This window comes from Streptomyces sp. MS06 (assembly GCF_047200655.1).
Classification (GTDB): Bacteria; Actinomycetota; Actinomycetes; order Streptomycetales; family Streptomycetaceae; genus Streptomyces.
Genome location: NZ_JBJZOJ010000068.1, coordinates 1 through 40,814, shown reverse-complemented (window position 1 = coordinate 40,814; position 40,814 = coordinate 1). Strand labels below are relative to the sequence as shown.

Sequence of the window (40,814 nt, the reverse complement as noted above, 5' to 3'; positions counted from 1 at the left end):
CCCCCCCCCCCCCCCCCCCCCTCCCGGTGCGACGGCGGGGGCGACCGGGGCGCCTGGTGCGGTCGCCGCGGCTGATGCGGTCGGGGCGCGGGTCAGCCCTTGGTGGTGCACTTCGGCAGGTCGGCGACCGCTCCGGAGCGGATGTCCTTCAGCGCGCCGATGGCGTCCGCGATGGTCTTCACCCTCACCAGGGTGAGCCCGTCGGGCACGTCCTTGGCCGCGGCGGCGCAGTTGGCGGCGGGCGTCAGGAAGTACCGGGCGCCCTTGTCGCGCGCGCCGATGGTCTTCATCTCGACGCCGCCGATCGGTCCGACCTTGCCGCCGTCGTCGATGGTTCCGGTGCCTGCGACGAACTTCCCGCCGGTGAGACTGCCCGGGGTCAGCTTGTCGTAGATGCCGAGCGCGAACATCAGCCCGGCGCTGGGACCCCCGACGTCGGCCAGCTTGATGTCGATGGTGAACGGGAAGGTGTGGTCCGTTCCGGCCGAGATGCCGACGATGGCCCGCTTCTCACCGCTGTCGTCGGAGGTGGTCGTGGTGATCGTCACGTTACGGGTGGTGTCCGCCGACCGGTGCTCCTTCTCGGCGGCCTCCTGCTCCTTGGCGGGCACGATGGTGAACTCCACGTCCTGGCCGGGCTGGTGCTTGGTCACCAGTTCGGCGACGTCGGCCGGCTTCTTGACCGGCGTACCGTCCACGGCCTTGATCACGTCCCCGGCGTGCAGCTTGCCCTGCGCGGGGGCGCCCTTCACCACGGCGGAGACGATCACCCAGGACTGCACCGGGATGCCGAGTTCCCCGAGCGCGGCGACCTTGGCGCTCTCCTGGGACTGGCTGAACTCCTCGGCGTTCTCCTGGTTCGACTGCTCCTCCGTCTTGCCGTCCGGGTAGAGGGTGTCGTGCGGCACGACGCGGTTGTCGTGGGCGAGCCACCCGAAGACCGCCTCGACCAGGTTCATCCGGTAGTTGGCGCTGGTGACCCGGACGGTGGTCATGTTCAGGTGGCCGTCGCTCCGGTACGTGTCGTGCCCGGAGATCTGCAGCACCGGCTCGCCGTCGTGCTCACCGAGGGTGTTCACCGTGGGCCCCGGGGACATCTCCGCGTAGGGCACGGGGATGAACACTCCCGCGCAGAGGAGCGCGATCAGCATCAGCGTGGAGGCGAGCATCGTCGCGGTGCGGCGTGGCATGCCACGACAGTACGGGACGGCTCCGGCGGCGCACCGTCAGGGCCGCCGAAGGTGGCCGCCTCAGGTGCCGGAGGGAGACCTCTCCCTGGCCACGTCCTGCGGCTCCGGCATCGACGGCGTCTCCGGGACCGCGGGCTTCCCCGGCGCCGCCGGGTCGCCGACTGCCGCCGGGTCGCCGGTCGCCGCCGGACCCTCCAGGAGGACCGAGGGCCTTTCCATGGCGGCACGGAAGCGGGCGTAGCCGTCGAGCTCCGGGCCGTCACCGCGGACGCCGTGTGTGCGGTTGGCCCAGCTGCCCCACAGGCCGGCGCCGATCCCCGCGAAAAGCGGAATCAGCAGCCAGACGAGCGCGCCCATGCCGACCTCCCGACCTCACGTGAGCGATGGCACCTCACTGATCAGCAGGCTTGCCATCCGCAGAGTCAACGCTCACGTGCCCCGGACGGTTGCGCAACCGGAACTCAGGCCTGCCGGGGTACGAGGCGGAAGCGGACGTGGCCTCGCGGCGGCGGGACCGCGGACGCCGGGAACCGCCGGCCGAGTGAACCGCAGGACCGCCTGGCAGAGCCGGCCTGGGCCGGCCGCCGCGGCGGCTACGCGCCGACCCACTCCTCGTTGCCGTCGGAGAAGGTCTGGTGCTTCCAGATGGGCACCTCGTGCTTGAGGTCGTCGATCAGCTTCCGGCAGGCCTCGAAGGCATCCCCGCGATGCGGGCACGACACGGCCACGACGACGGCGAGGTCGCCGATCCCGAGGTCCCCCACGCGATGGACGGCGGCGAGCGCCCGTACGGGGTACTCGGCGGCGACCTTCTCCGCGATCCGGCGCATCTCCGCCTCGGCGCTCGGGTGGCTGGAGTAGGCCAGCTCGTCCACGTCGCTGCCGCCGTCGTGGTTCCGCACGGTGCCCACGAACAGGGCGGTTCCACCGGCCGCGCCGTCCCCGACGGCCCGGAAGACCTCGTCCACGGACAGCGCGGTGTCCCGGACGGCGATCAGCTTGACGGGATCGTGCGCGGCCTGCTCGCCGGGATGGTCATACGTCGGTGCCATGGCCCCATCGTGCCGCACCCGGCGACGGCACGGAACAGACGCATCCCCCGGCCCGGGGGCGCGCCCCCTTGGAGATACGTACGGATGCACGGACCGGCGCGGAGCATCCGCCACGCGCCGGCCGCGCTGCGTTCACCGCCGAACAGGCGGCCCTCAGATCCGCCGCCGCGCCTTCCTGGCCCGCCGCACCACGGCTGCGGCGCCCAGCAGCGCGACCGTCGCTCCCGCGGCACCCGCGGCCGTGGCGTCCTTCCTGCCCAGCCGGCGCCCGGCGACCGCGTGCCGGCCGGAAGCCTCCTCCAGCAGCTCGGCCAGCACCTCCTCGTTGGTCCACCGGGGCCGCCATCCCGCCTCGTGCAACCGGCTCCCGCTGACCACCCAGGGGTGCATCGTGTACGCCAGGTCTCCCGCGGGGGAGGGGGTCAGGCCGATGCGGTGCAGCCGGGCCGCCGCGCCCAGGGCGACCGCCGAGGGCAGCTCCATGCGCCGGATGCCGCTGAGCTCCTCGACCTCCTCCTGCTCCAGCCACCCGTCGCAGCCGACCGCCAGCTCGCCGTCCACCCGCTCCTGAACGGCGTACTCCAGCGCGCTGCACAGGTCCTCCACGTGGCAGAACTGCCAGGCCGGTCGCGAACCGGCCACCACCAGCAGCCTGGGTGACTCGAAGTACCTGGTCAGGGCGGTGTCGGTGCCGCCGACGAGCAGGGCGGGCCGGACGACGGTGACGTTCAGTCCGGGGTGGGCGCGCGGGGCCCGCCGCGCCAGCCGCTCGATCTCCAGCAGGTCCCCGACGCCGGTGGCCTCCGCCGTGGCCCGCAGCTCCGCGTCCTCGGACAGCGGCAGCTCGTTGTCCGGCAGCGCCCCGTACACCATCGCCGAGGTGCACAGCACGACCCGGTGCACCCCGGCCGCCGCGGCGGCCGTCAGCACGGTCTGCGTCCCCCGGACGTTGTACGCCGTCCGGGCCGCGGAATCGGAGCCGAGGTCGAGATCGAGCGCGAGGTGGACCACGACGTCGGCGCCCCGCAGCTTGTCGGCGACGGCGGGATCGCGCACGTCGAGCAGGTGCCACTGCGCCGCCGCGCAGTCGCCGCGCCGCTCGTCGATGGCGATGACCCGTCTGACCTCGTCCGAGGCGGCCAGTCGCTCGGTGAGCAGGGCACCGACGCCGGTGGCGGCTCCGGTGACCGCGACGACGGGCCGGCGGCCCGCTGCCTTCTCGCCGGAGTGCGGCACTGCTGCCGGGCGGTGGTCGGGCGACGGGCGGGTGGATCGGTTTCGCGCTGCGCGAACCTGTGGATCTGGGGAACTCACCGGGCGTCTCCAGCGGTTGTCTTCATACGAGCGCGAGTGACGCGTACGTACCAGGTGGCATCCATCCTGCCGCAGGCCCCCGCTCGGCGAAGCATCGAGGCCGGAACCGCCCGCGGTGTCTACGCTGGGTGGTGTTGTCGGGCAGTCGTGCCGTCGGAAGAAGACCGGCGGCCTTAACAGCCGAGGAATCCCGTGAGTGACACCCCATTCGGATTCGGCCTTCCGCCGGAGGAGCCGGAGAACGGCGACGAGGGCAAGAAGAAGGACCAGGAGAGCGGTGGTGGCCAGGGACCGGCCAACCCGTTCGGTTTCGGACTGTCCGGAGCCGGAGGCCCGGGCGGCCCCGGTGCGGACAATCCGCTCGCTGCCATGTTCGGTTCCCTGAACCCCAACGACCTGGGCGCCGCGTTCCAGCAGCTCGGCCAGATGCTCTCCTACGAGGGCGGCCCGGTGAACTGGGACATGGCCAAGCAGATCGCCCGGCAGACGGTGTCCCAGGGCACCGCTGACGGCACCAAGGACGCCAGCGTCGGCCCCGCCGAGCGCAGAGCGGTCGAGGAGGCGGTACGCCTGGCCGACCTGTGGCTCGACGACGCCACCTCGCTGCCCTCCGGGGCGGGCTCCGCGGTGGCGTGGAGCCGTGCGGAGTGGGTGGAGGCCACCCTGCCCGCCTGGAAGGAGCTCGTCGACCCGGTCGCCGAGCGGGTCGGCGGCGCCATGGGCGACATCCTGCCCGAGGAGATGCAGGCCATGGCGGGCCCGCTGATCGGCATGATGCGCTCGATGGGCGGTGCCATGTTCGGCACGCAGATCGGGCAGGCCGTCGGCGTGCTCGCGGGTGAGGTCGTCGGCTCCACGGACGTCGGTCTGCCGCTCGGCCCGGCCGGCAGGGCCGCACTGCTGCCGGTCAACGTCGACGCCTTCGGCAGGGACCTGGGCGTGCCGCAGGAGGAGGTACGCCTGTACCTCGCCCTCCGGGAGGCCGCCCACCAGCGTCTCTTCGCGCACGTGCCGTGGCTGCGCTCGCACCTGTTCGGCGCCGTCGAGGGGTACGCCCGCGGGATCAAGGTCGACACGGCCAAGCTGGAGGACGTCGTCGGCCAGTTCGATCCGCAGAATCCGGAGGAGCTGCAGGAGGCACTCCAGCAGGGCATGTTCCAGCCGGAGGACACCCCGGAGCAGAAGGCCGCGCTGGCCCGGCTGGAGACGGCCCTGGCGCTCGTCGAGGGCTGGGTGGACGCGGTCGTCCACGCGGCCGCGAAACCTCGCCTGTCGTCCGCTGACGCCCTCCGCGAGACGCTGCGCCGCCGTCGCGCCACGGGCGGTCCTGCCGAGCAGACCTTCGCCACGCTCATCGGGCTGGAGCTGCGCCCGAGGCGCCTGCGGGACGCCTCCAGGCTCTGGGCCTCGCTCACGGACGCCCGCGGAGTCGACGGCCGAGACGCGCTGTGGGCCCACCCGGACATGCTGCCGACCGCCACCGATCTGGACGACCCGGACGGCTTCGTCCACCGCGAGCAGCAGGTCGACTTCTCCGAGCTGGACAGGATGCTGGGCGAGGCGGCGGGCAAGCCGGACCTGCGCAAGCGGGACCGGGGTGAGGCCGAGGCCGGCGACGACTCCGACGATCGCAGGAGCGACGGCGGGGGCGACGGCGCGGAGTGAGCCTGCACGAGGACGCGGTCCTCACCCTGAAGGGGTACACGGGCCAGGAGGAACTGCGGCAGGCCTACCTGGACCATCTGGGTGCTCACCCGGACGGCGTGTGGAAGGCCTGCCGTGCCGGCCACCTCACGGCGAGCGCCCTGGTGATCGACCCGGAGGGCGCCCGGGTGCTGCTGACGCTGCACCGCAAGCTCCGCATGTGGCTGCAGACCGGCGGCCACTGCGAGCCGCAGGACGCCTCCCTGGAGGCGGCGGCACTCCGCGAGGCCGCCGAGGAGTCCGGTGTCGCGGGGCTGAATCCGCTGCCGGGCGGCCCGGTGCGGCTGGACCGGCATCCGATCCCGCCGCCCTGCCACTGGCACCTGGACGTGCAGTACGCGGTCCTCGCCCCGTCGGATGCCGTGCACACCGTCAGTGAGGAGTCACTGGACGTGCGCTGGTTCGCCTACGACGAGGTGCCGGACGTGGCCGACGAGTCGGTGGTACGGCTGCTGGAGGCGGCCCGTGCACGCCTCCGGGCGGTCACCTGACGGCTCCCCTTCAGGTGACCGCGGGAAGGACCGGGAGGGGGGAGCGCCCCGTGCGGGTGGGCTCCCCACCGGGCGGTCCGGACGGCCGCACTCGGCCGGCCGGTCCCGGGCGGCTCAGCTCCAGACGTTGCCCTGGTTCTGGCCGCGGGCGCCGTGCTGGCCCATGCCGTACTGCGCGGCGAGCCCCTGACCGATGGCCGCGTTCTGCGGCGGCAGCAGCTCGCTCGGCTGGACGAGCGCGAACCCGGAGCCCATGAAGCTGAGCTCCCAGCCCTCCCCGGTGCTCCCGCGGCGGCGCCACACCCCGGAGGAGTGCGTCTGGGCCTGCATCTGCACCCGCAGCCCGGTGGACCAGGCCACGATGGCGTCCGCGTCGCAGTTGACGTACTTGTCCGGTGTGACCTGCATCAGCAGCGGCGCACCCGAGGTCATCAGAGCGACCTTGCCGTGCCCGGTGATGTTGAGCTGGTACTTCCCGGAGCCGGAGATGCCGTACAGGCTGTCCACGGCGATGATCTCGTGGTGCAGCGAGGAGTCCATCGCGAGGACGTAGCTGCTGTCGACGGTCAGCCCCTCCTGCTCGACGTCCATGACGTGCACGTACTGGGCGAGGTTGGCGAGATAGACGGTGCCCTGCCCGTGGCAGCGCATCAGGTCCAGACCCTCACCGGTGTAGGCCTGCGCGTGGGACTGGTGGTGGCTGCGGTACTCGGCGTCGAACTCGACGAGCCCCTGGTAGGCGACCATGGTGCCCTTGCGGGCGAGGAGGTCGTCGTGGCCTTCCAGGGCGACCCGCAGCATCTGCTTGTTCTGCAGGCTCCAGCGTTCCTGGGCCTGCTGGTCGTTGTGGGCGAAAAGCGAGCTCTGCATGTCTTCCTGACTCCCCCTCAGCCCCGCACCCGGAGGCGGTCGGTGCCGTCCTCGCTGGGCTGGACGACGACGATGCCCTGACCGGAGAAGGCCATCTGGTAGGCCTCACCGCTGCCCCGGCCGATCAGGGACTGCGCCTTGAAACTGCGCTTGCCCTTCACCTTCAGGTTCGGCGACCAGGCGACGAGTGCGTCGGGATCGACGTACGTCTCGTCCTCACCGCCGCCGCAGTCGACCACGATCGGCTTGCCCCGGGAGGTCAGCGCGACCCAGCCCTGCCCGGAGATCTTCGTGTTCCACATCCCCTGACCAGCGAACTTCGCCAGTCCCTTGACCCGCTCGACACCCCACTGGAGATGGGCGTCGAAGGCGAGCAGATTGGTGGCGTTGACGGAGATGCCGTCGCCGTCGAGGTTGATCACGACGACGTCGGCGCCGTAGTCGGCGAGGTAGAGCAGGCCGTCGCCGGTGCACTTCATCAGCGGCGCGCCCTCGCCGGTCATCCAGTCGCGGGCGATCTGGCGCACGGCCGGCGGGTTGGGTTCGTACTGGATGAAGCCCTCGTAGGCGACCATGGAGCCGACCCGCGCGAAGAGGTCGCTCCCGGTCTGCATGGCGACCTTCAGCATGTGGCCGCCGTGGTTCTCCATGCGGGCGGTGACGGGCGCGGGGGAATAGCCCGCGAGCGGCTGGTTCATGACGGGCTCCCTCAGACCTCGTACGGCTGGACGACGATGAAGTTGCCGGGGGCGCCCCGGAACTGGAGGTTGACACTCTCACCGGTGTCACCGGCGTAGGCGGTGCGGCGCATGCGTACCTGGCTGGAGACGATCACCTGGGAGGCTGCCGACCAGGCGACGACGGCGTGGCAGTCGGCGAACGTGGTCGGCGTGACCGGCAGCACCACCGGTGTGCCGTGCGTCTTGACGACGATCGTGCCGGTGCCCTGGAACTGCATGGTGAACAGGGCACCGCCCGGGATCCCGTGCCCCTCGATGCGCCGCACCTCGTACTGGAGGCTCTCGTCGAAGGCGAGGACGTTCTCCGCGGAGACGCAGATCGCGTCGCCCTGGAGTTCGACGGGGTGCAGCTGGGTGGCTTCCTCGGCGAGGAACACCTGGCCGTGGCCGGTGCAGCGCATCAGCTGCATCTCCTGGCCGGTGGCGTTGCCGACGATGCGTCCCGCGATCCCGGCGCCCTTGTAGCTGAAGTCGACCTTGCCCTGGTAGAGCACCATGCTGCCCTGCCGGGCCAGCACCGGCTGTCCCTCGACACCGAGGTCGACGCGGATCAGCTTGGAGTTCTGCTGCGTCCAGCGCTGCCCGGTCGGAGTCTCCTTGAACGACTCGAGCGCGGCGGTCACGCCGGCTGCCTGCGGGGCGCCGCCGGTGCTCGGCGGCACCGACCCGTAGGGGGCGGACTGCTGTCCCGGAACCTGCCCGTACGGCGGCTGGCCGGACGGGGGCTGCTGACCGTACCCGGGCGGCGGGCCCGGGGGCTGAGGTGCCTGCTGCTGGCCGTATCCGGGCGGCGGGCCGGGGGGCGGGGGTGCCTGCTGCTGGCCGTAACCGGGCGGTGGGCCGGGCGGGGCGGGTGCTGGGGCGGGCGGAGGCACGGTACCGGGCCCGGGCGGGTGCACGGGCGCGATGATGGTCGGTGCGGCGTGCACCGGCGGCGGGGTGGCGCCCGGCGGCGGGGCGAAGCCCTGCGGGGCGGGCTGCGGCTGTTGCGGAGCGGGGGCCGGCACGGGGGCGCCGGCGGGCGGGCCTGCGGGAACACCGAAAGCGGGCGGGGCGGAGCCGGGGGCGGAGCTGCCCGGCTCCGGCTGCGGCGCAGCCGGAGTCTCCTCCTCCTGGACCTCGCCGCCGAAGTTCTTCAGCAGCGCTTCCAGGCCGCCGTCGAACCCCTGCCCGACGGCGGCGAACCGCCACACGTCCTTGAGGTAGAAGTCGCCGAGCATCACGGCACGCTCGGTGGAGAACTCCGCACCGCCGAACGCGTAGCGGGCCACCTCCTCACCGCCCGCGACGATGCGGATGTATCCGGAACCGATCTGCGACATCTGCCCGGCGCCGTCGATGGTCGCCGTGAAGGACAGCTTCTGGATCTGCGGCGGGATGCGGTCGAGCGTGACCCGGAACGATTCCGTGTCGCCCGCCTGCGCACCCAGCAGCTGAACGGACTCCTCCGGGGACTTCGGCTGGTTGAAGAAGACGAAGTACCGGTCGTCGGAGAGCCGTTCGTCCGCGTCGAGACCGAAGCAGCTGATGTCGAAGGTCAGTCCGGGGGCGGAGATCTGCACGCCTACGTACAGATCGGTGCCCGCCGTGAGGTCACTGATCCTGGCCTTGTGGCCGCGTTGGAATTCCCTGGCCATGCGTTACGACCGTCCCCCATCCCGAAGTGAGTGCGTCGCGCCAGGCTAACCGCAAACGCGGACAACGGACGATGTCGGCGGGTGTCGGTACAGACCCGGTACACAACCCGCGCCGGAACCGGCGCGGTCGGCGGCCCCGGCCGGGGCCGGGACCCGGCTCAGTCGCCGCGGGCGACGGGCACGTGGGGCAGCCGGTCCGCGGCGACCACCCCCTCCAGATAGCCCCGGGCCCGTTCGGTGCGCGGATAGGCCTCCAGCAGTTGCCAGAACCCGGGCCCGTGTCCGGGCACGAGCAGGTGGGCCAGTTCGTGGAGGAGCACGTAGTCGACGACGTACTCGGGCATGCCCTGCAGCCGGTGGGAGAGGCGGATACTGCCCTCGGCCGGGGTACACGACCCCCACCGGGTGTTCTGGTTGGTGACCCAGCGCACCGAGCCGGGCCGGGCCCGCCCGCCGAGGTACTGCGTCGACAGCCGCTCCGCCCGCTCGGCCAACTCCGCGTCGCCCAGGACCCGTTTGCTCTCCTGGGCCGCCAGTTTGTCGAGCATCACGTTCACCCAGCGCCGCTCCTCCGCCTCGGACATCCGGGCGGGGATGAGGACGACGGTGCGGTCGCCCTCGCGGTAGGCGGAGACCGTGCGGCGTCGCCGGGAACTCCGGCGCACCTCGATCGCACTCGTCCCGGAGCCGCGGGACGGCTGACTGGTCGTGGCGCGCGGCGGCGTTCCGGTGCGGTGCAGTGGATCGGCGGACACGCCCCGACCGTACCCGCTGCCCCGGGCGAAGTCCCGGCTCCGGGACGCTTCCGTGGCGAGGCACCACCGTGCGCTGGATTTGTACGACCAGTTTGTACGATGAATTCCCCGATCTGTGGACAACGCGCGGCGAACACACCGGCGATCCCGGCATGCTGACCATCACCGACAGGGCAGGGAGACACCCGCGCTCCCACACCCGGCCGTCGCGCGGGAGGCCGCACGCTTCTCACGGGCCTTGCCCTCTCGACCCCTCGGACCTCACCGTCTTTCAACTCATCCGCTCCTTCGGACTTCTTCGATCCCTCGATCACCTCAAACAGGCAGACTTACAGGACTTTTGCGATTTCTCGGAATCAACGGAATGATTTCGACCACTTCTCGGGCAACGGGGGCCTGTCATGCATCCAGTGGTGAAACCGGCGCTGCGGCGCGGCTGGCGCGATCTGAACACCGTGCAGTTCGGGATGACCCCGGCACACGCCGTGACGCTCGGCCCGATGGACACGGCGACCGGCAGCTTCCTCGATCTGCTCGACGGCACCCGCGGGCTGCCGCTCCTGCGCACCGAAGGCCGCCGGATGGACCTGCCCGACGGCCACGTCGACCTGCTCCTGGAGCGGCTGGCCAGAGCCGGTCTCGTCGACGACGCACGTGGAGGCGGGGAGGCAGCGGACGCGCTGCGCGGGCGTACGGACGTGCTGGACAGGCTGCGCCCCGACCTGGCCTCGCTCTCCCTGATCGCCTCGGAGCCCGGCGACGCGATCCGACGACTGGCGGCCCGCCGCGGTCTGCGCGTCCAGGTCCGCGGCGCCGGCCGCGTGGGGGCAGTGCTGGGCTCGCTGCTGTCAGGCGCCGGCGTCGGGGCGGTCGAGATGCGCGACGGCGGCCGGGTCGAGCCGGGCGACGTCGCCCCCGGCGGGCTGCCTCCCGACGCCGTGGGTGAGCGCCGGGACGAAGCCGCACGCCGCGCCGTCCGCCGGGCCGCGCCGGCCCGGCCACCGCGACGCTCCCGCGGCCCTGGGCCCGGCTCCGGCTCCGGCTCCGGCTCCGAGCAGGCCGATCCCGGATTCGCCCTGGTGATCGTGGCACCGCGCGACGATGTCGCGGTCCACGCCCCCGAGCCGTCCGCCGCGGAGCCCCTGGTCTCCTCGGGCACTCCGCACCTCTACGCGGGCGTGGTGGAGGGGACCGGCGTGGTCGGCCCCCTGGTCCTACCCGGCGAGACCGGCTGCGCAGGCTGCCTGCAGCAGCGTCGCGTCCGGGCGGACGCCGCCTGGGCCCGACTGGCCGTCCAGTGGCGCTCCGGCAGGCAGCGTCCGGCTCGCCCCTGCGACCTGGCGCTGGCGACGACCGTCGCCGGTCTGGCCGCCTCGCACGCGCTCGCTTTCCTCGACGGCCACATCCCCTCCAGCGCAGGCGCACGCTGGGAGGTCTCACTACCGGGTCTCACCTGGCACGCCCGGCCGATCGGGGCAGACCCCGCATGCTCTTGCGGAGCGGCGAGCAAGGGTAAGGGAGAACACACCTCCGGGAACGGGGCCGCGCACGAGACAATGGCTGAGCAAGGGTCGTCGACGGAGTTGAGCCGTGAGACGCGAGCGACGCGACCCGCTGGGACTTGGAGGGCGCATGTCTGATCTTCCCCGGAAGGCGGTCACCCGGACCGCCAAGCTCGCCGCGCTCCCGCTCGGCTTCGCCGGGCGGGCCACCTGGGGGCTGGGCAAGCGGATCGTGGGCGAGTCCGCGGAGATCGTCGGGCGCGAGTTGCAGCAGCGCACCGCGGAACAGCTGTTCAAGGTCCTCGGCGAGCTGAAGGGCGGGGCGATGAAGTTCGGGCAGGCGCTGTCCGTCTTCGAGTCGGCGCTGCCCGAGGAGGTCGCCGGACCGTACCGGGCGACCCTCACCAAACTCCAGGAGGCGGCGCCTCCGATGCCGACGCGCACCGTGCACGCGGTACTGGCGGAACGGCTCGGCGAGGACTGGCACGAGCGGTTCCTGGAGTTCGAGGACAAGCCGGCCGCCGCGGCCTCGATCGGGCAGGTGCACCGGGGCGTGTGGCACGACGGCCGGGAGGTCGCGGTCAAGGTCCAGTACCCCGGTGCCGGTGACGCCCTGCTGTCCGACCTGAACCAGCTCGGCCGTTTCGCCCGCCTGCTGGGCCCGCTCGTTCCCGGGATGGACGTCAAGCCGCTGATCTCCGAACTGCGCGACCGCATCTCGGAGGAGCTCGACTACGACCTGGAGGCCCGCGCCCAGCAGGCGCACGCGGACGAGTTCGCGGACGATCCCGACGTCGTGGTGCCCGCTGTGGTCCACCAGTGCGACCAGGTCCTGATCACCGAATGGATCGACGGCGTCCCGCTGTCGGAGGTGATCGCCGACGGCACCGAGGAGCAGCGGAACCGCGCCGGCCAGCTCCTGGCCCGGTTCCTCTTCTCCGGCCCCGCTCGGACCGGGCTGCTGCACGCCGACCCGCACCCCGGCAATTTCCGGCTGCTGCCGGGCGGGCCGGAGGGCGCGGACGACTGGCGGCTCGGCGTGCTGGACTTCGGCACGGTGGACCGGCTGCCGGGCGGTCTGCCCACCCCGATCGGGCGCTCGCTGCGCATGACCCTGGACGGGGAGGCCGAAGCGGTCTACGAGCTCCTGTGCGCGGAGGGCTTCGTCAAGGAGTCGATCGATCTGGACCCGGACGCGGTCCTCGACTACCTGCTGCCGATCATCGAACCGGCGCAGGCGGATCAGTTCACCTTCACCCGCTCCTGGATGCGCAACCAGGCCGCCAGGATCGCCGACCCCCGCTCCCCCGCCTACCAACTGGGCAAGCAGCTCAACCTGCCACCGGCCTATCTGCTGATCCACCGGGTCACCTTGAGCACGATCGGCGTGCTGTGCCAGTTGGGCTCGACGGTGCGGCTGCGCGAGGAGCTGGAGGAGTGGCTGCCCGGCTTCGTCGCGGTGGAGACGGAGGGGCAGGAGGTCCCGGTGGAGCAGGATCCTCCGGAGGATCCGGAGGATCTGGCCGCGGAAGGGTGAGCGGTCCGGCCCGGTGGTTCCGGAAGCTGCGGAGCTCTACCACCAGGCCGAGTCGAGCCGACCCTCGATCGCCCGCAGGTTCTGCCGGGAACAGGTCTCGCAGAAGTGGCGGCGGACGCCGTCCTCCACGGAGCAGGTCCAGGTGACCGGCAGGGCGTCGCCGGCCTGGACGCCGCAGCGGGCACACGCCACGGTCCCGGGGCCCACCGCGGGCCCGGGGTCCACTGCCGGTCGGGAGTCCACTGCCGGTCCGGAGTCGTCGTCCGAGGGAACACACGCCACCCGGCGACGATAACCCCGCAGCCGCACACGAGTCGTGGAACGCACCGCGGGGGCCGGTCCGCGCGTACGGACCGGCCCCACGTGGAGCATCCACCCCCCGACGCGGGGAGGTCACGCTTGGGGTGCCGACTACTGCATGACGGCCAGCGCCAACGCACGGCGGGCGCGCAGCGAGGCACGCTCGGCCCGGCGCTGCATCCGGCGGGCAGTCGCCAGGACCACCGCCCGCCGTTCCTGCTCGGCCTCCTGCAGCCGGTCATGCATATGCGCACGAGCCAGGGCTTCTTGGAGCAGTTGCATCTCTCGGGTCCTGTTCTGACGCGACTCGGTCGCGCCTGTGGTGGTGACGTCTTCGATCACGGAGCCGGTGGGCTCGCTGGTTGACGGCTTCATCGGGGCCTGCTTTTCGGGGTCGTGCGTGAGGGGACGGTCGATCGTTCCTGCGGTGTTCATGCTGTGACCGGGTTCTTGCGCGGGCGACCACGCGGCCGCTTCCGGGCGACGACGACACCCTGGACGAACAGCTCGCCACCCCAGACGCCCCAGGGCTCGCGACGCTCCTTGGCACCGGCGAGGCAGGCCTCCACCAGCGGGCAGGTGCGGCAGAGGGACTTGGCGTACTCCACGTCCGCCGGCGACTCGGCGAAGAAGACCTCCGGGTCGTAGGAACGGCAGGGGACGGGTGCTCCGAGGTTCTCGATGGCGTCGTCGAGCGCGGTGAGCGGGCTGAGCGGGCTGAGCGGGGTCAAGGGAGAGTCCTCCGTGGGGCCAGGCTTGGGGATCGTGCCGGAAGGCGGTACGGACGGGGCGTGCGCTTCGAGTTGCACGGGGTGTCTTCCTCGTCTGGTCGGTCCGGTCGGGTGAGACCGGTTGGGTGTGGTACCGGGTTCTTTTCTTGTCCCGAGGCCCCTTCGCCCTGCCGTCCCGTTCGGGACAAACAGAAGGGCCGCGGATCCCGGATGGGGTTCCGCGGCCCTGAAGGCGCCGGCCTGATCGACGATCAGGCTGGATCACTCCAGGGATCTGGCCCACGGAAGGCCCACATCAGGTGGTGCTGCGTCGCCTGCTTCCGGCCTCCGGCACCGGCCGCGGCGAAGGCATAGGCCTGAGCCTTTGCCTCTACTGCTTCCAGTGCCTTCGTCGGTCGCTCGTCGCGCTCACGGACGGGAAGGCCCGCGAGGGCAGCGGAGGACGCCGGACGCACGGCGGGAATGCCGCACAGACCGGTGCCCGCATTGGAGGCGCCGAGCATGCACACGGAGACGACCGAGCGATCGGTCATTTTGTCCATGCTGATAAAGCTGTGGTTGATGCTGATCACTGGAATCGCCTCCTCTCGGCGTCTCGGGGGCCGGCGCGAGCCGACCCGACGGGTATGCAAGTAGAGCACGTGATCAGGGCCTTCGAGAAGGCCGCTGTCCTCGTGGCTTAGAACCTATGGGGATTGCCGGGGCATGCGCAAACTATTTTTTCGACGAGTTCGGATCAGTCCACATCGTCTTCGGCCACCGGCTCCCGGCCTGCACAGATGTCCAGCACTTCGGCCCCGTAGCGGCCCAGCTTGCGGGCGCCGACCCCGGGGATGCGAGCCAGTTCGTGCGCGTCGTCGGGCGCTGCCTCGGCGATCGCGACCAGCGTCCGGTCGGTGAAGACGCAGAACGCGGGCTGGCCGCTGCGCCGTGCCTGCCCGGCACGCCACTCGCGCAGCCGCTCGTACAGCCCTTCGTCCATGTCGGAGGGGCAGTCCTCGCAGCGCATCAGCTTCATCTCGCCGGGGTCGGTGAGGGTGCGCCCGCAGACCCGGCAGCGGGCCGGGGTGCGCCGGGTGCGACGGGGACCGGCGGCCGTCCCCCCTCCGAGGGACCGGCCGCGTTCGACACCTGCGGCTGCGCCGGGCCCGCTGCGGCCCGAGCGGGCGGCGGGGGAACCGGAGCGCAGCCCGTCGAGGAAGCGGCTGGGGCGGCGGCCGGGGCGGCCTCCGGGCGAGCGGGACAGCGCCCAGGACACATGGAGACGTTCCCGGGCGCGGGTGACGCCGACGTACAGGAGGCGGCGTTCCTCCTCGACCTGTTCGTCGGTTCTGGCGTAGGTGATCGGCAGCATCCCCTCGGCGACGCCGACCAGGAAGACGACGTCCCACTCCAGCCCCTTCGCCGAGTGCAGGGAGGCCAGGGTGACGCCCTGCACGGTCGGGGCGTGCTGGGCGTTCGCCCGCTCGTCGAGCTCCGCGACCAGATCGGCGAGGGTGGCGTCCGGTTTGGCGGTGCTGAAGTCCTGCGCGAGGTTCACCAGGGCGGCGAGGGACTCCCAGCGTTCCCGGACGGCACCGGAACCGGCCGGTGGCTGCGGCGTCCAACCCTCACCGGACAGCACGGCACGCACCTGGGAGGGCAGGTCGACGACGTCGTCGAGAAGGCTGTCGTTGCTTCCGAAGCGGGAGGCGGCGCGCAGGGCGACACCCGCCTTGCGGACCTCGGGGCGGTCGAAGAACCGCTCGGCTCCGCGCAGCTGGTAGGGGACGCCGGCGTCGGCGAGTGCCTGCTCGTAGGTCTCGGACTGGGCGTTGACGCGGAACAGGACGGCGATCTCGCCGGCCGGGACCCCGGCGTCGATCAGTTCGCGGATGCGGCGGGCTGCGCCCTCGGCCTCGGCAGGCTCGTCGGCGTACTCGGTGTGGACGGGCAGCGGACCGGGCGGGCGCTGCGAGACCAGCTCGAGGCGGTGGTCCGCGGCACGGCCGCGGGCCTGGGCGAGCAGACCGTTGGCGAGGTGGACGACCTGCGGGGTGGACCGGTAGTCGCGGACCAGTTTGACGACGGTGGCCCGGGGGTGGCGGACGCGGAAGTCGAGGAGGTGGTCGGGGGTGGCACCGGTGAAGGAGTAGATCGTCTGGCTTGCGTCACCGACCACGCACAGGTCCTCGCGGTCGCCGAGCCACAGCTCCAGCAGCCGCTGCTGCAGCGGGCTGACGTCCTGGTACTCGTCGACGACGAAGTGCTGGTACTGGGCGCGTACCTGTTCGGCCACGTCCTGCCGGTCCTGGAGGACGCCGACGGTCAGCAGCAGCACGTCCTCGAAGTCGATGACGGCGCGGTCGCGCTTGAGGTCCTCGTAGGCGGAGTAGATCTGAGCGGTCTCGGCCGGGTCCCGGGGCGCCTCCCGGCCGGCCTTGGCCGCGGCGGCGGCGTACTCCGCGGGAACGGTCTGGGTGACCTTGGACCACTCGATCTCCGCGGTGACGTCGCGCAGCTCGTTGCGGTCCAGGCGGAGGCGGCAGGCGGCCGCCGCGTCGGCGACCAGCTGGATCTTGCGGTCGACGATCCGGGGCAGGGAGCCCCCGACCGCCTTCGGCCAGAAGTACTGGAGCTGGCGCAGGGCCGCGGAGTGGAAGGTGCGGGCCTGCACACCGTGGGCGCCGAGCTGCCGCAGCCGGCCGCGCATCTCACCGGCGGCGCGGTTGGTGAAGGTGACGGCGAGCACGCTGGACGGCTGGAGGAGGCCCGCGCGCACTCCGTAGGCGATCCGGTGGGTGATGGCCCGGGTCTTGCCCGTGCCGGCCCCGGCCAGCACGCACACCGGACCGTGCAGGGCGGTGGCGACCTCGCGCTGCTCGGGGTCGAGCCCTTCGAGCACCGCGTCGGCCGAGTCCGGTACCTGCGGGAAGAGGGTGGAGTGCGTTGCTGCTGTCACCCCGCCATGCTGCCAGGTCGCCGGAGGCGGGTGCGGAGGTTGTCCACAGGTGGGGCCCGGCGGTCATATCAATGCGTCGGACACCGCACCGCGCCGCGGCGGACGACAAGCCCGGCCGCGTCCGACGCCACACCTCGGTGCGACCGAGGTCACGCCGCCGCCGTTCCGGGGAATGGGGGCGGTTCCCGGTGCGTTCCCTCCGTGCGACACCCGCAGCACCGAGTAACTGAAGGAGCACCGGAGACATGTTGGGCACTGTGACGATGTACAGCACCACGTGGTGCGGCTACTGCCGCCGGCTGAAGAGCCAGATGGACCGTGAGGGCATCGCGTACACCGAGGTCAACATCGAGCAGGACCCGCAGTCCGCGGCGTTCGTCGAGAAGGCGAACGGCGGCAACCAGACCGTGCCGACCGTCCAGGTGGTTCCCTCCGGCGGCGGCGCCGAGGTCGTGATGACGAACCCGAGCCTTGCGCAGGTGAAGCAGGCACTCGGCGCCTGACCCCGCATCGCGCACCCGACCCCCGACCGGCTCGGCGCCTCATCGGGGGTCGTCGTCCACCCGGGTTGTACGGGGCTGCCTCGGCGGTCGCGTGATCAACGTGACGACCGAGGACGAGGAGGACGGCGAAGCGCCGGTCGGAGGCACGGCGAACGCGGGGGCGGTCCTCCGCAGGGGTGCGCCGGCTCCGGAAGGACCGGGGCGGGTCCGGCGCCCGGGCACGGGCGTGTCACGCGGGCCGGGCGGTCCCTGGAGGATCGGGGACCGCCCCGGTGTGCTCAGACGCCGCGCGTCGGCAGCGGCTTGCCGTACCAGAGTTCGATCAGCCGGGCGGCGATGGAGATGCCGTACGGCGGCAGTACCTCGCCGGAGGCGAAGGCCTCGGTCAGCTCGTCCCGGGAGAACCAGCGGGCCTCGTGGATCTCGTCGCCGTCCACCTCGACCTCCGTCGTGGTGGCCCGGGCCATGAAGCCCAGCATCAGGCTGGACGGGAAGGGCCAGGGCTGGCTGGCGACGTAGTCGACCCGGCCGACGTGCACGCCCGCCTCCTCGCACACCTCGCGGCGCACGGCCTGCTCGATGGACTCGCCGGGCTCGACGAAGCCGGCGAGCGTGGAGAAGCGGCCCTCCGGCCAGTGGACCTGGCGGCCGAGGAGGATGCGGTCGTCCTCGTCGGTCACGGCCATGATCACCGCGGGGTCGGTCCGCGGGTAGTGCTCGGCACCGCAGGCGGGGCAGCGGCGGATGTGCCCCGCTGCGGCGATGACGGTGCGCTCGCCGCAGCGGGAGCAGAAGCGGTGGGTGCGCTGCCAGTTCTCCAGGCCGACGGCGTGCACCATCAGTCCGGCGTCGCGCGGCGACAGCAGCAGCCCGGCTTCCCTCAGGCCCGCCGGGCGGGCGGACTGGTCGATACGGCCGGGAAGGCCGTCCTTCTGCAGCGCGAAGTAGCTGACGCCGTCCTGGTCGATCCCGAGGAAGTACCGGTGCGCCTCGGTGAGGGGCGCCTCGAAGGAGGGCGTCATGACCAGTTCGGTGCGGCCGTCGGGTGCCTCGTCGATGAGGACCTGCCCGCCGGAGACCACGAAGCAGCGCGTCGAGGGATGGCTCCAGGCCGCGGCCAGCCAGGCCTCGTCGAGCCGGTGGTGGGCGGCCCGGTCGATGCCGCTGGGCGCGGTGAGCGAGACGGGTCGGTCGGCGGTGTGATCGGTCCAGGTGGTCACGAGTGCTTCCAACTCCCCCGGGGAGGCGATTCGGTTCGGCGGCGGTTCGGCGGTGCGTGCGGCGGGGAGGCCGCCGGGTCGGGCACGGCTCGGCGGGGCGGCCCCTCCAGTGTGCCCCTGTCCGGAGGGCGCTCCGGCCCGCTCCTGCGGCTCAGGGGGCATGGCGCCAGGTGTCGGCGAGGTCGGCCCACAGGTAGGCGGCGGCCTCGGCGCCTTTGAACAGCAGATCAAGCTCGACCTTCTCGTTCGGTGCGTGCCAGCCGTCGGAGGGGATCGAGATGCCGAGGAACAGGACCGGGGCGCCCAGGACGTCCTGGAGGTCGGCGGCGGGTCCGGAGCCGCCCTCGCGGGTGTGGCGGACGGGCTGCTGGAAGGCGCGGCTCATGGAGCGGACGACGGACTGCAGCGCGGGGTGGTCCAGCGGGGTCAGGCAGGGGCGGGTGGCGCCGCTGAAGGTGATCTCGTGCCGGATGCCCGCCGGCAACTGGTCGGCGGTCCAGGCGCGGACGGCCTTCTCGACGTGGTCCGGTTCCTGCCCGGCAACGAGGCGGAAGGACAGTTTCACCATGGCCGAGGACGGGATGATCGTCTTGCTGCCGGGGCCCTGGTATCCCCCGCCGATGCCGTTGACCTCGGCCGTGGGGCGGGCCCAGATGCGTTCCAGGGTGGAGTAGCCGGCTTCGCCGTGGGTGGCGTGGGATCTGGCGGTGTGCAGCCACTGCTGCTCGTCGAAGGGCAGCTCGGCGAGGAGTTCCCGTTCGCGGTCGGTCAGCTCGACGATGCCGTCGTGGAAACCGGGGACGGCCACCCGGGACTGCTCGTCGTGCAGGGCGGCGACCAGCCGGGCGGCCGCGGCCGCGGGGTTGGGCACGGCGCCGCCGAAGGAACCGGAGTGGATGTCCTGGTCGGGGCCGTACAGGCGGATCTCGCACTCGGCGAGGCCGCGCATTCCGGTGCAGACCGTGGGGGTGTCGGCGGACCACATGCCGGTGTCGGACACGATCACGGCGTCGGCTGCCAGCCGCTCGGCGTGTGCCTCGACCAGGGCGCGGAAGTGCGGGGAGCCCGACTCCTCCTCGCCCTCGACCAGCAGCTTGAGGTTGACGGCCGGGGCGGTGCGTCCGGTGGCGGCCAGGTGGGCGCGGACGCCGAGGGTGTGGAAGAGGACCTGCCCCTTGTCGTCGGCCGCCCCCCGGGCGTGGAGCCGGTTGCCGCGCACCACCGGCTCGAACGGGTCGCCGTCCCAGCCGTCCTCGCGGTCGGCCGGCTGGACGTCGTGGTGGCCGTAGACGAGGACGGTGGGCGCTTCGGGATCGTCGGACGGCCACTCGGCGTACACGGCGGGGGCGCCGGGGGTCGGCCAGACCTCAGCGGTGGTGAAGCCCGTCCGGGAGAGTGCGGCGGCGAGCCAGTCGGCGCTGCGGCGGACGTCCGGAGCGTGGTCGGGCCGGGCGGACACCGACGGGATGCGCAGCCAGGCGGAGAGGTCGTCGAGGAAGTCGGCGCGGTGGTGCTCGAGGTACGTACGGACGGCGCTGTCCGGGGTCTGGCTCATGGTCACGAGCCTATCGGCCCTCGGTGACATCCTCGGTGGGCGGTTCGTCACACAATGCTTCCGCAGCCGGTGGTTCCGCGGTCAGCAGCCGCTCCAGCGCGGCTCGGCCCGGCAGGTCTTCGGGGCGCACCATCTCACCGGTCCGCACGTAGAGGAAGGAGGCGGTGACCGCTTCCGGGGGCAGACCGTGCTGCTCCGCCCAGGCCAGCCGGTACAGGGCCAGCTGAAGGGGGTCCGCGGTCGGCGCGCGGTGGGTCTTCCAGTCGACGATCTCGTACGTCGCCGTCTCGTCGTCGCCGTTCCGGTAGACGGCGTCGATCCGTCCCCGGATCAGGCGGCCGGCGATCTCGATCTGGAAGGGCGCCTCGACGCGGTACGGGGTGCGGCGGGCGTACTCGGTGCGTTCGAAGGCCTCCTTCAGGGCCTCCAGGTCGTCCTCGTCGGCGATCTCGGCATCGGTGCCGGGCAGTTCGTCCGGATCCAGCATGGGCAGGGTGAGCGCTTCGAAGCGCGCTTCGACCCAGGCGTGGAAACGGGTGCCGCGGCGTGCGGCCGGTTGCGGCGGGCTCGGCATGGGGCGGGCGAGTTCCTGTGCCAGACCGTCCGGGTCGGCTGCCAGGCGCAGCAGCTGCGAGGCGGTGAGCGAGGCGGGCAGGGGGACCTCAGTGACGGCCCTCCGGGCCCGCCGCAGCTCCCCGGTGAGGGCCTCCAGATCGCGGTCCCAGGAAGCGATGGTGCGCGTTTCCTCGGGGGTGAGGATCTCCTCGGGCCCGGATGTCCTGCGGGAGGTGCGGGAGCCCTCGGGGGTGAGGGTCTGCCCCTGGCCGGGGGGCTGCTCGGAGGCAGGGGGCGCCTTCGGCGGCAGGGGTGCCTCGGGGGGCGGGAGGGCTTCGCCGGTCGGCGGCCGGTGACCGGTGTGCGGCTCCGGTCCGGACGCCTGGTGCGGGACCGTCGGACGGGGCGCGGAACCGGTGGCGCCGCCCGCTCCGGCGGGGTCCGCAGCGGAGGAGGCGTCCGCGAACGGACCCCCCTCGAAGGGTTCCGCTTCCCCGGAGCCCCCCTCGAAGGGAACGCCCTCGAAGGGGTCCGCATCGAACGGATCCGCCTCGAAGGGATCCGTCCCGGCGGGCGGTTCGGCGTGGGGCGGCTCGTCCTCCTCCGGGGGCGGAGGCCACTCCGGCTCGTCGTAGACGTCCGGCGCGGGCCCGGTGCCGGGGTGGTGGGTGCCCCCGTGCGAGGTGTACGAGTCCAGGTGGGCGAGCACCGTCCCGGCGGCGGCGCGGCGGCGGGCGAGGGCCGCGTCGTCCAGGGGCAGCGGCCAGGGCAGGTCCGCGGCGGCCCGGTGCAGGGAGGGGTTCTCCTCGCCGTCCTCGGGCTCGTCCGCCCACACCTCGACCTCGCCGTGCCCGGCCGCGCAGTGGTCGTGCAGGGCGTGCAGGAAGTCGGACGGGCCGCGCGGCTTCTTCTGCGTGGGCCCCCACCAGTGCCCGGAGCCGAGGAGCAGGGAGCGGGGCCGGGTGAAGGTGACGTAGCCGAGCCGGAGTTCCTCGGTGCGCTGGTGCTCCTTCATCGCCTCGTGGAAGGCCCTGAGCCCGCGCGCGTCCCACTCCTCCACGTCGGGCAGGGTGTCGGTGTCGCCGCGCAGCCCGTGCGGCACCACCCTGGCCTGCGCGGTCCACTTCTCCCGGCCCCGGCCGCCGGGGAAGTTGCCGTCGACCAGTCCGAGGACCGCGACGACGTCCCACTCCAGCCCCTTGGCCTTGTGCGCGGTGAGCACCTTGACGGTGTTCTCGCCGCCGGGCAGGGCGTTGTCGAGGCCTTTCTCGTACTGGACGGCGGTGCGCAGGAAGGCCAGGAAGGCCAGCAGGGTCGCCTCGGCGTCGCTCGCGGCGAAGGACGCGGCGACGTCGAGGAAGTTGGACAGGGTCTCGCGGCGGCGGGCGGCCAGGGCGTGCGGAGAGGCCGACAGCTCGACCTCCAGGCCGGTGACGGCGAGGACGCGGTGCAGGACGTCCATCAGCGGGTCGGCCAGGGAGCGGCGCAGTTCGCGCAGCTCGGCGGCCAGGCGGGCGAAGCGCACCCGCGCGTCCGGCGAGAAGGGCAGCGCGTCGTCGTCCCCGCTGCCGGCGGAACCGTGCAGCGGCGTCTCCAGGAAGGTGTCGAGGGCGTCGGCGAGCGATATCACCTCGGCCGGGTCCACTCCCTCGACGGCCTCGGCCAGCCTGCGGTCCGGGTCGCCGTCGGAGTCCGCACGCGCGTGTCCCACGAGTCGGCGGGCGCGCCGGCCGAGCAGGGCGAGGTCGCGGGGGCCGATGCGCCAGCGCGGGCCGGTGAGCAGGCGGACGAGGGAGGCGTTCGCGCCGGGGTCCTGGAGCACCTCGCAGACGGAGACCAGGTCGGCGACCTCGGGCAGGTGCAGCAGTCCGGACAGGCCGACCACCTCGACGGGAACGTCCCGGGCGACCAGTGCGCCCTGGATCTCCGCGAAGTCGGTCGCCGTCCGGCACAGGACGGCGATCTCTCCGGGTGCCGTGCCGGTGCCGACGAGGTGGGCGACGGAGTCGGCGAGCCAGCCGATCTCCTCGGCGTGGGTGGGCAGCAGGGCGCAGCGGACGGTGCCGTCGCGTTCCGCGCCCGGGGCGGGGCGGAGGGCTTCCACGCCCGCGTGCAGGGCGCGCAGGGGTGCGGCGAGGCCGTTGGCGAGGTCGAGGAGGCGGCCGCCGCTGCGGCGGTTCTCGCTCAGGGCCTGGCGGGCGGCGGGGCGGCCGTCGGCGCGGGGGAAGTGCTCGGGGAAGTCGTCGAGGTTGGCGACGGAGGCGCCGCGCCATCCGTAGATGGCCTGGCAGGGGTCGCCGACGGCGGTGACGGGGTGGCCGGTGCCCCCGCCGAACAGCCCGGCGAGGAGGACGCGCTGGGCGACCGACGTGTCCTGGTACTCGTCGAGCAGCACCACGCGGAACTCGTCCCGCAGAACGCGGCCGACCTCGGGAAGCCGGGCCAGCCGGGCGGCCAGGGCGATCCGGTCGCCGAAGTCGAGCAGGTCGCGCTCGCGTTTCGCGGCCCGGTAGCGCAGGACGAGTGCGGCGAGGTCGCGGCGGGCGGCGGCGACCTCGGGGACCTTGCGCAGATCGGCGTTGCTGAGTCCGGCGCCCCGCAGGGTGAGCAGCAGCCGGGCGTCGTACGCGCGCAGTGCCTCGGGCTGCAGGAGGTGCTCGGACAGTTCGGCGTCGAGCGCGAGCAGGTCCCCGACCAGGTCGGGGAAGGACCGGGTGAGGGCCGGGTACGGTCCCGGCGCCTCGCGCAGCACGCGCGCGGCGAGCTGGTAGCGGCTGGCGTCGGCGAGCAGACGGGCGGACGGTTCGAGGCCGATGCGCAGGCCGTGGTCGGTCAGCAGGCGGCCGGCGAAGGAGTGGTAGGTGGAGATCACCGGCTCGCCCGGGGGGTTGTCCGGGTCGGCGGCCTCGGGGTCGGTGACTCCCGCCCTGACGAGTGCCGTGCGCACGCGTTCGCCGAGCTCGCCCGCGGCCTTGTTGGTGAAGGTCAGGCCGAGGACCTGTTCGGGTGCGACCTGACCGGTGCCGACCAGCCAGACCACGCGGGCCGCCATCACCGTCGTCTTGCCGGAGCCGGCTCCGGCCACGATGACCTGCGGGGCGGGCGGCGCGGTGATGCAGGCCGTCTGCTCCGGGGTGAACGGGATGCCGAGGAGCTCCTTGAGCTGCTCGGGGTCGGTGATGCGGGCGGACATCTGCATGAGGCTAGCGGCGGTCACTGACAGCGGGTGCCGTCATGGCCGGGCGGTCGGGAATACGGGCTGGTCGGCTCGGTGGGTGCGATAGGTCACTCGGTTCACTCGACGATGTGGCGCCCTTCGGGTCGGGCACTGCACGAGGCGCGGAAGGCGCAGTGCGTGCAGTGCTGCCCGGTGGTCGGTGTGAAGCGCTCGTCGAGTACCTTGCCGGCGGCCGTGGCGAGCAGTTCGCCGACCCACTCGCCGTCGGGGGGCTGCTGCGCCTGCACCTTCGGCAGGCTGTCGCCGCCGTCCCGCTTCGCGGCGCCCTGGCGCAGGTGGACCAGTTCCGCCCCGCCGGCCGCGGGTCGGGCGCCGTCGAAGGCCTCGTCGACGGCGCCCTCGCGCACCGCGAGCTGGTAGACGGCGAGCTGCGGGTGGCGGGCCACCTCGGCGGCGCTGGGCGCCTGTCTGCCGGTCTTGAAGTCGACGACGTAGGCGCGTCCCTCCCGGTCGGCGTCGACGCGGTCCATCTGGCCGCGGATGCGGACCTGGTACTCGCCGGCGGGGAGGGTGACGTCGAAGTCGTGTTCGCTGGCGACGGGCGTGCGCTCGGCCGGGGTGTCGCCGGTGCCGACGTGCCAGGTCAGGAAGCGTTCGAGGGCCAGGCGCGCGTTCTCCTTCTCCTGCTGGGACTTCCACGGCGCGTCGAAGGCGAGGGCGTTCCACACGGAGTCCAGGCGTTCCATGAGGACGGCGAGGTCGGCAGGGGTGTGGCCGGAGGCGACCTCGTCGGCGAGGGCGTGGACGACGTTGCCGAAGCCCTGGGCGGCGGTCGCGGGGGCGTCGGCCCTGACCTCGCGGCCCAGGAACCACTGCAGGGCGCAGGTGTCGGCGAGCTGGCCGAGGGCGCTGCCGGACAGCACGACGGGCCGGTCCCGGTCGCGCAGCGGCACCCTGCTCTCGGTCGGGTCCCACATGCCCCACCAGCGGTGGGGGTGGGCGGCCGGCACCAGAGGGCGTCCGTCCTCGTCGCGGAGCGCGGCGAGACGTGCCAGCCGGTGGGCGGCGGCCTCGCGCAGGGCGTCGGAGGCGCGCGGGTCGACCGTCGTGGCGCGCAGTTCGGCTACGAGCGCGGCGACCGCGAGGGGGCGGCGCGGGCGGCCGGTGACGTCCCGGGGGGCGACGCCCAGTTCGGTGAGGAAGCGGGAGGGCTGGTCGCCGTCGTCGGCGGGGGCTTTCACGGCGGTGACGACGAGGCGTTCCCGGGCCCGGGTGGCGGCCACGTAGAACAGGCGACGCTCCTCCGCGAGCAGGGCTCCGGGCGTGAGGGGCTGGGCGAGGCCGTCGCGGCCGATGCGGTCGGCCTCCAGCAGGGAGCCGCGGCGGCGGAGGTCGGGCCAGAGGCCTTCCTGGACGCCTGCGACGACCACGAGGTGCCACTGCAGGCCCTTGGCGCGGTGCGCGGTCATCAGGCGGACGGCTTCGGGGCGCACGGCGCGCCCGGTGAGCGTGTCGGCGGCGATGTCCTCGGCCTCGACCTGTTCCAGGAAGTTCAGCGCGCCGCGGCCGCCGGTGCGCTCCTCCGCACGTGCGGCGGTCGCGAACAGCGCGCACACGGCGTCCAGGTCGCGGTCGGCGTTGCGGCCTGCGGCGCCGCCGCGCCGGGCGGCCCGCTCCAGCCGGGCGGGCCACGGCGTGCCCTGCCACAGGTCCCACAGCGCCTCCTCCGCGGTGCCGCCGGCGGCGAGGCGTTCTCGGGCGGTGCGCAGCAGCGCGCCGAGGCGCTGGGCGCCGCGCGCGTACGCCGGGTCGTGCACGGCCAGCCGTTCCGGCTCGGCGAGCGCCCGCGCCAGGAGGTCGTCGGACGGTGGCGGCAGCGGGTTGCCCGCGGCCCGTTCCTCCTCGCGCAGCGCGCGGCCGAGGCGGCGCAGGTCGGCGGCGTCCATGCCGGCGAGGGGTGAGGCGAGCAGGGTGAGCGCGCTCGCGGTGTCCAGCCAGCAGCGGTCCGGGTCCGCCTCGGTGCCGTCATCCACCGCGGTGCCGGGGTCCGCCTCGGTGCCGTCATCCACCGCGGTGCCGGGGTCCGCCTCGGTGCCGGCGTCCACCGCGGTGCCGGCGTCCACCGTGGTGCCGGCGTCCGTCGGAGCCCCGGCATCGGCAGCACCGTCCGCCGCGGCCGCCGCCACCGCGCGCAGCGCCGCCAGCAGCGGTGCGACCGCGGGTTCGTGGCGGAGCGCCAGGTCGTCGCCGTCGATGTCCAGGGGGACCCCGGCGGCGGTCAGGGAACGGCGGACCGCGGGGATGGTGCGGGATCCGGCGCGCACCAGGACGGCCATCTCGCGCCAGGGGACGCCGTCCTCCAGGTGGGCGCGGCGCAGCAGGTCGGCGATGTTGTCCAGTTCCGTGCCGGGGGTCGGGTAGGTGTACACCTCGACGCTGCCGCCGTCGCGCACGGGGGCGAGGTCGCGGTGGGCGCGGACCTTGTCGGCGGGAAGGCGGGTCAGCGGCATCCGTCGGGTGAGCAGCCGGGTGGCGGCGAGCGGGGCGGCCGCGGAGCGGCGGGAGGCGCCGAGCACGGCGACGGGGGCGGGGCGGCCGTCGGTGCGGGGGAAGTCGTGCGGGAAGTCGAGGATGCCGTTCACGTCGGCACCGCGGAAGGTGTAGATCGACTGGTCGGGGTCGCCGAAGGCGACGAGGGTGCGCCCGCCGCCGGCGAGTGCGTGCAGCAGCCGGACCTGGGCGGGGTCGGTGTCCTGGTACTCGTCGACGTAGACCGCGTCGTACTGGCCGCCGAGGAGCCGGGCCGTCTCGGGGCGGCGGGCGAGGAGCACCGCGCGGTGGACCAGCTCGGCGTAGTCGAGCACGCCCTGCAGGTCGAGGACGTCCAGGTATTCGGCGAGGAAGGCGGCCGCGGCGCGCCAGTCGGGCCGGCCGATGCGGCGGGCGAAGGCGTCCAGGGCGTCCGGGCCGAGGCCGAGTTCGCGGCTGCGGGCCAGCACGGCGCGGACCTCGTCGGCGAATCCGCGGGTGGTCAGGCAGGCGCGCAGTTCGTCCGGCCAGCGCACGTGGGCGAGGCCGAGCCGTTGCAGGTCGCTCTGGCCGGTGAGGAGTTCGCGGACGGCGACGTCCTGCTCGGGGCCGGAGAGCAGCCGCAGCGGTTCCACGAACAGGTCGCTGTCCTGGTGGGCGCGGACCAGGGCGTAGCAGAAGGAGTGGAAGGTGGTGGCGCGGGGTGCGCGGGCGGCGCCGATGCGCAGGGCCATGCGGTCGCGCAGGGCGACGGCGGCCTTGCGGCTGAAGGTCAGCACCAGGATCCGGGCGGGGTCCTGGCCGCGGGCGATCCGGGCCGCCACGGACTCGACCAGGGTGGTGGTCTTGCCGGTACCGGGTCCCGCGAGGACGAGCAGCGGGCCGGCCGCGTGGTCAACCACGGCGCGCTGGGCGGCGTCCAGAGGAGGGGGGCCGACTCTTTCCGGCGGGGTGCGGACCAGCCGGTAGGCGCCGCGGCCCCCCTCCCGCACCCGGGGAGGCGGAAGGCGCCTGGTGGAGGATGAGGAGCTCACGTGGTTGGCCGGTCCTGGTGGGTGTACTGATGGGGCGGCCGTCGCGCCGGAGGGGCGGTGACCGCGTGGTGAGGGGGGCGGGTGGCGACGCTACGCCGGGAAGCGGAGCGGAGGCAGAACTTCCGCATCTTCCCTCCAGGCACTCGCGGCACGTACGCCCCTCGCCTCACGAACGTACGTCATGCCACGGACGTGCCCTCCTTCACCCGTACGGGTCACAGGTCACACCGGGATCCGGGCGATGGCGGAAGCTGTCAGGTGTGACCCTGCGCGTGCCCGATGCCGTCCCACCGCGCCCGCCGCATGTCGATGCGGGGCAGGTGGCCCTCTGCGGCCCTGCCCGCCTCCTTCAGGGGCGTGCCCTCCTCGCGGTAGTGCGCGAGCGCCCGCAGTTCGTGCCCGGGGAGCAGGACACCGTCGGCGCGGACCACCCGCCACCACGGCACCGCCCCGCCGTAGAGCGCCATCACCCGGCCGACCTGGCGCGGCCCTCCCTCCTCCAGCCACTCCGCCACGTCCCCGTAGGTCATGACACGCCCGGGCGGTACCGTCTCGGCGACTTCCAGGACCCGCTCGGCGTACTCGGGCAGCGCGTCCTCACCGCGTGGGGGCGGTCCGTCCGGGTGGTTCTGCTCGCTCATTCGCACCATCCTGCCCCACCCCTCCGACACCCCGAACGGCCCGCCACGGTGCGTGACGCTCGCCCCCGGGTGGCCCTTCCGGCAGACTGTGCGCCCCCGCATTTGCACCCTGATGCCCCCGTGTGTCGGTGCGGCATGCCACCATCGTGCGGGCGGTGACCGGTGATACGAGATCAAGAAGAGACGATGAAGCAGCAGGGCGTGCACCCCGGGAACGCGGAGGGCACCTCTGACGCCGCGTCGCGCCCGGACACCGACGGGCGGGCCGACGACGCGCCGGACGATGGCACGAACGGCTCCGGCGACGGGCCCGAGGTGACCCACATCGACGAGGTCGACGGCGACGAGCCGCTGCTCCCGGCGCGCGTGCACCGCCCCTCCGACCTGATGCGGCTGCTGGTCGGGATCCTCGCCATCGCGGTGCTGCTGGGGATCTCGGCGTTCGCGCACGGCACCACCTCGGGGCTCGAGCAGGACATCAACAAGGGCACCGGCCAGGCACCCGACCTGCTGATCAAGATCGCGGGTCTGGCGTCCAGCATCGCCATCCTGCTGGTGCCGGTCGCCTTCGCGATCGAACGTCTGATCAAAAGGGACGGGCTGCGCATCGCCGACGGTGTACTCGCCGCGGTCCTCGCCCACGGTGTGACGCTCGCCACGGACCTGTGGGTCGCCAAGGCGGCGCCGGGCTCCATCCAGGAAGCGCTCACCCAGCCCTCCCCCGGCGACGTGCACGCGCTCACCGACCCGGTGCACGGCTACCTCGCCCCCGTGATCGCCTACATGACGGCGGTCGGGATGTCCCGCAGACCGCGCTGGCGCGCGGTGCTGTGGATCGTGCTCCTCCTCGACGCCTTCTCGATGCTGGTCACCGGGTACACGACCGCCTTCTCCATCGTCCTCACGGTGCTGATCGGCTGGACCGTGGCCTACGGCACCCTGTACGCGGTCGGCTCGCCCAACATCCGGCCCACCGGGCGGACGCTGATGGCGGGCCTGCGCACGGTCGGCTTCCACCCGGTCTCGGCGGCCCGCGCGGACACCGGGGAGGGCGCGGAGCACGCCGAGAACGGCGACCGCGGCCGCCGGTACTTCGTCACCCTGGAGGACGGACCGCCGCTGGACGTGACGGTCGTCGACCGCGAGCAGCAGGCGCAGGGCTTCTTCTACCGCGCCTGGCGCAACCTGACGCTGCGCGGTTTCGCCACCCGCAGCAGCCTCCAGTCGCTGCGGCAGGCACTGGAGCAGGAGGCGCTGCTCGCCTACGCGGCCATCGCGGCCGGCGCGAACGCCCCGAAGCTGATCGCCACCTCCGAGCTCGGCCCCGACGCCGTCATACTGGTGTACGAGCACACCGGCGGGCGCACCCTGGACTCGCTGGCGGACGAGGAGATCACCGACGAGCTGCTGCGCAACGCCTGGCAACAGGTGCAGGCCCTGCAGTCCCGACGCATCGCCCACCGCAGGCTGGCCGGGGACGCGATCCTGGTGGATCGTTCCGGCAACGTGGTGCTCACCGACCTGCGCGGCGGCGAGATCGCGGCCGGGGACCTGCTGCTCCGCATGGACGTCGCACAACTGCTGACCACGCTCGGACTCAGGGCGGGCGCCGAGCGGGCGGTGGCCTCCGCCGTCGGTGTCCTCGGCCCCGACACCGTGGCGGACTGCCTGCCCATGCTCCAGCCCATCGCGCTCACCCGCTCCACCCGGGCGACCCTGCGCAGGCTGGGCCGGGAGCGCGCCCAGCGGGAACGCGACGCGGTCCTCGAGTCGTCCCGGCAGGCCCGGGCGGCCCGGGCGGAGGCCGCGGGCGGCGACGTGGCGGCCGCGGCGCAGAAGGCCGGCAAGAAGGCCGCGCGCGCCGAGACGAGGGCCGAGAAGCGCGCCATCGGCGAGGCCGTGGAAGGGGCACGCGAGGAGGACCTGCTGACCCAGATCCGGCACGAGGTGCTGCGGATCAGGCCGCAGGCACCGGTCGAACCGGCCCGTCTGGAACGGGTGCGGCCCCGCACCCTGATCAGCTTCATCGCGGGCGCCATCGGCGCGTACTTCCTGCTCACCCAGCTCACGCACATCGAGTTCGGTCCGCTGGTGGCGGGCGCCCAGTGGGGCTGGGTGGCGGCGGCCGTGCTGTTCTCGGCGTTCAGCTACCTGGCCGCCGCGATGGCGCTGCTGGGCTTCGTACCGGAACGGGTGCCCTTCCTGCGGACGGTGGCAGCGCAGGTCGCCGGTTCCTTCGTGAAGATCGTGGCGCCCGCCGCGGTGGGCGGGGTCGCGCTCAACACGCGGTTCCTGCAGCGCGCCGGTGTCCGCCCCGGCCTCGCGGTGGCCAGCGTCGGCGCCTCCCAGCTGTTCGGACTCGGCGCGCACATCCTGATGCTGCTGTCCTTCGGCTACCTCACCGGAACCGAGAAGACACCGTCGCTGTCGCCGTCCCGCACGGTCATCGCCGGCCTGCTGACGGCGGCGGTGCTGGTCCTGGTCGTCACCTCGGTGCCGTTCCTGCGGAAGTTCGTCGTCACGCGGGTGAGGTCGCTGTTCGCGGGTGTCGTGCCGCGCATGCTCGACGTACTGCAGCGGCCGCAGAAACTGGTCACCGGCATCGGCGGCATGCTGCTGCTGACGGCCTGCTTCGTGATGTGCCTGGACGCCTCCATCCGAGCCTTCGGCAGCGAGTCGACCACGCTGAGCATCGCCAGCGTCGCCGTCGTCTTCCTCGCCGGCAACGCGCTCGGCTCGGCCGCGCCGACGCCCGGCGGCGTGGGCGCGGTGGAGGCGACCCTGACGGTCGGGCTGATCGCCGTGGGACTGCCCAAGGAGGTCGCCGCACCGGCCGTGCTGCTGTACCGGCTGCTGACGCTGTGGCTGCCGGTGCTGCCGGGTTGGCTGGCCTTCAACCACCTCACCCGCAAGGGCGCCCTCTGAGGGCTGTCCGCGGGCCGCTCCGGACCCGGGAGCGCGGACTGTGGGGCAGCCCCGGTACGCCCGTACGGAGCGCGCCCCGCGCACCCCGGCGGGTTCCGTCGCACGATGGGGGCATGCCCAACCCCTTCCGGCCGCGCGCCGCTGCCCTGACCGCCACCGCCGTACTGCTGTCGTCGCTCCTGGCGGGCTGCGGCGGCGGCTCCGAGGACGCAAAGGACCTGACGTCACAGCAGCTGAGCTGGAAGGAGTGCCCCGCCCCGTCCGAGGCGCAGGGCGGCGGCAGCGCGCCCTCCCCGCTGCCGGACGGGGACACCTGGCAGTGCGCCACCATGAAGGCTCCGCTGGACTGGTCGAAACCGGAGGGCGACACCATCGGGATCGCGCTGGTCCGGGCCAAAACCAGCGGTGCCGAGAGCAGCCGCATCGGGTCGCTGGTCTTCAACTTCGGAGGGCCGGGCGGCTCCGGCGTGACCACCCTGCCCGCCTTCGGCGAGGACTACGCGAAGCTGCGCACCCGCTACGACCTGGTGAGCTTCGATCCGCGCGGGGTGGGCCGCAGCGCCCCCGTGACCTGCGAGAGCAACGAGCGGCTCGACGAGTACTTCCAGCAGGACGCGACCCCGGACAACGCCGCCGAGCGCAGTGAACTGGTCTCCAGCACCAAGGAGTTCAACAACGCCTGCGAGAAGCGCTCCGGGCGGATGCTGCCCCGGGTGAGCACCACCGACGCGGCGCGGGACATGGACCTGATGCGCCAGGTCCTCGGCGACGACAAGCTGTACTACTTCGGCATCTCCTACGGCACCGAGCTCGGCGGCGTGTACGCCCACCTGTTCCCGACCCACGTGGGGCGGGCTGTCTTCGACGCCGTCGTCGACCCGACGCAGACGGCGGAGCAGGGCTCGCTGGGTCAGGCGAAGGGCTTCCAGCGCGCGCTCGACAACTTCGCCGCGGACTGCACCTCCCAGGCGCAGGACTGCCCTGTCGGGGACAGCCCGCAGAACGTGGAGGACCGCATCGCCGAACTCCTCCACAACCTGGACGAGAAGCCGATCCCGGGCATCTTCCCGCGGCAGCTGACCCAGACCGACGCGACCAACGGCATCGCCCAGTCCCTGTACTCGAAGGACTTCTGGGAGTACCTCACCGAGGGCCTGCAGCAGGCCTACGACGGCGACGGCAGGATCCTCATGGCCCTGTCCGACTCCATGAACGGGCGCAACCAGAACGGCGAGTACAGCAACATCGTGCCCGCGAACATCGCCATCAACTGCGTCGACGACAAGGCCCGCTACGACACGGCCTACGTGCAGCGGAAACTGCCGGAGTTCCGGGCCGCGTCGCCCGTGTTCGGCGACTTCCTGGCCTGGAGCCTGCTCAGCTGCACCGACTGGGCCGTCCCCGGCGCCGCCGACCACCCGGTGGTGAGCGCGCCCGGCTCGGCGCCGATCCTGGTCGTCGGCAACACCGGCGACCCGGCCACCCCCTACGAGGGCGCCCGGCGCATGGTGCAGGCCCTCGGTGCGGGCGTCGGGGTGGAGCTGACGTACAAGGGGCAGGGGCACGGCGCCTACGACAGCAAGAACGCCTGCGTGCAGGATGCGGTGAACGGCTATCTGCTGAACGGGAAGGTGCCGGCCGCCGGGACCGTCTGCTCCTAGCACCGTCTCGCCCTGTTCCTGGCGCCGTCTCGCCGCCCCGAAGCGGATATAACCCCGCCCACCTGCGGCGAATCCGCAGGCCAGAGGGTTATCCACAGGCTGCGTCAGCCGACGGGAGATCCGCATACCATGGCCTGACCGCCGTCCGCAGCCCGACACGGACGGCCCACGAGGGGGGACGCGGAACACATGGCAGGCTTCGTACGAAAGGCGGCGCTCGGCGTCGCCGTCGCCCTGCTCACGGCGGGCTGCGGCGGCAGCACGCCGGCCGGCGGCGACAAGGGCGGCGACACCGCCGCACCGGGCGCGGGCCGGGCGTCGACCGGCTCGGCCGCCACCGGCACCGCGCTGCCGCGGTCCCTGACCGGTCAGCAGCTCCACTGGGAGCGCTGCCGGGCGGGTGCCGACCATCCGGCACCGGGCGACGACTGGCGGTGCGCCACTCTGCAGGTGCCGCTGGACTGGTCGAAACCGGACGGCAAGACATTCGGTCTCGCAATGATCCGGAGCAAGGCCACCGGGGACGACCGCATCGGCTCGCTGCTGTTCAACTTCGGCGGTCCCGGCGGCTCCGGCGTGTCCATCATGCCGTCCTACGCCTCCACGGTCTCGTCCCTGCACCGGCGCTACGACCTGGTCAGCTGGGACCCCCGCGGGGTGGGCGCCAGCCGCGGTGTGCGCTGCCGCAGCGACAAGGACATCCAGGCCGCCGAGTCGATCGACGTCACCCCGGACACCCCCGCGGAGGAGAAGGCGTTCCTGCAGGACGCCGCCGACTTCGGCAAGGGCTGCCGGAAGGCCGCGGGCGACCTGATGGCCCACGTCTCGACCACCGACACGGCACGCGACATGGATCTGATGCGCCAGGTCCTCGGCGACCGCAGGACGCACTACTTCGGCATCTCCTACGGCACCGAACTCGGCGGCGTCTACGCCCACCTGTTCCCCGGCCACGTGGGCAGGATGATCCTCGACGCGGTCGTCGACCCGACCGCGGACACGATCGGCCAGGCCGAGAACCAGACCCGCGGCTTCCAGCGCGCCCTGGACGACTACCTCAAGTCCACCGGCCAGGACCCCGAGCGGGGCACCGCGAAGATCGCCGCCCTGCTGAAACGGATCGACGGCACGCCGCTGCCGACCTACTCCGGAAGGAAGCTGACGCAGAACCTCGCCGTCACCGGCATCGTGCTCCCGCTGTACAGCAAGAGCAGCTGGCCCCGCCTCACCTCCGCACTCCGGTCCGCGGAGAAGGGCGACGGCTCGGGACTGCTGGAGCTCGCCGACGGCTACAACGACCGCGACGCCTCGGGGCACTACGGCACGATGACGCACTCCCAGCGGGTCATATCGTGCCTGGACGAGAAGGAGCGGCCGACGGTCGAGGAGACGAAGAAGCTGCTGCCGACGTTCGAGAAGCTGTCACCGGTGTTCGGACCCTTCCTCGGCTGGGACACCGCGGGCTGGTGCCACGACTGGCCGGTGGCGGGCCAGTTCGACACTCCGGAGGTCAGCGCGCCCGGCTCGGCGCCGATCCTGGTCGTCGGCAACACCGGCGACCCGGCCACCCCCTACGAGGGCGCCCGGCGGATGGCGGACGAGTTGGGCAAGGGTGTCGGTGTGGTCCTCACCTGGAAGGGCGAGGGCCATGGAGCGTACGGCAGTGGCAGCGACTGCGTGGACACCACGGTGGACGCCTACCTGCTGAACGGCACGGTGCCGAAGGACGGCAAGGTCTGCTCCTGACCCCGGCGGGGCCGCGGGCAGCCGCGGCCCCGGCGCTGCCGGGGGCGGCCCGACCGGTCGGGCCGCGCTTCCCACCCGACCAACGGGTTCCGCGCGAGGCGGCCCCCCAAGGCGGACGGGCCGCGGGGGACGGACGAGGCCCGCGGCGTCCGGCCTGGTGGGACGCCGCGGGCCTCGACTCCTCCGCCGGGTGGCGGAACGCTCGCTCAGTAGACGGGCTTGTCCGGCTCGATCTGGTTGACCCAGCCGATCACGCCACCGCCGACGTGGACCGCGTCGGAGAAGCCCGCGGACTTCAGAACCGCGAGGACTTCCGCACTGCGGACACCCGTCTTGCAATGCAAGACGATCTTCTTGTCCTGCGGCAGGCTCTCCAGGGCGGTACCCATGAGGAACTCGTTCTTCGGGACCAGCCGGGCGCCCGGGATGGAGACGATCTCGTACTCGTTCGGCTCGCGCACATCGATGATCTCGATGTTCTCGCCGTCGTCGATCCACTCCTTGAGCTGCTTGGGAGTGATCGTGGCGTCGGCGGCCGCGGCCTGCGCCTCCTCGGACACGACGCCGCAGAAGGCCTCGTAGTCGATGAGCTCGGTCACGGTCGGGTTCTCGCCGCACACCGCGCAGTTCGGGTCCTTGCGGACCTTCACCTGGCGGTACTGCATCTCCAGGGCGTCGTAGATCATCAGACGGCCGACCAGGGGCTCACCGATGCCGGCGAGCAGCTTGATGGCCTCGTTGACCTGGATGGAGCCGATGGACGCGCACAGCACGCCCAGGACGCCTCCCTCGGCGCAGGACGGGACCATACCGGGGGGCGGGGGCTCCGGGTAGAGGCAGCGGTAGCAGGGGCCGTGCTCGGACCAGAAGACGGACGCCTGACCGTCGAAGCGGTAGATCGACCCCCACACGTAGGGCTTGTTCAGCAGTACGCAGGCGTCGTTGACCAGGTAGCGGGTCGCGAAGTTGTCCGTACCGTCGACGATCAGGTCGTACTGGCCGAAGATGTCCATCACGTTGTCGGCCTCGAGCCGCTCCTCGTGAAGGATCACGTCCACGTACGGGTTGATGCCCTTGACGGTGTCGCGCGCGGACTCGGCCTTGGAACGGCCGATGTCGGACTGACTGTGGATGATCTGGCGCTGCAGGTTCGACTCGTCGACCTCGTCGAACTCCACGATGCCCAGCGTTCCCACGCCCGCGGCGGCCAGGTACATCAGCGCCGGCGAGCCCAGGCCGCCGGCGCCGACACACAGCACCTTGGCGTTCTTCAGCCGCTTCTGCCCGTCCATCCCCACATCGGGAATGATCAGGTGGCGGGAGTACCTGCGGACCTCGTCTACGGTGAGCTCGGAAGCCGGCTCGACCAGGGGTGGCAACGACACGGGGACTCCGTTGGTCGGTCGATCACTACGGTTGTTCTGGTCGTAACACTGCCACGCGCTTTTTCATTCCGAGACACCCGTTCCGATCCGCGAGACGATGTCGTCCCAGAAACCGGGCATCGCCTCCCAGGGGTCGAGGTGGCGGCCTCGGTCCGTGAGGTCGGTGAAGTAGATGGTGGCCGCTCCGTGCCAGCGCGCGAGGCGCAGGGCCTCCTCCAGACGCGGTCGCGGCACCCCGTGCACGAAGTGGCAGAAGCGCTCGGGCGGGTGGTCCGCCGTCCACTCGGCGGTCTGCGACCAGCGGTAGTCGTTCCAGGAGCCGCAGAAGGTCACCAACTGGTCGGCCTGCTCCGCGTAGCCGGGATGCGGATGGGTGCCGTGCCCGAGGACGATGTGCACGCCGTCGCGCAGGCCGCGCAGCTCCGTGACGGTGCGGGCCGTTCCGGGGAGGGCGGCCCGGTCGGCGGGGCACCGGTCCAGGAGGAAGCCGTCGACGCCGTACCAGTCGACGTAGCGCTGCGCCTCGGCCCTCAGGTCGCCGTGGCGGCGGACGCCCTGCCCGGTGTCGAGGCGCCCGAGGAGGCGGACACCGGCGTTGCGGACCCGGCCGGCCGCTTCCAGGCAGTGCGGGTCGGGACGGACACCGGGTCCGTCGGCGACATCGAGCACGACCCAGTGCAGCGGGGTCCCCGGCCGGGTCAGGGCGCCCCACTCGGCCGGGGCGAGCAGCGGGTGGGCGAGGCCGGGGACGCCGACGCCGGTACGGACGCCGGTGTTCGCGGTGCCCGCCGGGGTGCCGGTCAGATACGGCATGCCGCCTCCATCCAGATGTCGGCGAGCGACTCCTCGAGGTTGATCCGGGGCCGCCAGCCGAGCCGGTCGCGGGCGGTGCGCACGTCGGCCTGCTGCCAGCTTCCGCAGCCGTCCGGATACGGGTACGCGGCCGGGGCGGCGTGGTCGGGATCGTGCCGGGGGTGGCCGATGGCCGCCCGGAGCTGGCCGGGCGGGCCGTCGAGTTCGTGGAGGGCGCCGCCGTACCCGGCGACCCGGGCGAGGACCGCGGCGGCGTCACGCAGGCGGACGGCACGGCCGGAACCGATGTTGATGACGCCCTGCGCGGCGGAGAGCGAGGCGGCGTGCACGGCGCGGGCGACGTCGCGGACGTCGACGAAGTCGCGCTGGGCGCCGAGGCCGCCGAGCTTGAGATCGCCGTCGCCGGACTGCATGGCCCGGCGCATCGCCTCGGCGAGGCGGCCGAGCGGGGAGCCGGCCGGGGTTCCGGGGCCGGCGGGCGAGAACACCCGCAGCACGACGGCGTCCAGACCGGAGCCGAGGACGAGCTCGGTGGCGGCGAGTTTGCTGACGCCGTACGGGCCACCGGGGCGCGGCACGGCGTCCTCGGCGGTGGAGGAACCGGGCTGGCTGGGACCGTACTCGGCACCGCAGCCGAGCTGCACCAGTCGGGCCCCGCAGCCACTGCGGCGCAGGGCCTCGCAGACGGTGGCGACGGCCACGGTGTTGTGCCGGGTGAGCTCCCGGGCGCCGCCGCGGGTGGCGCCCGCGCAGTTGACGACGACCTGGGGGTGGACCGCGTCGAGAAAGCGGGTGAGCGCGCCGGGGCTGCCGGTCGCCAGGTCGAAGCGAACGTCGGCGTCGTCGCCCCGGCCGAGCGCGGTGAGCTGGACCGCGGGGTCGGCGAGCAGGCGGTCGGCGACGAAGCGGCCGAGGTATCCGTTGGCTCCGATCAGCAGGACTCTCATCGGGCGGCTCCCGCGGCCGAGTCCTCGGGTCGGGAGGTGATCATCTGGTGTTCTCCTTCTCGGGTGTGGTGGTGTGCGGCCCGGTGGGGGACGGATCCCGGCGGGTCACCGCGACCGGTCCGCCGGTGCGTGCGCCGAGGCGCGGGTGAGGGTGCGGGTCGCGTGGACGAGCAGGGTGAGGGCAGCCGTCCCGCACACCAGGGCCTGGACGCCTCCGGCGCCCCAGGCGGCCGCGAGCTGTTCGACCGGGGTGCCGAGGGCGGCGCAGCCCGGCAGGCGCGCGGCGAAGACGGAGGCCACCGCGGCCGCCTCGGCCGTGGCTGCGGAGGCGAGCACCACGGCCGGGGCGTGGGTGCGGCCGTGGACGGTCAGCTGCCGGGCGAGCAGGAGGAGGGCGCCGAGGGTGAGTCCCCGGGCGTACCCGGCGCTCTCGCCGAGAAGTGCCGCGCAGCCGGCGAGGAGGCCCGCCAGGGAGGCCAGGTACAGGGCGCAGGTGGCCGGCAGCAGCGGCCTCACCGCGGTGGCGAACTCCTGGAGGCCGCGACTGGCGGCGAGTCTGCGGCGGGCGCCCGCGGCGAACAGGTGCGCGCTGAGGGCGGCCGGGAGGCAGGACAGGGTGAGGGCCAGTACGGGGGCGGCCGCGAGCGGCCACGGCCCGTCGGCGGTTCCGTCCGGCAGGGCGTCGGGGCCGCCGCCCAGGGCGGCCCTCAGCATGCCGTCGCCGAGGGCGGCGTAGCCGAGCAGCCACCAGGTCCAGGCGCGACCGGACGGGTGCGGGCCGCCGCGAGTCCGGCGGGGGCCGGCGAGCGGTCCGCGCGCCAGGGCGGCCCGGACACCCGCGGCCACCGCGAGTACTCCGGCGACGGCCGCGAACAGGCGGGACTGCCCCGCGGTGACGTGCAGACCGGTCACGGTCGCCGCGCACAGCACCCCCGGCAGCAGGGCGAGCATCGCCCAGTCGGCCCTCGGGCCCGGCCCGGCGGGTGCTTCTGCCTGGCCGGACGGCGAGGGTGCGGGGGTGTCGGCGCTTCGCGGCACCCGGGCGTACATCTCCTCGGCCAGCGAGAAGACGTCGCGGTGCCGGAAGCGTGCGGCGGTTCGGTCGGTGACACCGTGCGCCTCCAGGCCCGCCGCGATCTCCAGGGGGTCGACGGCCCGTTCGCACAGCTCGCGGTGGCGGTGCATCAGGGTCTTCACCGGGTCCGCGCCACCGCGCCGGGGTGCGGGAGGTCTGCGACCGGACGGCTCCCGGGGCGCTGCGTCACCGCGGGGCGCGTCTTCGTCCGCCGAGGTGCCGGCGGCCGTGCCGCCCTCGGGGCGGGTGATGTGCCGGCCGGTGGCGGCTTCGCTTCGGGCGGTCCCGACTCCAGCGGCGGGGGTCCTTCCCCGAGGAGCGGAAGCCGCTTCCACCGCTGCCCCGCCGCTCGGCGCAGACCGGCGGTCCGCCTCTCCCGGTCCGTTCATCGCGCGCCCTCCCCCGCGGAGACCGGTGCCGCTGCCTCCGGCGGCGGTCCGGCCGCCCAGCTCGGGGCGGGGCGGCCGGCCGCCCCGGCGCCCGCCCGGGCGTCGCCCCCGATGTCGGCCCATGTGTCCCCGGTATCGGCCCAGCGGCCGGTCAGGTGGGCCTCGGCGGGTGTGCCGAAGGGCAGCGGGTCGCCGGCGTCGTCGAGGACGACGCGGCTGACCGGGCAGCGTGAGACGAGATCGAGGTAAATGCCGTGAAATGCCGCGATGTTCTGCTCGACGGTGAACAGTTCCAGGGCGCGGGCGCGCGCGGCGGCTCCCAGGCGTTCACGGCGCGCGGGGTCGCGCAGCAGCGCCACGCACGCCTCGGCGAGCGCCCGGGGGTTCCGCGGCGGGACGACGAGCCCCGTGCCGCCGATGACCTCCACGACCGCCCCGACGTCGGTGGAGACGGTCGCGCGCCCGCAGAACATCGCCTCCACGAGGCCGAGGGGGAAGCCCTCGACCACGCTGGAGAGCACGGTGACGGCGCCGGACGCGTAGGCGTCGGCGAGGGTCGGCAGTTCCGGGCCGCCCACGTCCTCGAAGGAGACCGGGTTGTCGCCCACGGCGTGCAACCCGTCGGCCTCGTCGGGGAACAGTTGCGCGGCCAGGGCCCGGCAGTGGCCCAGGTAGGCCTGCCCCTCGGGGCCGACGGCCCGGCCGACGACCCGGAGGCGGGTCTTGGGCTCCTCCCTGCGCACCTCCGCGAAGGCGTGCAGCAGCGACACCAGATCCTTGGCGGGCTCCACCCGGCCGACCCAGACCAGCGTCCCGGGGTCGGCGCAGCCGGCCGACTCGCCGACCTCCGCGAAGCGGGTGGCGTCCATGCCCGGATAGACGGTCCGCAGCTTGGCCCGGTCGGCTCCGCATCTCTCCTGCCAGCGGCGGGCGTGGGCGTTGCCGGGGGTGAGGCACGCGGCCCGGCGGTAGGTCTCGGTGGCGAGCCTGCCGTGGAAGGCGGCCAGCAGGGTGCGGGCGGCCGGGGCGGCCTCGCCGTCCGAGCCGGCACCGGACGCCAGGTAGTGGGTCCGCAGCCGCACGCCGTACTCGGTCACGAGGAGCGGCACTCCGAAGAAGTGGCCGGCCAGCAGTCCGGGCAGGGCGGCGGCACCTCCGGACGTCGCATGGCAGAGGTCGACCGAGCCGAGGTCGTCGTCCTCGTACCAGTCGAGCGAGAGAGGGCGCAGGGCGCGTTCCAGGTGTGCGGCCACGGCGAGGAGGTCGGACACGCGCGCCTCGCGTACGGCACGCGGTGCACCCGGCGCGCGGCAGGCGCGCTCCAGGGCGCGCACCGCGCCCTCGGAACGGAGCGCCCCGGTCAGCCCGCCTTCGTCCCGGGCGAGTTCGGCGAGTCCGTACAGCGCACTGCTGAAACGGTCCGCCTCGGCGGTGAGCGCCTGCGGGTTCATCGCGGCAGGGGTTCCCGCGGGGCGCGCGTCGGCCGGGGCTCCGGAGCCGGCCGACGCGACTCCTTCGGCGCCGCCCGAGCACAGTGCGACGGCCAGTTCGCCCCAGCACTCGGCGAAGCGCCGGCGTGCGCGCCAACCGTGGACGACTCCGTCCTCCTGCGCCGTCCACAGCGGCGCCGACCGCGCCCGGACGACCTGCGGCGGCAGCGCCACCCAGCCCTCGTCCTCCTGGTGCTCGCCCCGGCTGAGCGCGTAAACGTCGAACTCGTGCTGTCCGAGCCCGCGCACGAGCCGGCCGCACCAGAGTCCGGCGTCACCGCCCACATACGGATAGCCACCCTCCGTCAGCAGCCCGATGCGCACGAGTGCACCCCCGATCTCCTTCATGGGAGCCGCCGTCGCTCAGGCGGCTCGCAGCGGGAAGAACGTATGCGGACATGACG

31 protein-coding genes are annotated in these 40,814 nt (G+C 73.2%); 8 read left to right on the top strand and 23 right to left on the bottom strand.

Annotated elements, in window-relative coordinates; translation table 11 throughout:
* Positions 1 to 92: 92 nt before the first annotated feature.
* The 4 genes from ACL02U_RS28060 to ACL02U_RS28045 form a co-directional block, all read right to left on the bottom strand.
* Positions 93 to 1,190 carry a PDZ domain-containing protein gene (locus tag ACL02U_RS28060; protein WP_412793768.1) on the bottom strand — a complete coding sequence of 366 codons (1,098 nt, stop codon included), beginning with the start codon at positions 1,188 to 1,190 and terminating at the stop codon, positions 93 to 95.
* A 60-nt stretch (positions 1,191 to 1,250) separates the two neighbouring features.
* Positions 1,251 to 1,547 carry a hypothetical protein gene (locus ACL02U_RS28055; RefSeq protein WP_412793769.1) on the bottom strand — a complete coding sequence of 99 codons (297 nt, stop codon included), beginning with the start codon at positions 1,545 to 1,547 and terminating at the stop codon, positions 1,251 to 1,253.
* Between the two features lie 236 nt (positions 1,548 to 1,783).
* The gene (locus tag ACL02U_RS28050) at positions 1,784 to 2,242 is read right to left on the bottom strand and encodes a molybdenum cofactor biosynthesis protein MoaE (protein WP_412793767.1); all 459 of its coding nucleotides are present in this window, start codon (positions 2,240 to 2,242) and stop codon (positions 1,784 to 1,786) included.
* Positions 2,243 to 2,395: 153 nt separating this feature from the next.
* Positions 2,396 to 3,556, bottom strand: a complete 1,161-nt coding sequence (locus ACL02U_RS28045) for an SDR family oxidoreductase (RefSeq protein ID WP_412793766.1) — start codon at positions 3,554 to 3,556, stop codon at positions 2,396 to 2,398.
* A 192-nt stretch (positions 3,557 to 3,748) separates the two neighbouring features.
* Between ACL02U_RS28045 and ACL02U_RS28040 the strand changes: the two genes are divergently transcribed.
* Positions 3,749 to 5,221, top strand: coding sequence for a zinc-dependent metalloprotease (locus ACL02U_RS28040; protein WP_412793765.1), 1,473 nt, complete (start codon positions 3,749 to 3,751; stop codon positions 5,219 to 5,221).
* Positions 5,218 to 5,751 carry an NUDIX hydrolase gene (locus ACL02U_RS28035; RefSeq protein WP_412793764.1) on the top strand — a complete coding sequence of 178 codons (534 nt, stop codon included), beginning with the start codon at positions 5,218 to 5,220 and terminating at the stop codon, positions 5,749 to 5,751. The genes ACL02U_RS28040 and ACL02U_RS28035 overlap by 4 nt, the downstream gene beginning before the upstream one ends.
* Before the next feature lie 114 nt (positions 5,752 to 5,865).
* Here ACL02U_RS28035 and ACL02U_RS28030 read toward each other — a convergent pair whose 3' ends face one another.
* From ACL02U_RS28030 to ACL02U_RS28015, 4 genes are all read right to left on the bottom strand, one after another.
* A complete protein-coding gene (locus ACL02U_RS28030) occupies positions 5,866 to 6,621 on the bottom strand; it encodes an AIM24 family protein (RefSeq protein WP_412793763.1) in 756 nt (251 codons plus the stop codon).
* Positions 6,622 to 6,638: 17 nt separating this feature from the next.
* Positions 6,639 to 7,319, bottom strand: coding sequence for an AIM24 family protein (locus ACL02U_RS28025; RefSeq protein ID WP_412793762.1), 681 nt, complete (start codon positions 7,317 to 7,319; stop codon positions 6,639 to 6,641).
* 11 nt (positions 7,320 to 7,330) lie between these two features.
* The gene (locus ACL02U_RS28020; RefSeq protein ID WP_412793761.1) at positions 7,331 to 8,998 is read right to left on the bottom strand and encodes a TerD family protein; all 1,668 of its coding nucleotides are present in this window, start codon (positions 8,996 to 8,998) and stop codon (positions 7,331 to 7,333) included.
* Positions 8,999 to 9,156: 158 nt separating this feature from the next.
* Positions 9,157 to 9,753, bottom strand: a complete 597-nt coding sequence (locus ACL02U_RS28015; protein ID WP_412793760.1) for a M48 family metallopeptidase — start codon at positions 9,751 to 9,753, stop codon at positions 9,157 to 9,159.
* Positions 9,754 to 10,154: 401 nt separating this feature from the next.
* On the opposite strand from ACL02U_RS28015, the gene ACL02U_RS28010 reads away from it, so the two are divergent.
* Together ACL02U_RS28010 and ACL02U_RS28005 are read left to right on the top strand one after the other, a co-directional pair.
* A complete protein-coding gene (locus ACL02U_RS28010; protein ID WP_412793759.1) occupies positions 10,155 to 11,393 on the top strand; it encodes a TOMM precursor leader peptide-binding protein in 1,239 nt (412 codons plus the stop codon).
* Complete coding sequence (locus ACL02U_RS28005) at positions 11,386 to 12,792, top strand: ABC1 kinase family protein (protein ID WP_412793758.1); 1,407 nt, start codon at positions 11,386 to 11,388, stop codon at positions 12,790 to 12,792. Before ACL02U_RS28010 ends, ACL02U_RS28005 begins: the two co-directional genes overlap by 8 nt.
* 36 nt (positions 12,793 to 12,828) lie before the next feature.
* Here the strand turns inward: ACL02U_RS28005 and ACL02U_RS28000 are convergent, their stop codons facing one another.
* The 5 genes from ACL02U_RS28000 to ACL02U_RS27980 all read right to left on the bottom strand — a co-directional run bounded on the left by ACL02U_RS28000 (position 12,829) and on the right by ACL02U_RS27980 (position 16,764).
* A complete protein-coding gene (locus ACL02U_RS28000; protein WP_412793757.1) occupies positions 12,829 to 13,074 on the bottom strand; it encodes a hypothetical protein in 246 nt (81 codons plus the stop codon).
* 129 nt (positions 13,075 to 13,203) lie between these two features.
* Entirely contained in the window at positions 13,204 to 13,527 is a 324-nt protein-coding gene (locus ACL02U_RS27995; RefSeq protein ID WP_412793756.1) for a hypothetical protein, read from the bottom strand.
* A complete protein-coding gene (locus ACL02U_RS27990) occupies positions 13,524 to 13,901 on the bottom strand; it encodes a WhiB family transcriptional regulator (protein WP_412793755.1) in 378 nt (125 codons plus the stop codon). The genes ACL02U_RS27995 and ACL02U_RS27990 overlap by 4 nt, the downstream gene beginning before the upstream one ends.
* A gap of 173 nt (positions 13,902 to 14,074) precedes the next feature.
* Positions 14,075 to 14,395: a hypothetical protein gene (locus ACL02U_RS27985; protein WP_412793754.1), complete on the bottom strand. Its 321-nt coding sequence runs from the start codon at positions 14,393 to 14,395 to the stop codon at positions 14,075 to 14,077.
* Positions 14,396 to 14,559: 164 nt separating this feature from the next.
* Positions 14,560 to 16,764, bottom strand: coding sequence for an ATP-dependent DNA helicase UvrD2 (locus ACL02U_RS27980; RefSeq protein WP_412793753.1), 2,205 nt, complete (start codon positions 16,762 to 16,764; stop codon positions 14,560 to 14,562).
* 245 nt (positions 16,765 to 17,009) lie between these two features.
* Between ACL02U_RS27980 and ACL02U_RS27975 the strand changes: the two genes are divergently transcribed.
* Positions 17,010 to 17,267 (top strand): mycoredoxin, encoded by a 258-nt coding sequence (locus ACL02U_RS27975; protein WP_412793752.1) that lies wholly within the window; start codon positions 17,010 to 17,012, stop codon positions 17,265 to 17,267.
* A gap of 278 nt (positions 17,268 to 17,545) precedes the next feature.
* Here the strand turns inward: ACL02U_RS27975 and nudC are convergent, their stop codons facing one another.
* The 5 genes from nudC to ACL02U_RS27950 form a co-directional block, all read right to left on the bottom strand.
* On the bottom strand, positions 17,546 to 18,487 hold the full coding sequence (nudC, locus tag ACL02U_RS27970; protein WP_412793751.1) for an NAD(+) diphosphatase: 942 nt from the start codon (positions 18,485 to 18,487) through the stop codon (positions 17,546 to 17,548).
* 151 nt (positions 18,488 to 18,638) lie between these two features.
* A complete protein-coding gene (locus ACL02U_RS27965; protein ID WP_412793750.1) occupies positions 18,639 to 20,042 on the bottom strand; it encodes a dipeptidase in 1,404 nt (467 codons plus the stop codon).
* Between the two features lie 10 nt (positions 20,043 to 20,052).
* On the bottom strand, positions 20,053 to 23,790 hold the full coding sequence (locus tag ACL02U_RS27960) for an ATP-dependent helicase (RefSeq protein ID WP_412793749.1): 3,738 nt from the start codon (positions 23,788 to 23,790) through the stop codon (positions 20,053 to 20,055).
* 101 nt (positions 23,791 to 23,891) lie between these two features.
* Positions 23,892 to 27,338 (bottom strand): ATP-dependent helicase, encoded by a 3,447-nt coding sequence (locus ACL02U_RS27955; RefSeq protein WP_412793748.1) that lies wholly within the window; start codon positions 27,336 to 27,338, stop codon positions 23,892 to 23,894.
* Positions 27,339 to 27,592: 254 nt separating this feature from the next.
* Positions 27,593 to 27,979: an MGMT family protein gene (locus tag ACL02U_RS27950; protein WP_412793747.1), complete on the bottom strand. Its 387-nt coding sequence runs from the start codon at positions 27,977 to 27,979 to the stop codon at positions 27,593 to 27,595.
* Between the two features lie 186 nt (positions 27,980 to 28,165).
* On the opposite strand from ACL02U_RS27950, the gene ACL02U_RS27945 reads away from it, so the two are divergent.
* The 3 genes from ACL02U_RS27945 to ACL02U_RS27935 all read left to right on the top strand — a co-directional run bounded on the left by ACL02U_RS27945 (position 28,166) and on the right by ACL02U_RS27935 (position 34,311).
* Entirely contained in the window at positions 28,166 to 30,904 is a 2,739-nt protein-coding gene (locus tag ACL02U_RS27945; protein WP_412793746.1) for a lysylphosphatidylglycerol synthase domain-containing protein, read from the top strand.
* 113 nt (positions 30,905 to 31,017) lie between these two features.
* Positions 31,018 to 32,565: an alpha/beta hydrolase gene (locus ACL02U_RS27940; protein WP_412793745.1), complete on the top strand. Its 1,548-nt coding sequence runs from the start codon at positions 31,018 to 31,020 to the stop codon at positions 32,563 to 32,565.
* A 189-nt stretch (positions 32,566 to 32,754) separates the two neighbouring features.
* The gene (locus ACL02U_RS27935; RefSeq protein ID WP_412793744.1) at positions 32,755 to 34,311 is read left to right on the top strand and encodes an alpha/beta hydrolase; all 1,557 of its coding nucleotides are present in this window, start codon (positions 32,755 to 32,757) and stop codon (positions 34,309 to 34,311) included.
* Between the two features lie 206 nt (positions 34,312 to 34,517).
* On the opposite strand, the gene moeZ is transcribed toward ACL02U_RS27935, so the two are convergent.
* From moeZ to ACL02U_RS27910, 5 genes are all read right to left on the bottom strand, one after another.
* Entirely contained in the window at positions 34,518 to 35,696 is a 1,179-nt protein-coding gene (gene moeZ / locus ACL02U_RS27930) for an adenylyltransferase/sulfurtransferase MoeZ (protein ID WP_412793743.1), read from the bottom strand.
* Between the two features lie 63 nt (positions 35,697 to 35,759).
* Positions 35,760 to 36,509, bottom strand: a complete 750-nt coding sequence (locus tag ACL02U_RS27925; RefSeq protein ID WP_412793742.1) for a spherulation-specific family 4 protein — start codon at positions 36,507 to 36,509, stop codon at positions 35,760 to 35,762.
* Positions 36,497 to 37,456, bottom strand: coding sequence for an NAD-dependent epimerase/dehydratase family protein (locus tag ACL02U_RS27920; protein ID WP_412793741.1), 960 nt, complete (start codon positions 37,454 to 37,456; stop codon positions 36,497 to 36,499). The genes ACL02U_RS27925 and ACL02U_RS27920 overlap by 13 nt, the downstream gene beginning before the upstream one ends.
* A gap of 105 nt (positions 37,457 to 37,561) precedes the next feature.
* Positions 37,562 to 38,920 carry a hypothetical protein gene (locus tag ACL02U_RS27915; RefSeq protein ID WP_412793740.1) on the bottom strand — a complete coding sequence of 453 codons (1,359 nt, stop codon included), beginning with the start codon at positions 38,918 to 38,920 and terminating at the stop codon, positions 37,562 to 37,564.
* On the bottom strand, positions 38,917 to 40,758 hold the full coding sequence (locus ACL02U_RS27910) for a DUF3492 domain-containing protein (RefSeq protein WP_412793739.1): 1,842 nt from the start codon (positions 40,756 to 40,758) through the stop codon (positions 38,917 to 38,919). The genes ACL02U_RS27915 and ACL02U_RS27910 overlap by 4 nt, the downstream gene beginning before the upstream one ends.
* Positions 40,759 to 40,814: the final 56 nt, after the last annotated feature.

Excerpts from the sequence above, each read along its gene's own strand:
- ACL02U_RS28010 (WP_412793759.1), top strand. The coding sequence starts at position 10,155 with ATGCATCCAGTGGTGAAACCGGCGCTGCGGCGCGGCTGGCGCGATCTG.
- ACL02U_RS28060 (WP_412793768.1), bottom strand. The coding sequence starts at position 1,190 with ATGCCACGCCGCACCGCGACGATGCTCGCCTCCACGCTGATGCTGATC.
- ACL02U_RS27945 (WP_412793746.1), top strand. The coding sequence starts at position 28,166 with ATGAAGCAGCAGGGCGTGCACCCCGGGAACGCGGAGGGCACCTCTGAC.
- ACL02U_RS28005 (WP_412793758.1), top strand. The coding sequence starts at position 11,386 with ATGTCTGATCTTCCCCGGAAGGCGGTCACCCGGACCGCCAAGCTCGCC.
- ACL02U_RS27950 (WP_412793747.1), bottom strand. The coding sequence starts at position 27,979 with ATGAGCGAGCAGAACCACCCGGACGGACCGCCCCCACGCGGTGAGGAC.
- ACL02U_RS28020 (WP_412793761.1), bottom strand. The coding sequence starts at position 8,998 with ATGGCCAGGGAATTCCAACGCGGCCACAAGGCCAGGATCAGTGACCTC.
- ACL02U_RS27940 (WP_412793745.1), top strand. The coding sequence starts at position 31,018 with ATGCCCAACCCCTTCCGGCCGCGCGCCGCTGCCCTGACCGCCACCGCC.
- ACL02U_RS27920 (WP_412793741.1), bottom strand. The coding sequence starts at position 37,456 with ATGAGAGTCCTGCTGATCGGAGCCAACGGATACCTCGGCCGCTTCGTC.
- ACL02U_RS28055 (WP_412793769.1), bottom strand. The coding sequence starts at position 1,547 with ATGGGCGCGCTCGTCTGGCTGCTGATTCCGCTTTTCGCGGGGATCGGC.
- ACL02U_RS28050 (WP_412793767.1), bottom strand. The coding sequence starts at position 2,242 with ATGGCACCGACGTATGACCATCCCGGCGAGCAGGCCGCGCACGATCCC.
- ACL02U_RS27915 (WP_412793740.1), bottom strand. The coding sequence starts at position 38,920 with ATGAACGGACCGGGAGAGGCGGACCGCCGGTCTGCGCCGAGCGGCGGG.
- ACL02U_RS27975 (WP_412793752.1), top strand. The coding sequence starts at position 17,010 with ATGTTGGGCACTGTGACGATGTACAGCACCACGTGGTGCGGCTACTGC.
- ACL02U_RS27960 (WP_412793749.1), bottom strand. The coding sequence starts at position 23,790 with ATGTCCGCCCGCATCACCGACCCCGAGCAGCTCAAGGAGCTCCTCGGC.
- ACL02U_RS28030 (WP_412793763.1), bottom strand. The coding sequence starts at position 6,621 with ATGCAGAGCTCGCTTTTCGCCCACAACGACCAGCAGGCCCAGGAACGC.
- ACL02U_RS27910 (WP_412793739.1), bottom strand. The coding sequence starts at position 40,758 with ATGAAGGAGATCGGGGGTGCACTCGTGCGCATCGGGCTGCTGACGGAG.
- ACL02U_RS28025 (WP_412793762.1), bottom strand. The coding sequence starts at position 7,319 with ATGAACCAGCCGCTCGCGGGCTATTCCCCCGCGCCCGTCACCGCCCGC.
- ACL02U_RS27965 (WP_412793750.1), bottom strand. The coding sequence starts at position 20,042 with ATGAGCCAGACCCCGGACAGCGCCGTCCGTACGTACCTCGAGCACCAC.
- ACL02U_RS27925 (WP_412793742.1), bottom strand. The coding sequence starts at position 36,509 with ATGCCGTATCTGACCGGCACCCCGGCGGGCACCGCGAACACCGGCGTC.
- ACL02U_RS27995 (WP_412793756.1), bottom strand. The coding sequence starts at position 13,527 with ATGAACACCGCAGGAACGATCGACCGTCCCCTCACGCACGACCCCGAA.
- ACL02U_RS27935 (WP_412793744.1), top strand. The coding sequence starts at position 32,755 with ATGGCAGGCTTCGTACGAAAGGCGGCGCTCGGCGTCGCCGTCGCCCTG.